This is a genomic window from Streptomyces sp. WM6378, assembly GCF_001279695.1.
Classification (GTDB): Bacteria; Actinomycetota; Actinomycetes; order Streptomycetales; family Streptomycetaceae; genus Streptomyces.
In genome coordinates this window covers 1-49,144 of the sequence record NZ_LGDD01000321.1, presented here as the reverse complement: position 1 = coordinate 49,144, position 49,144 = coordinate 1, and the positions used below count along the sequence as shown (strand labels likewise).

The following is a 49,144-nucleotide window of genomic DNA, read 5'->3' as shown; positions in this document are numbered from 1 at the left end:
GAGTTGTCACCAAGGCCGGACCACTCTCCGATGCCGATCGCTGAGCCGCCCTCGACAGGCACGCAGCAACCCGGTGAACCTATGCGGTCACAGCACTAGGGCCTGTCCGATAGGTGGCTTCGACACCCTGACGTCCGTGACCAGCAGATGCCGCCGCCAGGCACGATCTGCCGGCTCACCGGCAGCGTCGCCGGGCGGGTCCCGCGGCTTGAGAGAATGGCCAGATGCAAGACATCTACGGCCTTCCCGACATGGACGAGGTGCCTCCGGCACTGCGGAGCCTCCTCGCGGCGGACAAGGCCGAGAGGGCTGCGCGGGTCCTGACGCCCGAGGAGGTTGCGTCATTCGCCAACTGGGCACGCGTTCCCGCCGAGACCGAAACGCGCTGGCTGGCCGTACTGTCCGGTGACGACGGCCTTCTTGGCTTCGAGCCACCGGCTCGCCCTGACAGTGCCTGGATCCTGCACGCCATGTACGAGGACCCGCGACGCCCGGCCACCCCGACCAGCACAGACGCTGCGATCGGCACGGAAGGCGCCAACGACGGCGACGATGAAACGGACTGGGCCACGCATCCCGGGCCTGACTGGCAGCGCCTGCGCTGGTCCGAGCTGGCCGAACGCATCGGCGACGCGATCGTCGAGGAAGGCGCCTATCCCGACCGATACCAACTGCGCTCATGGCGCTCCAAGGACCACAGACGGCCGGACAACATCCTGTGGTCGAACGAAGGCAGCCTCGACTGGGAAACCTGGCACCAGCTGATCGACCTACTCATTGAGCACAGCCCGGACGGCCCTGACACTCGCTGCCTGGTCCACTTCTGCCGAAACATGTTCTACTACCACGTCCCCACGGTGCTCACCGGCCGCCTGGGCGACGCCCACAGCCTCTACCACCATCCCGACCTGATGGCATACAGCCCCTCCAATATCTGGCCCGCTGACCGAACTTGGGTCACCTTCACTCACTTCGACCTCCACGGCACCAAGGTCGCGGGCACCGCCCCGTTGATCGAAGCCCTCCTCAACAACCCCGGCCTCGAAGCCCTCCGCCTCCCCTGGAAACCCTGACCTCGCCCGATCACCGACCTCTCCATGGATCCCGGGAGTCTCCAGACCGGGAAGAACTGCCCAGCGGATCATCGCCGGAGCCACAGCCGGATCGACACCGGCGCGATCGAGGGCGCCTGCCGGCACCTGATCGGTGACCGCCTGGACATCACCGGCGCCCGCTGGGGCCTTGCAGGCGCCGAAGCCGTCCTCAGGCTCCGCACGTTGATCGATAACGGAGACTTCGATTCCTACTGGCGTCACCACACCACACCACACGTGAGCACCAGCGCCTCTATCCGGCACCCGACCAGGAGGAATTCGCCTCTAACTGCTTGATCGCGGGGCGGCCTGGCGAACACACTGCACCGGTGAGCCCCGAACTTCCCACCTTCCGCTATCACCCAGATCCGCTCACCAGCGGGTCCATCCGCGAGAGCGCCGAGACATGTGTCTGCTGCAACCGCGCCACAGGGTGGTCTACACCGCGACCTTCTGCACCGCTCAAGAGGTAAGCGGACGCTTCTGCCCGTGGTGCATCGCCGACGGCAGCGCGGCTGAACGGTTCGCCGGCGAGTTCATGGACTCCTACGGACTCGACGGCGTCAGCGAGGAGATCCTGCACGAGGTCACCCGCCGCACGCCCGGCTTCCACGCCTGGCAGGATCCGCACTGGCTCGTCCGCTGCCACGACGCGGCCGCCTTCGCCGGCGAGGTCGGCTACGGCGAACTGGCAGCCCACCCCGAAGCCCTCGACCAGCTCCGGCAAGATCTACGCATGGGCGGCTGGCACGACGCAGCCCAACTCGATCAGTTCCTCACCCATCTTGGCGAGGGCGCCACCGCGATGGTCTTCTGCTGCACCGTCTGCGGCACCCACCTCGCCTACGCCGACGCCTCGTAACTGCCACCGGCCCGGCAGCCCGCGAGTGAACCGATCATCCCTTCAAGGGATCCGCACCCGGTCCGGACCGGCCGCCGACGCGGAACGGGCACCGGCGAGGACAGTGCCTGGCGCACGAGACGGCGATGGACGCTGTACTTCTCGGACAGAGCCCGAACCGGCAACCGCTGTTGCCAGCTGTCCCGCCGAATCAGATCAAACAGTTCCTACTTGGACGTAAGGCATCCCAAGCGCCGCCCCTGCTGGAGGTCACAGAAACCCTCTCACCGCCAGAGTCAGCGTGGGGCCACTTCAACCCAATACCACCTCTCAATACGACCGCGCGACCCTCCCCAACTGAGGCCACTCGAAGTCAACTTGCCGGGGCCGCTCAACAGACGTCGGAGTCGCTCCCCACCCGGAGAGCCGGTGAATGCAGCCACCGGCTCTCGGGGGTGGGTCACTGTGAGGTGCGCCGCCGCAACAGCCCAAGCGCGGCCAGCGCCGCGAGCGAGGTGCCCGCCACCATCCACATCGCGGCCTGCGTACCCGAGGTGCCTTCGCCGTGCGTGCGGTACAGGACGATGCCGGCAGCCAGGCCGATCGCGCCACCGAGGTTGTGGAAGGTCCACGAGGAGCCCATGGCAAGGCCGGCCTGCCGCTCAGGTACCGAGGACAGCGCGGAGACCGTGGCCGGGCCGAGGACGCAGGCCCAGCCGATGCCCATCGCCACCAGGGCCACGGACAGGAACTTCAGCGAGGTGTCCGCGGTCAGCCGGGTCAGCAGGAGCGCCGAGACGACGAACGCGGTGAAACCCACGGCGAGTAGCCTCCTCGGACCGTGGCGGTCGGTCAGGCGGCCGACGAAGGGGGAGAGGGCCGCCATGACGGCGGTGCACGGCAGGAGCAGCGCCCCGGTCGCGTACCCGCCGAAATCGCGGACGTCGTGCAGGTACAGCGGCAGCAGGAACAGCACCGTGGTGTAGAAGCACGCCAGCGCGAAGTCGGAGACGAGGGCGGTGAGGAAGGCGGGGTGGCGGAACAGCCGGAAGCTGATGATGGGGTCGGCGACCCGGCGTTCCACGAGGTAGAAGGCGACGAGTGCCACCAGCGCGAAGGCGAGCAGGAGCAGCGTACGGGCGCTGGTCCAGCCCCAGTTGTCGCCCAGCGTGAAGGCGAGCACGATCGCCGGGATGCCGAGGCTGAGCAGGACGAGGCCCGGCCAGTCGACGCCCGTCGTACTCTGCTCGTTGCGGGACTCCCGGACGCTGAACGAGCACAGGGCCAGCGCGACGGCGACCAGCGGGACGTTGATCCAGAACACCCAGTGCCAGCCCAGTGCGGAGACGATCACGCCGCCGAGGAGCGGGCCGATGGCGAGGCCGACACCGTTCACGCTGTACAGCGCGCCGATGGCCCGGCCGCGCTGGGACTCCGGGAATGCGTTCTGCACGATGGCGCCGGTCGAGGTGTACAGGATCGCCCCGGCGGCGCCCTGCAGGAACCGGAAGGCGATCAGCCATCCGATGCTGTCGGCCAGGCCCGCACCGAGCGAGGCCAGGCCGAAGACGACGGCACCGGCATAGAGGACACGACGTCGGCCGTACGTGTCGGCGAGGCGGCCCATGGTCACCATGAACATCGACAGGGCGACGATGAAGATGTTGACGATCAGCTGCAGATCGGTCACCGAGGCGCCGAGGTCGGACTGGATCTCGGGGGCCGCGGTGTTGACGATCGTCAGGTCGATGCAGCCGAGAAAGCTGATCAGACCGACCCCGGCGAAGGCCCACCACTTGCGGTCGGGCGGAGTGGCCTTCGGCGGTGCCGTCTTCGCCGTCGAGGGCGTCGTTGATGGCGTCACAGTGTCGTGTCCTCTGTACCGGATTGATGGTGTTGTTCTTCAGGCTGCCGACTGCTCGGAGGTGGCAGCCCGCTTCTTGAATCTCAAGGACAGCCAGCCGCCCTTGCCCGGGTATTCATCGGTGACGAAAATCCGTTGGGTCTCGGCCATGGCGGCTGTCATCGGCTGTGGATAGATAATGTAGTCGTAGCCTTGATGCGCCCACATCGGCATGATGATGGGGCATTCCTCGACGAGGTATTCCAGGCATCCTTTGAAAGCTTGCTCCGTTTCCGCGCCCGGATCGCGGGACGTGAGGCGGTCGATGAACTTTGCAATGGTGGCGTCTACCGCGCTCTTGTATTGCGGGTCGTGCGCATAGGCGTCTTCGATGCGCTGACGGAATTCTCCGTATGAGGGATCGTTCAGGGCCTCGTCCCAGCGCAGTACTTGATTGGGTACGGTCAGTTCTCCGAGGATCTTTTCATTGCGCTCAATCCATTCGTCGCCCTGGTCCAGTGCGCGCGCGTAGGCATCTGCGGGCGACACTTCCAGGTAGTTGGATCGTTGCAGTGTGTCGGCGACCGCGATGGTCAACTCCCGGAATCCACTGCGGTTGACGAGTTCCACGGTGGCCCGGAGCTTGTCGCCTTCGTGGTAGCGCTGGCCCACGCTGACCAGTAATACGGCCCGCGTTCCGGCAAGGGTGAGCGATTTGGCTGCCTCGCCGAAATTGGCCTTGGTCCGGCCGTCGATGACGTAGTTGTCCATGCAGCGTCAGCTCCAGAGCTCAAGCGGGCGATCGGCGCCGTAGTAGCCGAGGAAGTGCCCCAGGGTGATGCGGGGCTCGTCGCCGGAAGGGCGTACCGCATGGATCTGGCGTGGGTTGAGGAACAACAGGTCACCAGGGGCGGGCTTGATGACCTCCAGCGGTGGGCCGAGCTGGTCGCGCTCCAGGCCCCAGACCCGTTCTCCCTTGAGGTCGTTGTAGGCCTCCTCGCCCGGCTCGGTGCCCCACAGCTCCAGTTCACCGCCGGTCTGCGGAATGTTGACGTAGATATTGGCCGAGAGCTGCGCCGTGAGTTCGACGGAGTGGTCGGCGGGCAGGTTGCGCTCCAGAGCATCTGTGTGGGGATTGAGGTCCACATCCTTGTCCTGGTAGCGGCAGATGCCGATGAAGGCCTTGCGTTCCTCGACGTGCAGGAGATTCGCGCCCGTTTTCCAGGTTTCTTCAACAAGCAGTCGAAGAACATCGCTCGGCGATGCGTAAGGAGAGAAAATATCTCGCATGCGCTGGATGTTGGCGCGCGCCTCCGCGTGATAATGGTCGCGCGAGGCGAAATCGCTGATCTCGGAATAGGCGAAGCCGATGCGCTGGAACGCGGTGTCCTGGCTCAGTCCGCCGCGGTCTGGGTGGTCAAAGAGTTTCTTCCGAGCCGAAGCCAAGGCTTCCGGATGGATGAACCCCGGTATGTGTACGGCCAGTGCCGTGCCCTCGACGAGGGCCTGTAAGTCCTCGTGGGAGAGCGCCTCGGCCGTGGTGCGCCTGATGGTTGTCATGCCTGCCTCGTAGGTAGCCGGAAAAAGAAAGGCCTTCTTTTTCTGACCTTCCGTGGCAACTACACACGGTTTGGTTCCATCGTGTCAACCGTGATCGCGGACAGTTAATGTCGGCGCAAAGAAGGGTGGCCGGAACGATCCCTTGTGGCCGGGATTCCATTGCTGCGCTCCATATGGATGGTGCGCATGTGGGGAAAGCGTGTGCACGGCGCGAAGGCGCGGGCCGGGACTGGAGCTGCCCTGAATCGAGCCTTGCTTCTTCGGCACGCGGCCCGTGCGGCCGCCGACGCCCGCCGACGCCCGCCTTCATCAGGCCGCCTGAAATGCCGACGCCGCCCGCGCCGGGGTCGGCGTGGGCGGCGTCGGGCGGTGTGCCGGTGCGCGTCGTTCGTCGGCGCGGGTTCGTCAGCCGGTGGACCCGGATGCCTCCTTGTGACGGTTCACTTGCGTTCGACCTGAACGGTCAATGTGGCACCGCCGGCATCGCTACGGCTGCAGCACTGCCTTGGACGCGGCAGCCGCGTACCGGCGTCAACTCCAGACACCGCCACGCCCCTCTACCGAGGCGGCGACTGCCCTTGCCGAAAACCTCGTCCGCCCTGGTGGGAAGCGCCGTGCACGGCGTATGGGATCTTGGTGGTGGTCGCTGGAGATGGCGCTCTGGCGCGTGTGCCGAGAACTGCGGGAACACGATCGATCGTGCTGCTGCGACTGGCCTACCTGGGTGTGACGAACGCGTTTGCCGTGCTGCGCTTGCTGCCCATAAGTGACCGGGGCAAGCACGTGGAAATCCTGGCGCTGCGTCATCGGATTACGGTGCTGGAGCGGCAACTGGGCGGGGACAGGCCGCGGTTCGGGCCGAGCGATCGGGCGTTCCTTACGGCATTGCTGCACCCGCTTCCGCGCGATGCCTGCGTCGACTGCGGTTGCTTGTGCACCCCGACACGGTGCTGCGATGGCACCGCAGCCTGGCCGCTCGTCACCACGCGTCCTGTTCCCGGCCGAAGCGCTCTGGCCGCCCACGCACCGTGCACGCCATCCGCGTCCTGGTGCTACGCCTGACTCGAGAGAATCCCACGCGGGGCTACGGAGGGTGCACAGCGAATTGCCCGTGCTCGGGATCAACGTGGCCGCTTCCACGGTGGGGGAGATCCTCAAGGAGGCCGGGATCGACCCCGCGCCCGAACGGAGCTCCAACACGTGGGCCGACTTCTTGCGCTCCCAGGCCGACGCCCTGTTGGCCTGCGACTTCCTCGAAACGGTCACCCGTGACCGGAGCGCGGCTTCACGTATTCGCCGTCATCGAGCACGCCAACTGTCGCATCCGGATCCTCGGCGCCACCGCGCATCCGACCGCGTCCTGGGTAGCGCAGGCCGCGAAGAACCTCGTCATGGTCCTTGAGGACGCTGGCTGCCGGGCGCGCTGCATAGTCCGTGACCGGGACGGGAAGTTTCCCGAACTGTTCGACACCGTCCCCGTCGACGCGGGGATCCAGGTCGTGCTCAGCGGGATCTGCATGCCGCGTATGAACTCCCTTATGGAGCACTGGGTGCAGACCTGCCGCCGGGAGCTGTTGGACCGCACGCTCATCTGGGACCAGCGCCACCTCCTGCACGCGCTACGCCAGTTCGAGGAGTTCTACAACGACCACAGGCCCCACCAGGGCATTACGACCGCCCGCCTTCTCTTCGCCCATGCCGAGCCAATCGACAGGCCTGAATCAAATCGCTCACCTCGACGTATGTGAACCGACCGACTCGGCGGCCTCCTCCACGAGTACAAACATGCGGCCTGAGCGGGGCGGATGAGGTTTTCGGCAGGGGCGACGGTGCGCTGGTGCTGGCGTGTGATTCTTCAGAACAGGCAGGGCTCTATGCCGACCTATTCGTCGTCGAAGCCGAAGTCGAGGTCGATGCCGTCTTCGGTGTGCAGGCGGGTGTCGAGGTCGGTTGCCCAGGCGTTGGCCCGGGTGCGCAGGTCTGCGAGTTGGCTCGGGGTGAGGCCGTAGTCGTAGAAGGCCTGGTCGTCCCACCATTCGGCGCCGGCGAGGTGGTCGCGCAGTTCGTGGAGGTTGAACTCGGTGCGGGCGTGGCGGCGGCCGAGGGTTTCGAGGTCGGCGGTGGTGTGCTGCCGGGAGGCGGCGTGGACGTCGATGAGGTCGTGGACGGCGCTTCGGTCGGCCAGGGCCCGGACTTTGGTCCCGATCACGTCGTCGAGAGGACCGGGCCGTACTCGGTGGTGGCGGGCGGCGCCCAGAAGGCTTCTTTGAGGACGTCGACCTCGCACTCCTCGCCGGTGTTCGGGTCGCTGACGATGAGCCGGCCCGACAGCGGGTCGGTTTCGATCTGCCGTACGGCCCAGCCGCGTTCGGTGAGGCCCGCGCTGACCGTGTGGATGATCTCGTCCATGGGGGCGGGATTCTCCGTGGCGACATCGAGGTCCTGGCTCAGGCGTTCGACGAGACCGTGGGCTTGGACGGCGTAGCCGCCGGTGACGACCAGAGGGTAGGGGGTGCCGATGTCGAGCAGGTCGGCCAGCAGGCGGCGGTGCAGGTCGTTCAGGTTCATGCAGCGGTCGCGGTCCGGGTGGTGGTCAGCTCGGGGAAGGCGTCCTCCCACACGTCACGGACCAGGCGGCTGATCAGGGTCCGCAGCACCGGCCACTGGGCGATGAGCAGGTCCCGGTTCAGGAAGTTGACCACGTCCTGCTGCTGTCCCTCGGCGAGGACGGTCCGGTACAGGCCCATCCGCGGGCGCAGGGCGTCCACATCGAAGGAGCGCCGGCCCGACCAGACCACGTGCAGCGGCAGGTCGACCATGCCGTGCGCGGGACCTTGCAGGTCCTCCAGCCGGGCGGGCAGCCGCCGGATATAGCGGCCGCGCAGGATCTCGCCGGCATTGGGCACCGGGAAACGGGAGGACGTGACAGCCATGCCCCGATTATCGCCAGCTGGACCGCGCCGGTCACCCCGGACACCGAACTGGATGCCCCACGCGGTGGGACCGGGGCGGGGACCGGCGGGCGGAGGCGGACCGAAGCCGCCGCACCGGTGACCGGGACACCCGTTCAGCGCCGGGGAGCGGCGGCGGTCCTGTAGGCCGGGTGCGGCGCGGAGGTGGCGGCGAGGGCGTGTAGGTGGCGGCGGGCCACCGAGCCGGAACCGAGCAGCAGCGCGCCGGGCGTGAAGTGCGGCTCAGCCAAGTGCCGTTCGAGGGCGGGCAGATAGTTCCGGCGGATTGCCGGGTGAGCGGAGCGGGCGTAGTGGTGCAGGTCGCCGTACGGCAGCCAGGTCGCGGCGCGAGCAGGGCCAGGGCGCGGTTGTGCGGGTACAGGCGCAGGCAGCGGCCGGCCTCCACCCAGGCTGGCGTGCCGGTGCGGGCCTCAGGGCCGAACCAGGTGTGCTCGTTGATCAGGCCTAGCCAGGCGAGCTCCGCAGGTACAGCAGCAGCCGCGGCACCAGGACCCCGAAGACCACAGCCGTCCATCCGCCGGCGAGGACAAGCTCGCAGGACACGGTCTGACTACTGCAAGGTCTTTGGCGTGACTGGTTGCCGAGCTGTTCACTGGCCTAGGTATGGATGGGGATCTTGGTGATGTCAGAGCGTAACGGGGAGGCTAGCGAGGTGCCGCGAGTACGTCCTGGAGTACGTTCTCGAGTGTGACGCGGGCCAGCTCGTGTCTCAGGGTCTTCTCGATGCCCTCGTAGATGCCCTGCATCGCCGGCTGGATGCCGTAACCCACCACACATCCCTGGTCCGGGGTGGTGCGGTGCATCGCGAACAGCGGGCCGGGTTCCACTGCCTCGTACACGTCGAGCAAGGTCATCGACCCCAGTTCGCGCGCCAGCGACCAGCCCGCACCCACGCCCCGCCGGGACTCCACGAGCCCGGCCCTGCGCAGCTCGCCGAGCAGCCGCCTGATCACCACGGGGTTGGTGTTCGCGCTGGTCGCGATCTGCTCGGAGGTGGCGACCTCATGGCCCTGGCGCTGGTAGAGGCCGATCCAGGCCAGCGCGTGGGCGGCAATGGTCAACCTGCTGTTCGCACTCATGAACCCTCTTCTCGGCCGCAACGCTTTATGTTACGACGGCGCAGTCGTAACAGCGAAGGTTGCGACAAGCTGTCGTAACAATTATTGTTGCAACCGTCGGGAAGGGTCAATCAACGAGGTGAGAAGAATGAGCAAGCCACTCACGGGCAAGGTCGCCCTGGTCACCGGCGGGTCGCGCGGACTGGGCGCCGCGACCGTACGACTGCTGGCCGAGCAAGGCGCCGACGTCGCCTTCACCTATGTCAGCTCCCAGAAGCAGGCGCAGGCTGTCGTCGACGAGGTGCACGGCAAGGGAGCGAAGGCTGTCGCTTTCCAGTCCGACCAGGCGGACATGAGCCGGGCGCCGGCGCTGATCAACGACGTGGTCGCGCACTTCGGGGGCCTGGACATCCTCGTCAACAACGCGGCGATCTCGGTGGAGCAGGGCCGCACGGTGGACGACCCGGACGCCGACACCGCCGCACTGGACCGGATGCACGCCACCAACTACCTCGGCGTGATCGCCGTCATCCGGGCCGCCTCCCGGGTACTGCGCGCGGGCGGCCGCATCATCACCGTGAGTTCCGGACTGGGCTCCCGGGTCGGCGCCCCGGGCCTTGCCGACTACTCGGCGACCAAGTCAGGCATCGAGAGGTACACCATGGGGGTCGCACGGGACCTCGGGCCCCGCAACATCACGGCCAACGTCGTGGAGGCCGGACTCATGGAGGGCGGCATGGAAGGGCCGGACCCCGAGACCCTCAAGGCCCTGGTCGGCTCGCTGTCTTTGCAACGCATGGGTCACCCCGAAGAAATCGCCGCGGCGATCGCCTTTCTGGCGAGCCCCGCCGCGTCGTACGTCACGGGCGCGGTGCTAGACGCCCACGGTGGCTACAACGCCTGAACCGGAACCCCTGCGGCGCGCCCCGAAGGACATCGCGCCTTCGGGGCGCGCACCGACCGCCAACGACCCGCGGGTGCGCGGACCGCTCCCACGTGCGCGCGAAAGAGGAGGAGCCGCGACCGGTCCGTCGCCGGTCGACCGGCGGAATACGGACAGCAAGCACCAGCTGATCTGGGCAAGGGCACCACGCTGCACGTCATCACGACCGCCGGCAACGTCAAACGACACCACCCAATCCCTATTGAGGGTGCCGATAAATCATCCGCACAGGTGAGAGCGTTGATCACCGGTCTTCGGCTGACGACGGCCACCAGGGAGAGGACGGCGAACGCCTGGGCGCCGCGCTCGATACGATTCAGCCAGCACCGTCGGGCGAGTTGGTCTCGCGCAGCCAGCACCGAGTTGCCGCTGTTGTCGCTCACGACGGGGAACTGCTCGTCAGCCGCCCATACCCGGTCGGGTGCAGCATCATCCAGACTCCGGGCCATCACGACAGCCGATCAGCGGGCGGACGCTTCGGTCAGCCGGACGCTGTAGCCCTGCTCTTCCATCAGGACGACCGTGACACCGAACGGTTCCAGGTGGTTGAGCTCGAGCGGGGTGAAGGCGGAGTTCACCGCGACCTGGATGGGCGGCACCAGCTCGCCGCCGGGCTGCGGCGGTGGGTCCAGCTTCCAGTCGGGAGCCACCGATGCCCAACCCTCAGGGCTGCGAGCCAGGAGCTCCTCGTCGTACGGGAACCGGTGCAGCTCGTGCCCGGCCGTGGTGGCGCGCACCATGTTCAGGCACGGCGCCGGGCCGACGACCGGCAGCTCACAGGCGGTCGCCATGTCATGGGCCTCCCGCGCCAGGACGACCTCGTCCGCGCTCGCGGCCGCGGCGACGTTCGAGAGTTCCGCGATCCCGTTGAGTGCGTCCTCGCCCACCTTGATCGGGCGGATTCAGATCAGGCCGACGAGCTCGCCGCGTACCAGCGGCATGATAAACCGGGCGTGGCACTGCCCCCTGGCCGAGGCCTGCCGTGTACGCGCTCTTCACCGAGCCGACCAGCGCCGCCCACATCCGTGTCTCCACGAACTCTCTCCGCTCATAGCCCAGTTTACGATCACCGAAGACCCTGCCGCACCGATGTCTGCGGCTCACCAGATCAAGGCCGAGGATCGCCCCTCGGTAGTTGCGTGAACAGTCGCCACCGGTTGCCCGAAGGCGAGTTGAGGATCGCTGTACCGGCCCCGAGTGTCAGTGCGGTGTGCTGGACTGGAGTACTGGCCTGCGGCAGTCCGGATCCCGCGGCGGTGTTGCTGCCCGCATTCCCGTGCCGCAGCAGGCCCGCCACCGGCTCGCCGGTGCCGCCCGCTCCGTGGTCGACGAAGGCCATCAGCGGATCATGCCCGAACCTCTTCTTCCAGGTCGCAGCGGCGTCCTGCTTCTCGGAGCGGGCCAGCACGAGCACCCCGTCGATGTCCACGACCACGTGTCCGTCGGCATCGGGCGCCGCCGCCCCGGCCAACGTCCATACCCGCCTGAGGACTTCGGCCCGCGCCGTCGTGATCGTTTCAAGGGCTCTCGGCCCGGCCGCGGCCAGGGCATCGATCAGGCGGGAGACCGTCGGGTCGGAAGCCACCGGCCCGAACACACCCGGCTCCGCCCGCAGCATGCCCACATCCGCGACAGCTCCGGACTTCTTCAGGGGCAAGTTGCTAGAGCGGCGGGCTCGAAGTGCGGCTCTCGCAGAGTGCCGTCTCGACGGCGGATGTCAGGTCGTCGTTCTGGGCGTCCGTGGTGCCCGGGTAGAGGTTCACCATGGCTGTGGCCTGCCTGCCGTCGGCCGTGCCGGCGCCCGTGGTCTGGTAGCCGGGGATGCCGCCGTCGTGCCCCCAGGCGAGGCCGCCGCAGGGCAGCGGGTGGCTCTCCAGGCCGAGGCCGTAGGCCCCGCCGCCCGGGTCGCCGGTCGGACGGGTCCGCATCATTTCGTGGAGCTGGGCCGGGGCAAGCAGCTTGCCGCGCAGGAGTGCGTCCAGGAAGCGGTTGAAGTCGGCACCGCTGGAGATCATGGAGCCGCTCGGGCCCGCGAGCGTGGGGTTGAGTGCGGTGATGTCCTTGAGTGGCGCATCCTTGGCCGGCCGGGCGTAGCCGCGCGGGTGCGGCCCGCGGATCTCCGGGGCGTCGTCCGGGACGGACGTCTGACGCAGGCCGAGCGGTTCGATGACACGTCGGCGGATCTCGTCGCCGTACGGGTGGCCGGTCACCTGCTCGATGAGCATGCCGGCCAGCAGGTATCCCGTGTTGGAGTAGCGCCAGTCGGTGCCGGGCTCGAAGGCCGGAGGGTGGGCGAGCGCGAGCTTCACGAGGTCGCGGGTGTCGTAGTGCGCGAGTGGGTTGTTGAGGACGTCCTCCGGCTTGAGGTAGTCCAAGTAGTCGGGGATGCCGCTGGTGTGCTGGAGGAGCTGACGGATCGTAATCCTGCGTCCGTCGTTTCCGTGGCCGCGGACGACGCCGGGCAGGTAGCGCTCCACCGGTGCGTCGAGGACGACGCGGCCCTCGCCCACCAGTTGGAGGATCACGGTCGCCACGAAAGGCTTGGTCATGCTGCCGATCCGGAACCGGCTGTCCCCGCGCATCGGCGCGTGGGTCTTCACGTCCGCGACGCCGCTGGTCAGCACCGCGCCGCCGGGTCGGCTCCCCAGTGCGACGAGCGCACCGGGACCGCCGTCCTTCGTGGTCAGCCGGTGCAGGAGCACGCGGAGCTGGGGGTGGTCGGCAGCGGCGTCGTCGGTGGTGGCGTGCGCGGCGTTCTGCCACGCCGAAGTGTCGTCGCCGCGCGCGCAGGCTGTGCCGCCGGCCACCGCGACCAGTGCGAGCAGGCCGCCCAACGCGCGTCGGTATCGGGTCATGTGTGCGTCCTCGGAGGTGAGTGCCGTCATGGTTCGGCGCCGCGCGTCGTACTCGGGATGACGCGTCATCCTGCGCCGCCACCATGCTGTCCGGGACATACGGGGCAGCGCGATGGGGCGACCGCCCGGATCGGGGGTGGGGACAGCCCCAGGGGCCCCGGGGTTCACCGTCCCGCGCGGACGCCGCAGGCTTCCAGTCCTCATCGATCGCGGCGAGTTCCTTGGCTCGCCGCTCAGCGCGTACCGGTCTTTCTCCAGTCCGCTGGGGCGCCGGATGGTGGTCAGGCCACTGCACCCACCGGCTTGTCGAGCGCGGTGGCGTGCCGCGGTGCGGCCAGCGTCCCGGCCTCCGGGAAGTGCGCGCGCCGCCGCGAGATTCTCCTGGAGTGAGGTGTCGGCGGTGTCCCACCGGATCGCCAACTGCCGTGCTGTCAGGGGGTGTAGTCCGCCCGATCGAAGGGCGTACCCGGTCCCGGCTCTTCGTGAAGGCCCCCCGTCCACGCCGAGCTCGGCAAGCTCTGGTTGGGCATTGGGCACCTGCTTCCTGAGTCCGGCCGTCCACGACGATCCGCTCGGTTGCGTGAGCTGCTCGGGCAACCCGTCGCGCCGCACCCTGTGCTGACGCGGAACCACGATCGGCTGCTCACACTGGACGCAGCGCGCGAATGGTCGCCAGGCCGGTCCACCGCCTTCGGAAGCTGATGACGTGCTGAGTCGTGCCCCAGAGGGCTATCGGAGGCTGACCAGGGCTGTTTCCCACTGGGCGTTGCTCGTGCCGGTGCGGCTGCAGTCGTCGGAGTGGGTGGCGCGGTGGGAGGCGACGGTCAGCCGGTAGGAGGACAGTTGGAGTTGGGGCAGCCGTTGCCACCCGGAGGTGAGGTGGGGGGCGGGTCCGCTGTTGCTTTCCACCGCGGCGAAGACGAGGTCTCCGGGCGTGCAGCCGTTGCTGATACCTACGGCGATGGGGCGGCTGCCGTGGTCGTACGGGCCGAAGCACGCGGCTTGGCCCCGGGCCGCCGTGATGTCGTGGAACTCCTCGACGGCCACGTGGTACTTGCTTGCGTGCGGCCACGTGAGGTGGAAGCTGTCGCCTGCCTGGTGGAGGAACGCAGGGACCAACCCGCGGGAGGAGGGGGCAGACCGGCACGATCACTTGCGGGACGACCACGGCACTGAGACGACGCTCCCATGCCCGCGCTGTCAGGTCATCGGCGACCAGGTCGGGCTGCCCTTCGGGGGTCGCGACGGCTGCCTAGTTTCCCTTGGCGGCTTCCTTGAGCTTCGAGCCCGCGGAGACCTTCACGCTGTAGCCGGCGGGGATGTTGATCGGGTCGCCGGCCTGCGGGTGACGAGCGGTACGCGCGGCGCGGTGGGTGCGCTCGAAGGTCAGGAAGCCGGGGATGGTGACCTTCTCGTCGCCCTTGGCGACGGTCTCGGCGAGAGCGGCCAGCACGGCGTCGGCGTCCTTGCGGGTCACCTCGGCGCGGTCGGCCAACGTGGCTACCACGCCACTGCGGTTCATGTTCACACTCCCGTACTCTTCGCACCCGCGGTGGGCGTGAGTGAGTTCTGCGACGCCGATGCTGGCAGGTACCGCTGACAAGAGCCGCGGCGGATCGTCGTACAGCGGAGCGGGTCGCTGTGACTGATCGGGAATGCAGGAGCCGGTCAGACGCAGATCCAGCAAGAGGGGCGATGCCCTTAACCCGGCTCGCCAGGTCAACGGCGTGATCGGGGAACTCGGCAAGGCCGTCCGGGTCTGGCGGCGCGGTGAACACCTCCTATGCGGCCCGTGCCTGGGCAACACCGTGCAGCGAACAGCGCACAGCGATCACCGCCGCCGTCCCGCAGCCTGACGGCCGGCTGTGGTGTTTTCACCTCGGAGTCACTCCGGGGGTCACCTGTTTCGGTGCCCCGGCCTGTGGCCGGGCCACCGAAACAGGTGGTGACTGTTACTTGCTGAAGGCGCTGTTGTTGCAGCCCATGCTGGAGCCCAGGGAGGTCTGCTGCGAGCCCGGGTTGCCCTCGCCGTTGAGGCCGTTGCCCAGCAGGCCGTTGAGGATGCCGACCTGGCCGAGGATGTCGAGGTTCAGGTCGTGCGACCTGCAGGTGGTGCTCTGCCCGATGTTGAAGCGGTCGCCGCTCTTCCCGTGGCCTCCGTCGTGTGCCTGGGCTGTGCCGGCGGCCAGCATTCCGAGGCTGCCGAGGGCAGCGACCAGCACGGCGGCCTTGCGAAGCTTGTGCATGTCATCTCCGGTGGAGCGAAGTGGACGCGATCTGCGACAGATCGTTCGTGTGGCTACAGGGGTAATACGACGTATCCCTCAAGCGCCTGGCGGCGCGCCGAATGCGGGGAATCCTCACTGCCTTGGTCGATTGCGGCGGGCCCATACCCTGCCCCATGAGTGCTGAGGTTGAACTCGTCGGAGCTGGATCGGACGGTTTCCTGGTGCGTATGTGCACGCGTCGGGAACGAAGTCTGGTGCACGAGATCATTCCTCATGGCGCCGGAACATGATTCGGTCATAGCGCTGGCCCGGCAGGCCGCGGTGTGGTCGGCTGATGTCCTGGGTATTAAACGTGCAGAGTTTTACCCGGAGTTCACTGCAAGTGAATTTTCTGTCGCGGTCCGAATGAAATATGTGGCCGTTGGTGGGGTAATTTCCCCTGCTGGCATATCGAATCGGGCCCAAAGGCGGCTGCCTTGCTTCCGCGGGGGATCGTCACTGGCAGGTCCTGCGGCTACGACGCGCCCACCGCACCTTGAAGCCGTCGGTGGCCCCCCGCAAGCCCGGATCGTTTCCTGCTGTCGAGTACCGCCTTCATCACGTTCTTGGGCCAACCCCCGGGCCGAGAACTCCCACCGGCGGAGTTGTAAGGAAATATCCCGCGTGTTCTACCTCTTGACATCGCTGGTTGCCGAGCCAGGCGCCAACCAGCACGCTATTCCCATGTGGCTCCGGCCCACCAGGCAGCAAGGACGGGCGATGAAGGCTTCCGCCCCATCGGTGCCGCCGAGGATTCCTCGCCGCGTTCAGCCGGTTCTCACCCCGCTTCCCGCCGCGCCGTCACGTACTCGCCGCCCGTGACTGCCTGACCGAAATGGCCCGCCGATTCACCGCCTGGAAGCGGAGCGCCGGTCTGTCCGGACCTCCTGGACACGACGCGCCCTCGGAGCTGACCGCGGCCTCGACCAACCCGACTGCGCCCCAGCACGGCCAAGTTGAGAAGGCCCGGGGGATGCCTCGCCGTAAGCGGGCACGGCGCGCAGAAAGCCCCAAAATCCCAAATGGCTACATTCTGTGTGTTTATGCTCATGTTTGGTAGTCCGGTCAGGGCTTCACACCTAGACAGGGAAGAGTCGAATGATGCGTAAGTTTCAGCGGGCTGCGGCGGTAGCCGCAGCGGTCGCGGGGCTGTCCATCCTCGGTGCCGGCGTCAGCTTCGCCCACGACGGCGGGGTCACTGCGGTGGCTTCCTCGCAGGCCAACGCTGTGGCCAACAACGGCGGTGGCGGCTGGGACGGCGGCCCGGAGCACGGCCGGGGTGGCGCTCCGGTGTTCGCGCCGGAGAACGGTGCCGGTGTCAGCTACGGTCAGGACCACGATGGGGACCACGGGGACCACGGCCCGGACGGCGAAGGCCAGTAGAGAAAACCCTAGAGCTCGGCGCGCACATTTCGGGGGGCTGCGGCCGAAACCGCAGCGATCGAGGGCCGGGTAACTCTCCACGGCGGGCCGGACAGGCGTTTCGCGAGTGGTCGCGCCGCCGCCCACGGTAGGGACTGGGCAGTTTGGGCAGTTTGCCTGTTACGCCGAGGGGGTTGCGAGTGCACCAGGGTCCCGGGGCTGCTCAGGCCTCGGGACCCTGATGTGTCTCCGTCGGGTGCAACGACACTTCCCGGCCTGTTCGCCACGCTTCCCCCGCCCAACCCATGCCGAGTTCGGCGAGCTGCTCGTCGTTCAGTTTGTCGCGCCGGGTTGTCTGGTTGGAGACCCATACCCCGAGCCGTACGTCGTGGTCCTGGCCGTCGACGACGATGCGTTCGGTGTGCTGCCGTGGAATGACGGTGCGCTGCTCACGCTCGACGTACTGCGCGAGCGCCGCCAGGCCCCGCGTGAACGCCTCCCCGCCGCGCCCCGCCCCCGTCTTCGCGCCGCCGGACGGCGGGGCCTTGGGCGCCGGTACGGCGGATTGCACATGGTCCACCGTGATCGGAAGGCGGCTCGCGGGACGAGCGCACGCGCAACGGCTGGTATTACTGGGGCATGCAGGAAGAGACGGCACGCTCCGCGATCGACACGTTCATCTCCGCGTTCAACGCCTCGGACGACAGCTATGTGACTGCCCTGCTCTCCCAGGCCCTGACCTCAGACGTGGTCTTCTGGGGACCGTTGGGCCGCAGCGAAGGAATCGCGGCGGTCGAGCGGTTCGTGCTGGACATCCGGCGCCACCCGGCAGGGACCGGCACGATGGTGCGCTGCTCAGCGGTGGACATGCCTGACGAATGGGCCCGGTACCAGTGGGTCTTCACCACGCCGGATGGAGGCCCCCGCCTGGCGGGAACGGACGTCGTCCATCTGCGACGGAGCCTCATCGACCAGGTCATCGTCTTCGCGGGGGAGATCGAGCCGTCCGCCTCCTGAGTCATCCTTCTGTTGCTCTCCTCCTCGTGAACTTGTCCCTTTCGGCACTCCGGGGCTGCGGTTCGCGGTCTCGGCGTCGTGCAGGGGTAGTTCACCTTTCCAGGGCCGATGTGCCGGTTCGCAGCCGGGTAGGGTCCCGGCAGCACCAGAGAACGGAGCCTCATGAACGACGCCTGGTGGCCGGGTGCGATGTCTGCCTGGGCGAGATGGCGGACGGCGAGGGTGTGCTCGAAGTGGACACCGCGAAGGCCGACCGGGCACTGCATCCGCGTCGTAGATGGTCCAGCGGCATTCTGCCCCGTATGCCCAGGGAGTTGAACGGCGGCTCGGTCGGCGACACGTAGGACGTCGGCCGGCGCCGCACGGGGCACCCTTGCGTGCGTCATCGATTGTGGTCGGGGCGGCGGGGAGGGATGGGGGGCACAGCGATCCTTCGCAGTAGCGCCAGACTGCCAGTAGGCCCCCGCCGGGAGGCGGATCTGGTCCGTGGCCGGGACGCCGCTGTTCCCAACGACGGCTGCTTCCTACACTCCCCAGCACGGGGGTATCTGCGGCTGCCGTTCGGTGGCCCCGGCGGTGCTTCGTGCCGCGTCTCGCGATTGACCCCACCCTGGACGGAGGAGGACCACGTGGTGCTCCTGGACCTGCAGCAGCTGCCGGTACGCCCCGAACCCCCTGCCAGCCTTGGGCTGGCGGCGAAGAGCGCCGGCAGCATCCTGCTCTGCCCGAGCATGGTGACCGTGATCTTCTGCTTCGACGAGCCGGAGTAGCGCGGCGGTGGAACTCACGCGGAAGCCCCGGCCGGGAAACAACCGGCCGAGGCTTCTCCGTCTGCGGCCCGCGCCCTCACAGGCGCTGACCTGGATGCGGGTGGCGGGTGGGATGCTGGCATGCATGAAGCCGTGGACGCTGAGTGACATTGAGCGGGCGCTGCGTGCCAGTTGGGCTGCTGACACCTGCTCGCCCGATGATGTGGAGCGGGCGCCGTGGCGCCCGGGAAACCCGGCCTGGGGGCACTGCGACATTACGGCCCTGGTCGTCCGCGACCTGTTCGGCGGTGTCCTGATGCTTGGTGGAGTCCGCGCCCGCGATGGTGCGCAGCAGGGCTTCCACTGGTGGAACCGTCTGCCGTCGGGCGTTGAACTGGATCTGACGCTGGAGCAGTTCCGGGACGGACAGACCGTCACCGAAGGCAAGGTCGTCGAGCGGCCGCCGGGGCGGCTGCCGCGTCGCTGGGAGGAGTACCGGCTGCTGCGGGCACGGGTGGAGACCTGGCTGGGGCCGCTGCCGGCCCCCTGACCGGGACCGGGAGGCGGGCCTGAGCCTGGCCCCCACCACGTCCGCGACGAGCGTGAACCGGGCCGAGCGCCGAGCGGCAGGCCAGGGCGGCGCCACCGTCGTTGCCCGGGCCGGGTGCGGAGAGTGGGCGAGGTGAACCGTGCCGCCGGCGAGCTGCACGAGCTGGACACGGCTCAGCCGGTCCCGGCGCATCTTCTGATCTGACCGGCAGCGCATGGGCGTTGAGCGGCTCACCGCAATCGAAGGGGGACATGTGGGCGTATTCTGTGGGTATCTGTCTCTTTGGGCGCGGGAGTTGTCCCCGGGGGCCTGTCGGATCGGGCGGGGGGTGCTGGGTGGGTGTGTCGGGCCGGGGGCCTGGGCCGGGCGAGTACTGGAGTATCGCCGAGGACTGCCGCGGCCTGCTCGGCGAGGCTGGCCCGGTGGAGCGCCTGGACCAGGCCGAGGAAATCCTGAGCTGTATGTGCCGTCATCTGACCCGGCTGTCCGCCGCGGCGGAGGCGGCAGCGGCGCTGCTGCCCGGGGATGATGAGCTGCGCTCCCAGCTTCTGGCGGGGGCGGCCGCAGCGCAGCGTCTTCTGGTTCTGGCGCCGTCTGCGGTGCTGCCCCGTACGGTGGCGCGGACGCAGCAGATGGCGAAGCTGGGTCTGCTGCTGGTGCGTTGTCTGGCCGATCTCGGCAGTCGGCCTGCCGGAACCGGAAGCCGGGCCGGGCTGGGTGAGACCGGGGCGGGGCGGGGCAGCGGTCCGCACGAGCCCTGATCTGGCCGTGCCGTAGAGCCTCGGCTCGGCGTTCGTCTGATTCCTGGGCCGTTTGGCAAGGGCGCGGCCTTCAGGTCTCCCGGTTGGGTCGGTGTGGCGGGCGTCTCGTGGGCAGGCGACGACGGAGGACGCGTCGGCCTGCGGGCGTTGCGTTGGCCAGGGAGGAAGTCCCGTGCCCCTGGCGTCCGTTGAGGAGTGTGCTCCCTCGGTCTCAGGGGAGCCCTGCCGGTGGGCCCACGCGGCACCCTGTCACATGCTGTGGTGTCCACGGGCCCACGGCGTCACCGACTGCGCCCGGGGCGTTCCTTCCGGGTGTCCCAGCGCCCTGCGGCGCGGGCCCGGGGGACGTCATCTCTGCTGCGGCAAAGGCCGTACGGCGTCTGTGGTGGGGCCGTCCGGTCCCGAAGTGGTCCCCGTGCGGCCCCTCCCGCCCGCGGGTGTGCGGTGTTAGAGAGGGGCAAGGGGGGAGTCTCTCGCTGGCGGGCCGTGATCACACCCTCAGCCCCCGGGGGCCGCGGCCGGGGAACGACGAGGGGCTCTCCCGCCCCGCTTCGGGGTGTGTTACCGCTGCTGCGGGACTGCGGCGATCGCTCCTCTCATGTCCGCAGGGGTGGCCGGCAACGGCGGGTGTGCGGGTGTCATCCGGGTTGGGGCACGCAGCAAGGACGAAGGACCGGGTCTGCGTTGTCGGTGCAGGTGCGGTTCCGGCCGCTCACCGAACAGGTGGTGCAGCCCCCCTCGGGGGGAGGGTGCAAGGAGACGCGTGTTCCGTGAGGTTCGGTGCGGACGCGCTGTTTCCTGTGTTGAGTTAGGACGGTCTGGGGGCGCACTGCTACGGCGTGAACTGGCCTGCTTCCGGTCTGGGGCTGGGGGTGACCTTTACGGGTGCTGCGGCGTTGTCCGGGGCGACGCGTGTTGTGAACCGAGCCCCCCCGGTTTCGCGTGGGCGACGGGTCCCGGCTTCGGCCGGGACCCGTCGCGTGTTGCGGTGTACGGCGTCCGGTCCGGCCGCGGGGCCGAAGAGATAGAGGGCCATGCGCCGGACACCGTCCCTATGGGCGCGGGGCTGTGGGGATACAACGTCGGCGCACGCCGGCCTCCAGCCCGGGGCGCCCAAACTGAGCATCTATGCATAAATGTGCGATCGAACATATAGATGCGAATATGTACGTATTGTCATACCTGGGGGGTGCGTTGCTACGTTCTTCGCAAGCGGTGAACCACCCTGCACCAGGCGCGAGTTGGGCCTCATGCGGGGCTGGTTTTCCTTTCTTTTCTTCCCCGGAGGAGACGTCATGAAGAAGACGTACGAGGCCCCCACTCTGGTCCGCCGCGGCGGCTTCCGGACAAAGACCGGCCTGCTCAGGACGAACGGCAACGACCGCCTCATCCTCAGCAAGAACTGAGGCCGGGCGACTGATCTCAGGCCATGCCCTCATCGCATGACTATGCGGGCACGGGCTGTGGCGGCGCGTACTTCGCGGTCCTTCCGGACTGCGGGGGCGCGTCTGCCGCGGCCCGCCGCCTCCCTCGCCATCCTGATGTCCGGACAGTCGACCACCCCTCCGGCAGGCCATGGATCACCGGCAGCTGGACCGATGACGAATGCGTCACCGCCACCACGCGTCGGGCCGCGCTCGCCGTAGTGGGCTGCTGTCCCGTGGACCCGGATGTCCTGCGGCGCCACGCCGAGCGGCTGGACGACCTCGCCGGACTCGACACACTGGCCCGCGCCCTGCCCGGCAGCTTTCACCTGGTGGCCTCGCTGGACGGCCGGGTGAGGATCCAGGGCACCGCCTCCGGCCTGCGGCTGGTCTTCCACGCGAACGTTGCGGGAGTCACCCTGGCCGCCACCGCCGCCGACCTGCTGGCCTCGGCCACCGGCGCCGATCCCGACCCCCGTGAACTGGCCATCCGCCTGCTGTGGCCCGTTCCCCACCCCCTGCACGAGACGTCCCTCTGGCAGGGCGTGACCGCCGTGCCCCCGGGCGAGGCGCTCCACCTCGCGTCCGACGGGCGCACCGTGCGCACCTCCCGCTGGTGGACACCGCCCGAGCCGGTGCAGCCCCTCGCCGTCGGCGCCCCCCTGGTGCGGCAGGCGCTCGCCGAAGCCGTGGACGCCCGCACCCGGCAGGGCGGCGTGGTCAGCTGCGACCTCTCCGGCGGCCTGGACTCCACCTCGGTGTGCTTCCTGGCCGACCGCTCCCCGGCCCGCGTGCTCGCCAGCACCTGGCCCGGTCGCGACCCGGCCGACGACGACCTGGAATGGGCCAAGAGGGCCGCGGACCACCTGCCCGACGTCGAGCACGTCGTGTGGGACGCCGACGACTCCCCGCTCGTCTACACCGACCTGCTAGACATCGACGACCCCATGGACGAGCCGACCATCGGCGTCATGGACCGGGCCCGCGTCCTTCACCACCTGCCCGGCCTCAAGGAACGCGGCAGCCGGCTGCATCTGACCGGCATCGGCGGCGACCACATCGCCTGGTGCTCCGAAGCCTACTACCATCAACTGCTGCGCCGCCGCCCGCTGTTCGCCCTGCGCCAGCTGCGCGGCTTCAAGGTCCTCTTCGACTGGCCCCTGCCGGGCATGGCCAGGACCCTGGCCGACTCCCGGCCGTACGGCAGGTGGCTCGCCGACGCCGCCGCGCACCTGCGCGACCCCTTCCCCCTCACCGTCACCGGGGCCCTGGGCTGGTCGGCTCCGCCCCGCCTGTTCGACTGGGTCACTCCCGAGGCCGAAGGGCTCGTCCGCGAAGCCATGACCGAGACGGCGGCAACCGCGCGGCCGCTGCATCCCGACCGCGGCCTGCACACCGATCTGGAGGCCATCCGCGACTGCACCCGCGTCGTCCGCCTGTGGGACGGTATGGCCGCCCGCGCGGGTGTGCCCATGGCCTCGCCGTTCTTCGACGACCGGGTCATCGAGGCGTCCCTCGCCGTCCGGCCCCGCGAACGAGTCACCCCGTGGGCCTACAAACCGCTGCTCACCACGGCCATGCGCGGCATCGTCCCCGACGAGTGCCTGCTCCGCGCCAACAAGGCCCACGCCTCGATGGACGCCTCCAACGGGCTGCGGGAGCACCGCGGCGACCTGCTCGCCCTGTGGGACGACTCCCACCTGGCCCGCATGGGCCTGGTCGACGCAGAGGTCCTGCGCGCCCTGGCCCGCCGCCCGGCAACGCCCGGGCTGCAGGACGCGATCCTCTACTCCACCATCGCCTGCGAGGTCTGGCTACGGAGCCTGACGCGGAGAAAGGGGCACGGCACATGACAGTGCGACTCAGCGCCGACATCTGCACCACCGAGACCACCTACGGAACCGTCCTGCTCGACCAGCGCAACGGAGAGTACTGGGAGCTCAACCCCACCGGCACGCTCGTCGTCCGCACGCTGCTGGAGGGCGGCGACGAGGAGGACGCGGTCGACGCGCTCATGGCCGAGTTCGACATCGACCGCTCGCAGGCCGCGCGGGACGTCGTCGCGCTGACCGAGCAACTGCGGGCCTCGGGGCTGGCCGCATGAACGGGCGCAGCGAGCCACTCATCGGGAGGTCAGCGCCGCTCATAGGGAGGGCCCCGCTCATCGGGTGGTCCGCGCCACTCATCAAGGGGTCAGCTCCTCGCGAACGCGAGGCCGAGCGCAGCGAGGTTTCGGCATGAGTACCCCCAGCGCCCTGGCCCGCCCCACCGGCGTCCCCCGCGCGCACCGCATCGGCGCCCGCGCCGTCCTGCCCGCGGCCTACCTGATCGCCCGGCTGCCGCCCCGCCGCATCCTGGCCCTGCTGACCTTTCTGCGGCGCGGCGCCGTGCCCGCCACCCCCGGCCGGGCCCACGCCGCCCGGGACGCGCTGTGTGCGGCGAGCCTGTTCTGTGCCGGGCCGCGAGGCTGCCTGCCGCGTTCCCTGGGCGCCGCGCTGCTGTGCCGCCTGTGGGGCGTCTGGCCCACCTGGTGCACCGGCATCCGTGCGGTGCCCCCCTTCAGTGCCCACGCCTGGATCGAGGTCGACGGCCGACCGATCGGCGAAGGCGTCCCCGACGACTACTTCAGCCGCCTGATGAGCGTCCCCCCACCCTCCCGGAACACGCCGTGACCGAGCAGGTCGCCACGGACCCCGGCCCGCGGTCCGGCGACGACACCCCGCCACCGGACCCGGCCGGGGACCGTCGCCCCGGCGTGCCGGGGGCGGTCGCCACCATGGTGCGTCTGACCGCCGGCCACCGGTCCGCGATCGCCGTCGCCTCCGTTCTGACCCTGGCAGGATCCGCGATGGGTCTGGCCCAGCCGCTCGTCGCCCGGCGCATCGTGGACGCCGCAGGACACGAGCGCCTGCTGGGACCGCTGTTGCTCCTGGCCGTCCTGTTCGTCGCCGAGGCGGTCACCGGCGCGGTCGGCCGCTTCCTGCTCGAACGCATGGGGGAACGGGTGATCCGGACCATGCGTCACGGGCTGGTTTCCCATCTGCTCCGCCTCGACATGCGCGAGTACGGCCGGCACCGCAGCGGCGACCTGATCTCCCGCGTCACCGCCGACACCACCGTCATCCGCGAAGCCGCGGCCCAGGCCCTGGTCGACCTGGTGACCGGCATCCTGGTCTCCGTCGGCGCCCTGGCGCTCATGGCGTGGATCGACCCTCTCCTGCTCCTCCTCGTCGCCTCCACCGTCGTCGCGGCAGCCGTCGTCGTCGCCTCGCTGCTGGCCGGTATCCGAGCCGCCGCCGAACGCACCCAGGGAGCAGTCGGCGACATCGCCGCCGACCTCGAACGAGCCCTCGGCGCACTGCCCATGGTGCGGGTCCACTGCGCCGAGACCCGCGAAGCCCGACGGATCGGCACCCGCGTGGAGGCCGCCTACGACGCCGGTGTGCGCACCGCCAAACTGGCCGCGTTCATGAGCTCGGCGGTCGAACTCGCCGTCCAGGGCTCCTTCCTGCTCGTCCTGGTCATCGGCGGCATGCGCGTGGGCGGCTCCGAGTCCCTCGGAGAACTGGTGGCCTTCCTCCTCTACGCCTCCTACCTCGTCGTCCCGCTCTCCTCCGTCTTCCGCGCCATCGGCCTCATCCAGCGCGGCATGGGTGCCTACCAGCGCGTCGACCAGGCCCTGGCGCTCCCCGAGGAACCCACCGGCCCCCAGCGCGCACCCGTGCGCCCCCGCCAGGCCACCGCCCGGCCCGCCGACGCGCTCGCTCTCCGCGAGGTCCACTTCGGCTACCTGCCCGGCCGACCCGTCCTGCGCGGCGTGTCCCTGTCTGTGCCCCACCGCGGCCAGATCGCGCTCGTGGGCCGCTCGGGCGCTGGCAAGACCACAGTCTTCTCGCTCGCCGCCCGGTTCTACGAACCCCAGGCAGGCGCCCTCTCCTTCGACGGGCACCCCGCCCCCGAACTGACCCGCCGGGAGTGCCGGGCCCGCATCGCCCTGGTCGACCAGAACACCCACGTCGTCCACGGCACCCTGTGGGACAACATCACCTACGCGATGCCCGACGCCGACCCGGCCGAGGTCCGGCAAGTACTGCGCCTGGCCAACCTCACCGACGTCGTCGACCGGCTCCCCGGCGGCCTCTCCTGCGTCCTGGGCGAGCGCGGCACCACCCTCTCAGGCGGCGAACGCCAGCGCATCGCCCTCGCCCGCGCCCTGCTCACCCGGCCGGCACTGCTCCTCCTTGACGAACCGACCTCACACCTGGACGCCATCAACGAAGCCGCCCTCAGCCAGGTCATGCGCGACATCGCCCAGCGGTGCGCGCTGCTGGTCATCGCCCACCGCCTCTCCACCGTGCAGAACGCCGACCGCATCTACCTCCTTGACGCCGGCCGCATCATCGCGGCCGGCACCCACGAGGAACTCCTCAACCGCAGCGCCACCTACCGGGAACTGGCCGACGCCCAGACCCTGCGCGGCCCCGGCGACAGCAGCTGACGAGAAGCCCGGGTCTTGCAAGATTTTCGGGCTCTGTCGCTGATTTGGGGGCAGTGGCTGCGACTACGGCTTGGGCATCACTTGGGTGTGGACGGGGTCGTGAGCGTTGCTGATCTTCTCTTTCCTGGTGCGGCTGTTGAGGTTGAGCGACTGATGCTCACCAAGGACGAAGTGCTCGTGGCTGCTCGGGCCCGGGGACCTGGGGCTCTTTGTCCGGAGTGCGGCTGGAGTTCGTCGCGGGTGCACTGCTACTACGAGCGGCGTCTCGTCGACCGTCCTGTTGCCGGGAGACGGTTGCAGATGAGGCTCCGGGCACGGCGGTTCACCTGCGAGAACAGTGCATGCTCGCATCGGACGTTCGCTGAGCAGATACCGGCGCTGACCCGCCGCTACGCGCGACGGACCGATTCCCTGACGGCGCTCCTCACAGACATCGCGCTGTTCCTGGGCGGTCGGCCTGGTGCCCGGATGGCCGACCGGATGTCTATGGTGACGTGCAAGGACACGATGCTCCGGCTGATCCGGGCCCTGCCCGAGCCGAATCCTGGCCCCGTCCAGGTCCTGGGCGTCGACGAGTTCGCCCTGCGCCGCCGGTGGAAGTACGCGACCGTCCTGGTCGACATGACCACCCACCGTCCCGTCGACGTGCTCGCCAGCCGGACCGCAGCCACCTTCGCCGCCTGGCTGAGGTGCCACCCGGAAGTCCAGATGATCTGCCGCGACCGCGCCGGTTCCTTCCGTGACGGTGCTTGCGCCGGAGCACCGCAGGCCCGACAAGTGGCCGATCCCTGGCACGTCCTGCACAACCTGGCCGAGGCCGTCGAGCGCATCGTCGGCCGGCACCGCGCGGAGCTACGCGAACCACTGCCAACTGCCACGGAGACCGCCTCCGCATCTCCGACGGCCGCCGATGAACTCGACATTCACGGCCGGCCACGTCCCCTGGTGGCACGGACCCGTGAGCGGTATCAGCTGATCCACGAGCGGATCGCCCGCGGCGACAGCCTGCGCGCCATCGCTCGCGAACTCCGCCTCAGCCGGGGCACCGTCGTCCGCTTCGCCGAGGCCGCCGACCTCGATGAACTCCTCGCCGCGGCCACTCAACGTCCGAGCCTAATCGACGACTACCGCCTCTATCTGCACCACCGCTGGCTGGAGGGCTGCACCAACGCCTCCGCACTGGCCCGGGAGATCCAGCAGTTGGGCTACCGGGGCGACATCAACACCGTCCGCCGCCATCTGCGGCCCTACCGCACCGGAGCCATCCCCCTGGACACCCCTCTGCCACACCTGACCGTCCGCCGCGTCACCAACTGGATCATGAGCCGTCCGGAGCACCTCACGGACACCGAACGCAAATGTCTCAATGACCTGTGCGACCGTAGCCCGGCGCTGGCCACGACCACCGAGTACGCCCGCCGCCTTGCTGTGATCCTGCGCGAACGCCGCACCGAACACCTCGCCTTCGATGTCTGGCTCGCCGACGTCCGCCTCGACGGGCAACGCGAACTCCGGACCCTCGCCAGTGGCATGCGACGCGACCACGCCGCCATCCTCGCGGCCCTTTCCACCACCCACACCTCCGGAGCCGTCGAGGGCAACGTCACCAGGATCAAGCTGCTCAAAAGACAGATGTACGGCCGGGCCAACTTTGACCTGCTGCGACGCCGGATCCTCCTGTCCCCGTGATCAACCAGCCGCTGCCCCCAAATCAGCGACAGAGCCAAGCAGCGAGGTCGCTCACCCTGCGTTAATGGCCAGGTAACGGTCAAAGTGGTCAGGTATCGCGCAACGTCACAGCGGGCCGTTACGGCTGGGTGTGCTGGTCGTTGGGTTGGTTATGGGTGTGCGTGTGGTTGCTCGGCCGTGCACGATGTGCGGTGCGGAGCTGTTCGGCGGGACGGCGTATCTGGTCGGTGGGAGCACTTGCCGGGGTCGGCGGCGGGTGTTTGGCTGCTTCCTGATCTGTGAGGGGTGCTATCGCCGGGGGTGTGCGGATCCGGTCACGGGGCTGTCCCGCCCGGCCGCGGCGCGGCAGGCGGGAACGGCACGGTGGCTGGAGCTGGCTGGCCGCGGGGCGCTCCTGCCGCCAGAGCCGTGTCTGGCGTGCGGGCTTGTGGTGGTGCGGCGTGCGGAGAAGCTCCTGAAGGGGGTGACGTGTTCGCGGGCGTGCCGGACCTCTCTCACGCGTAAACGTAACGGCGGCAGGGGTTCGGGCCGTCCGTGCGGCAGTTGCGGCACGCTTGTTACGGCTGGGCGTGCGGATTCTGCGTACTGTGATGCGCGCTGCCGGCAGAAGGCCTACCGGCGCCGGACCGCGGCGCGGGCGGTGGATCCGGTGGATCCGGTCGCGGAACTGCGGGCGGCACTCGCCCCGTTCGTCGTCGCGCTCAGGCCCGGTGTCTCCCAGGCGCTCTACAAAGCCCTGTACCGGCTGCACGTCGCACACGAACGAGGCCATGATCAGAGTGAGGCTGTGGCCCGGCTTGCCTCCATGGACCCCGAGCGGGTCGAAGTCCCCGCATCGGACGAGGGCCGTCGCCTGCGGGCCGCCCTGCGCGGTATCCGGCCTGCATGATCCCGCACGCCGACCCGTAACGACCAGCCCCGGTCCCCCGGCCGGTCTCATCGCAGGAAGGCTCTGGTGCGGAAGAACTGCTCCGGGTGCCAGGCCCTGCGTCTAGAGGCGTCACAGCCAGGCGCGCCCCTCGCTGATCTCCTGGTCCGTGTGGCGCTGCACGAACGGTCGGCGGAGTGCCGGGAGCCGGCCTCCGCGAGGAAGAGACCGAAACGGTGGGGCCGCGCTACTTCAGGGTGACGCAGGGCCTGGTGGTGGCGCTGTAGTTGAACTCCGCGCAGATCTGCGTCCCGGCCGACAGCACGGGCCCGGTTCGGCGGTGACCGCCGGAGCCCCAGGTGATCTCCGTCCAGGACTGGACCCTCGTGCCGCGGCGCCGGGCCCCGCCCACACGGGCTTGGCCGCCGGGCGCCCGGTACCACCAGCGGGCCATGTTGTGGGTGTTCGCGGGGCTGCGCGTGACGTAGACCCAGCTCACGGCGCGTTGTAGGGATCCGGGGCGGTGCCAGTAGGTGACGACCAGTCCGTACGCGCACGCGATGCCGCCCTCGGGCCGGCAGGTGTTGGAGCGTTGGTCGAGGTAGGAGTCGGTGGAGGCCGGTACCGCAGATAAGGCGAGGGCGACAACAACCAGCGCGCCGGCCAGCAACACGCGCATCTTGGAGCATGTCGGCATGGGGCCCTCCCGAATCGCTGGTGCTGGTGAGTCCAACCGTCTCGGGGCAGGAAAGTCACCGACAGCAGGCGAGGCTCGCGCAGGACGACGGAGACGGGTCGGGGCCCTACGGTTGGTCAATTCGTTCAGCGGCCGAGTTGTTGGCGGCAGGCGCTGACGACGGACGGGTCGACGCCGTTGTCCTGGGCCCAGGAGCAGACGGCACCGGGGTCGTAGCGGGGCGGTCCCGGTGATGGCTGGGTGCAGGTGCGGCGTGCCGGGGGATGCTCTGGCCCTGGTCGTCGCCGTGGGCAGGAGTGGCCTCGGGCCGTGGTCGGTCACGACGCGGTCGCTCCGCCGCACCTACGCTGCTGACCGGGGCGCTGACCGCGGTGGTGGCGGGGGCTGGACCGTAGGCAGGGGCCAGTATCTCGCGGGCCGGCGGCTGGACCGGCTCGGGCCACTGGGGCGCCGGTGCCACCGTGGTGAGACGGCCGCCGTCGGGCAGCAAGTGCCCGCCATGCGGCGCGGCCTTGTGCGACACGGTGACACAGCCGGTGGCAAGCAGCGCAACACCGACCGCCGCCAGCAGACGGGCCGGGCGCATCAGCTGCCGGTGGGGGCGAGCTGCTCCTTGGCGGTGGAGATCAAAGTGCGGTCCACCCAGCCGTCCACGCCCGAGCTCTTCATCGTGATGTGTGCCCAGGCCACGTCCCGGGTGTAGCCGTGGAAGCGGCACGTCTGGTCGCGGTAGCCGATGCCGGCCTTCGCCGCGTTCTTCGCCGGGGCCCGGCGGATGACGGCGGCGTCGGTGTTGATCCGGCAGGGTTCCTCGCCCGAGGCCGCGACCGCGCCCGCCGGCCAGGTGGCGAGGACGGTCAGCACGGCGGTCCCCGCGGTCAGTGTCTTGGCCCCTGCGCGCATCGGCACCCCTCCGGAGATATCCCACATGGAGTGATCTTCGTAGCGAGGAGCGCCGGCCGAAGTCGAGCTGAGCGGAGGCTGGTTCACTCCTGCGGGGGAGAACCATGATCATCGCACCGGGGTGGCGCGGCCACGTTGCGGCGTGGGTACGGTGGAGGCAGGGCCGGAGGGTGGTGGCGCTCATGGGATGGGTGGACCGGGAGCACATTTCTGCGCTGGAGCAGGACCCGCGGTATGCCCGGCTTCTGAACCTGACGAAGCGACTGCTGAAGGAGCGTCGGGTGCCGGCGTGCGGAAACTGCCAGGGCGGTGAGGTCACGGTGCGGGACGACGATGGCAACGAGACCACCGTGCAGTGCTCGAACTGTCAGGGCACGGGCACGGTGGGCACGCTGGTCGACAACGAGGACAACGGGAGGGCCTCCGGCGGGCGTTGACGCTCCTCCCGCCATGCTGTTGCCCGACGCTCAAGGTGAGCATGTTGGCGACGTTCGCCGTGGGGACGTAGAGGCGGCTTTCATTCGCTTGCCGGAGTGATGTGTCGTCATCACGGTGTCGGCTTCATGTGCTTGCTGTCGCGGGCCGTCTACGCGGGCGTGAGGAGCCGGCCGCCGGTGACCAGGGTGACGGCGCCCCACGGATCGGTGGCTGCCCAGTCGGCGTGCTGCTCCTGGGCGACGCGGGCGGCTTCGACCAGGACATCGAGGGCTTCGGCCAGGTCGGTGTCCCGCGGCGGGAAGGGGCCGGCGTCGGGGGTGAGGTGGTAGGCGTAGAGCATGCCGTGGCGCGCCGGAACGCGGCGCGTGCGGTCGCTCGGCGGAGCCAGCCGCGGACCGTCGCGGCGGGCCGGTGCAGCCGCTCGGCGACGCGGCGGTGGCCGTGTCCGGCGACGTGTTCCAGGAGGGCGGCGGCGATGGTGTGGACGCTGTCCGCCCGGCGGAGCAGGCAGTACGGCGGCAGCAGCACGTGCGTGGTGCGGCAGGAGCGGCAGCGGGCCCGCCTCGGACGCAGCCGCCGCAGGCCGCCCCCGGGCAGCCGGATCGCGCGCTCGCGGGCGTAGCCCCATGGACGCAGCGGCGCGTCGCAGGCCGGGCACGACGGCATCACACTCGTCTCGGACTCCGCCACAACGATCACGACCAGGTGCCTCCCGCATCCCACCAGCGTCACCAGGACCGGGCCGCCCCGCCAGGGGCAGCTCGTGTTGCACGCTGCCCACGCAGTTGATCATCCACTCCGGTCCGGTCGTATGGCTCACCCGGACGGAGACCAGCGACACGACGTCGACGAAGAACGGGACCGGGGCCAAGCGCCGGACAGGGAGATTGGGTTGATGTGCACGGTGTCGTCGCGCACGAGCGTCAACGTGACGCCTCCCGGCCGTGGCCACGGTGAACGTCGCGAACCCCCGAGTACGTACTCACGCTGAACGTCGCCCAACGCCTCAGGTAGCCGCGCCCGAACGAGATCTGCGCAAGCTCTACTTGCGGGGTAACTCACAGGGCTCATGTGCGAGTTGGATCAACTGGTGTGGGTGTCCGCTTGCGGGCCGATACTAAGTTTGCACCTCCAGTCACGATGGCTGCTTGACTTCCTGATTGGGAAGTCCCTTCTCGATTTGGTGTTGCCGTACCAACGAGCCCCGGGCTGACGACCAGCTTCGTGTGGTGGGTGGTGGGGGCTGTCTCGGCGTGTCCATCGGCATCACGCATCACCGGCCGGATAGTGTTGCCGTCACAGCCGCGGAGACCGGCTGACGGTCGAGGGCCCCCCGGGACGGGCCCGACAGTGGCCAAAAGGTGAGATACCAAGTCTCCCCGCGGTACCGCGTACAGCCACGACGGCTTCCTCCTGCTGACCGGGCAGCACTCCTCAGAGGACAGGCCCGTCATGCCCTACACCCGAGACAAGGCACGCCGTGCGCAGTGCCGCCAGCTCCTCGACCTGAGCGTCCACGATCTGAGAGTGCGGAACGTGAGCTCTTGTCCGTTTCGTAGTTGAGGTTGGGGAAGAACTGCTGGTCGCGAGCGGGGGACGGCCCTCACACGCCGGGGCGGGCGAACAAGCCGGGTTCGGGTTCGATGAGGATGCCCCGGCTGACCAGGCGCTTCAACTTGGACCGGATTCCTTCGGTGTTCTTCGGGAGAATCGGCAGGTCGAGGGCCTGGCAGAGGTCGCGGGCGCGCATCGGCCGTCCCGAGTCGGTCAGAGCGGTGAGGATCTGATGGTAGGCGGGGTGGTCCGGGATGTCGGGACGCTCCGGCTCGGCGGCGGGTGAGGGCAGCGGAAGGGCGAGGAGGGTCTTGCGGGTGATGCGCAGGTTCTCGCTTTCTGTGTCGATCTCGCCGAGCTGCCGGGCGAGTTCTTCGATGCGGGCCCTCACCTGCCCGGCCTGATCGGCCAGTTCGCGCTCACGGGCCTTGATGTGTTCCAAGATGACTGTGACCTGTGAGTTCTCGCTCACGCGGTCCTCCAGGAGGCGAGGGTGGCCCCGGTGAGGCGGCGGCTCATGATGGAGGTCATCGCCCACAGGACGCGGGAGCGGGAGGAGGTGAGCCGGTGTTCGTAGTCGCGTACGAGACGGCGGTAGAACATCAAGATCCCGTTCGTCTGCTCCACGATCCACCGCTTCGCCTGGGGAACGAAGCCGCTCTGGTCCGGGTTGCGCTCGACGATCTCCACGTAGATGCCCACGGTCTTGCCGTGGTCGACGGCCTTCTTCTTGAAGCCCTGGTCGACCAGGGCCTTCCTCACCGTGTCGCACTGCCCGGCGACACCGTCCAGCAGTGCGATGCCAGCGGTGTTCTCGTGCGCGGAGGCGGGCAGGACGACGCAGTCGATGACGAGGCCCAACACGTCCACGGCCAGGCATCTCTTGCGGCCCGGCACCCACTTCGCGGCATCCTTGCCGGTCGTCGCGGCGGGGACGCCGACCGCGGCGTGGATGCTCTGCGTGTCCAGGACCACCAGGCTCGGGTCGGCTAACCGCTTCCGCTTCTCCCGCAGTTGCCATCGCAGCAGGTCGTGAATGGTCTGGTCGGTGCCGTCGTCGCGCCACTTGTAGAAGTAGTACTTCACCGCGCCGGCGGGTGGCAGGTCGTGGGGCAGCAGGTCCCACTGGCTGCCGCTGTGGTTCTGGTACAGGACCGCGTTCACGATCTCCCGCATCGCGTACTTGCCCTGGTGGCCACTGACCGAGGGATGCCCGGCCTTCCACGCTGTGAGCACGGGCTCGACCAGGGCCCACTGCTCGTCACCGACGTCACTCGAGTACGGCATGCGATCACTCATCCCGCCACCCAAACGAATCACGAACGCTTGCTCGGCAACGATCCCCTAACGTCACCCCATCGAGCGATGAGAAGTCAGATGGAAGATCACGTACCGCACGCTCAGGCCATTACCACGCTCGTGAATCCATGATCTACCGAATGAGCGTGGCGGGTGGCAAGATCACACGGATGACCGACCATGTTGAGTTGTCGTTGCGGTGGGAAGGGAAGTCCGCGCGCCGGTGGATCGCGGTGTGCGTGCTGTTCGCGGTTGCGGCGGGGGTTGCAGCATGCCTCGGAGTTCCGGACGCCCGGGATTGGGGGATCCTTTCCGGGGTCGTGGGTGCGAGTGCCGCCGGATGCGTGCTCGGAATGCTCAGGCGACGGGTGGAGGCGGGCCCGGACGGGCTGCGGTTCCGCACCGTGCTGCGGTGGCGGCGGCTGGAGTGGAACGAGATCGCCCGCTTGGAGGATCTGCGGGTAGCTGCTGCTGACACCCGAATCAGAACTCCGAACCTGCGTGTCGCGGCCACGTTGCGCGACGGCTCCATGGTCTCGCTGCCAGTGCCATGGGCCGGCGCCGCCGACGTGGGCGACTTCGAGAAGCAACTGTCCCAGCTGCGCGCGCTGCATCGCCGTTACAGTCGCAGCACCCTGGGGTCATAACTCCCAGCACTCAGGCCAGGCCCGCAAAGCGCAACTACGAAACGGACAAGAGCTCACGTTCCGCACTCTGACACCTCTGCTCGACCCGGCCGGGCGGCTGCACCGCTTCCCGAGAAACAGCTGGTGATCACTGGGGCCGGACTCGCTCCGCCGCAGGCGTTAGTCCCTTTCGGGCAAATGGAGTTGGCGTGGAATGGAGGCGGGGCTGGTGACTATGGGGATACCTAGGTCGACGACGCTCCGGCTGGCCGGCCGTCGGTCGAGTTGGGCGAGTTTCCCTTCCGCTCCGGCAAGGCTCACCTGGAGCCCTTCCACCTCGCCGAGCCATCCTTCACGTTCGGCCTCGGCGATGCGGGCGATGAGGTTGTCGCGGATCTCGACGAGTCGTGCGTGTTGAGACGGGTCAGGTCGCAGGAGCGAGCATCTGACACATGCTTATCCGAGCTAGTCGTCTGACGGCCGGGTGAGCAGGACCGCAGTCGGGTTGCTGAAAGTAGTGGGCAGACAGATTGGCGCCTGGGAAGATCCGGGCGTGTCACGCCGCCGGGTCCTGCTGGGGCTCCCATGAACGGGGCATCCGGGAGCAAGGAACAATGCACGGCATGGATGATGCGTTCACACTCCTTCGGCAGGCCGTCGATCTGCTGCCCGAGGACGCGGTGGCAGAGAACGGCCAGACGGTCGGGGATGTTCGCGAGGACATCAGGCGCCAAGAGTGGGAGATGGTGCTCGGCCTTCTCGAAGAGTTCGGGGATGTCCACCCCGTCTCCGTGGACTTCTGGGAGCTTCTCGCCGAAGCCGCTCGGCAGATGATGCTCGACCGCAGCCACCGTTGGTGTCAGTGGCGGGGCTGGGAAGTCCAGCACGGCACTCTCCGGGCGACGCTGAGTCTGATGGACCCGAAGGAAGGCGGACGCCGAACCGCCTTTTCCGGGGACGGTCGGCTCAGGCCCATGTGGGACATCGGCAATCGCACCACCGACGGGAAACCAGCACTCAGCATCGCAAGGCTATGGGTGGAGTTCGAGCCACAGCTTGGCCCTGGAGAGACCGCAGACGTTCGCCTGGCCCCCCTTCAGCCGGAGCAATGGCGGCATCTGAAGTCCGGTGACGTGATCCTCATGTACGAAGCGCAACCGGTCGTCGGCATCGCCGAGATCATCGAGGTCCTGCCGCCTCGTATCTGAGGCTACTGGGCCGGTCAGGTGCGAGATGCCGGCGGGGACGGCCGTCAGCCGCGGTCAGAGCTCAGGGGTGACTCGGCCGGCGCTCGCGCGGAAGTCGGGCATGCCGAGGTGGACTGTGGACGGCTCGGCTGCACGTACGCGCATCGCCTCCAGCTTCTGCGCGGCGGCAGCCATGGTGGTCTCAATGGCGGCCATCTCGCCGAGCCAGCCTTGCTCCCTGGCCTCCTCGAGACGGTCGACGAGGTTGGCGTGGATCTCCTGCAGGCGTGGCAACTGGGCCGGATCCACGAGCAATAGGGGGCACCGGACGCAGGCGTTTTCATGTTGGCACGGCGTCGAGTAGTCGCGACCGCAGGTCCCAAGGGCAACTTTGCGGAGTTCGAAGTGGGAGAGGAATTCGTCCCACTCGGTGGTAGTGAGCTCGCGGTACTCCTCGCTGGGCCGCTCGGTTCGGCGGCGGGCGATGAAGGCCCGATGATGGGAGATCACGTCCTCCGGGTAGATCGCTAATGGTGGAGTCGGGTATTGGAACCCTCCGAATATCTCGGCCGGGGGCCCGAGACGCCGGTCATAGATAGTCGAAGAAGCGGGTCCACCACGTCGGGGGATGCCCGGGTGGGTAGTAGGAGACGAGGTCGCTGACGCCGTCGTATCTCGTCCAGAGCAGGTGTTCTGAGATGGCGACGTAGCCGAGTGCTTCGAGCTCGCCGTCGACCCGGTGACGGTCGGTGGCCTGGAAGAGTTCGCGTTCCTCGTCTCCGTCGTAGCTTCCGGGACTGCCCAAAGTCACGGCTGTCAGGTTCCCGAAGTTGCTGACGGTCACGGTGATGTGATCCCCGCTGACAGTTGCGGTCTGCGGGATAGTGATCGTCCCATGGTGGCTTGCGTCCTGGACGTACCGATCAACGGAGCAGGTGCATTGGAATTGCTGGTCCAAGCGGGCTGCGAGTTGGTCAAACCGTGCTCGGACGGCAGCGTGATCGTAGCCGCGGGGGAACTCCATGCGATCAGGGTCGTCGAGTTGCCGGAGCAGGGCCCAAGCACTCTGGTCATCGAGGGGCACTTACGTCTTCTCCTTGCTGGCGGCGTGTGGCTCGCTGGCTGACATCGGCGGCGTAGGCGGCCCAGTCGCCGGCGGATGCTTTCTGCCATTGGGTGGCGACCTGGATGTGGACGCCGAGCATCCGGGCGAGGATGGCGGCGGGCAGTTCGGCGGCGAGGGTGAACAGGGCGGTGGAGCGGTCCTGTCGGGGCCGCAGCCCAATCTTCTGGAGCCGGAGCCGGAGCCGGAGCCGGAGCCGGTCGTCGGCAATCGGATGTCCGGGGCGGCCGCCTGGGAAGAGCCAGGGGATATCGTCCGGTGTGCCGATCTTGGCCTTGCCGCGGCGGTTGGCGACGAGTTCGCGGACCAAGTCCGTCAGTGGTGCCGGGAGTACGACCGGCGCGGTGCCGAACGTGATCGTGACGGCCTCCTCGCTGAGTTGGACATCGTCGACGGTGAGCTGGGTGATGGTGGCGATCTTCTGTGCGTAAAGGAGAAGGAGGAGGCCGGCGACTCGATCCTGGGTGGGCAGGCTGTCATTGTGGAGGAGGCGTCGGGCGTCGTCCCAGCGTTTCTCGCTGTCGATGGTGCTGGTCGGGCCGGTCCAGCGGTTGGTGCCGAAGGTGAGATCGCGTGCTTGGCGGTGCTGTACCGACCAGCGGATGAAGTGTCCGGTCTCGTCCCGGTAGGTGGCTTCCGGGGCTGAGACCCACTGCTCAAGGGCGGCTTGCGTGCATGTTCCGTGGCGGAACGCATGCTCATACGAAGGCCGTCCGCCTGCCCCGGAAACTCCCTGGTGAGTGACACCGTTCGGGATGCCGTTCGACTCGTCGGCAGGGCCTACGTGAAGTCGGAGTAGGCGAGGTGGGTTGCGCAGACCCGGCACTGGAAGAGATACGCCGTCGCCTCGCCGTCCTTGTCCAGCGAGCCGAGGAAGTGCTCAACCTGGTTCGACGGCCAGCCCCAGCCGTTCGCCTCCCGTCGCAGCACCTCCAGTGCCTCCGGAAAGGCAGCGAGTTCGGCGGCTCCGGCCAGGCCGAGGAACGCGGCCCCATCGCCACAGTGGAAGAACCACTGGGGCTCTTGCCACGCGACGAAACCCGGAGTGCGCCGGTCGACCGCCGCGAAGACCTCAAGGGGCACGTCGTCGCCCAGGCACGTTCCCGCCGTGAAATGAGCGTCGAACCGTTCCGCGGCACTGCCGTCTGCAATGCACCACGGACATAGCCGCCCCCCAAGCTCCTCGGCCGCGTAGACCGGGCCTCTGTAGACATACCCGCGTTCCCGACCACAGCAGCTACAGGCCGTGCCAGAAGGCGCGATCACGCCTGTGGCGACGGGGTCAGGGTGGTACGGGAACTCGGGAGGCAGCTCAGTCACAACCCATAACCGTAACAACCGACACGAACGGCCAGAGTCACGGGCTGTGGACCATAAAAGACTTCCCAATCAGGAAGCAAGCGGCCATGGTGACTGGTGGTGCCGCCCGATAGCACGCTCCGTCGCGGATCATGGCCCACAGCTCGCGGGAACGAGCGAGCAGGTCGTACTGCCGACGCAGGTTGTTGCCCGACAGGTTGATCACGAATGTGCGTGCGCCCGCGCGAAGGTACTGGTCAAGTCGTTCGGCCAGCTTCTCGGGAGGTCCGCTGACCACCAGGCGGGTTGCCTGCTGCTCGGACAGCCCCTGTTCTCCGGTCAGCGAGCGCAGAAAGTGAACCAGGTGTTGGTGACTGCGGCAGCTCTCCTGGGGATCGGTGCTCAGCGTGGCGAACACCGTGGTGCCGAGCTCGGGTGTCCGCGTGCCCGCTTCGGCTGCCATCGCCGCCAGTTTGGCGGCCCGCTCGCCCAGTTGCGCGGGCTCGAGCAACGAGGCAAGCCAGCCGACACCGTGATCGAGCACGCGTCGCAACGTGCGGTCGGACATGCCACCCACCCACACCGGTGGCGCGGGAACGGCGGGCTCAAGCGTCATCACCGGCTCACCCGGCACCGTCAGCAAGGACGTCGGCCGGCCCGCGAACAGATCGGGCAACGCCTGCAGCATCACCTCCGTCCGGCGGCCCCGCCCGGCGAACGCAACCCCACCAACCGGCCAGTCCTGCGGGTGGATGCCCGCGCCGACCCCCAGGACCACGCGATTGCCGGACAAGTACTGCAACGACGACAGCTGCTTGGCTGCCCACGCCTGCTGCCGCAGCGCCAGCAGCATGACCCCGAAGCCGATCCGTACCCGCTCGGTGACCGCGGCGGCCGCGCTCAGCGCGACCACGCTCTCCAGGAACGGGACACGCGCGCACAGATGGTCACCCGCCCACACCATGTCCAGGCCGACCTGCTCGATGTGCCGGGCCAACGAGGGGATCTCTTTCATGCCCTCATCGCCACGCTCGAAGGTCGGAAGACAGACACCAAGGTTCACCGGCATGGCGATCCTTTCCCCTGGGGGCGGCCGCACTTTCCAGCGCTCTACGAGGGCGCGGCGGCCCGAGACGGTTCGGTGAGGCCGACCTTGCCCGCTCAACCGGGGTTGAGTTCAACTGGCCCGATGGACGATCTGGCTTCGATCAGGCGAGTCGCCGACCATCTCAATCTGCCCGTCTCGACGCTCCACTACTGGGAGCGCCGCGGACTCATCACGTCCCACCGACGCTTCGGCCATCGCTACTACAACACCGATCAGATCTACCGGATCGCGCTGATCCGTCTGTGGCGGACCACCGGACAGATGTCCCTCAACGAGATCGCCGCGGTCCTTGCCGAGCCCGCGGACACTCCCGTCTGGCGCGACACCGTCACCGCTCGAATCGCCGCCATCGAAGGCCAGCTGACGCAACTGGACAGCGCCCGCAGCTACCTGCGCGACCTGCTCTCATGCCCCCACGACGCTGCGCTCGAACACTGCGAAGGCTTCCGCGCCCAGATCGCCCTTCCAGCAAAAGAACACCAGTGACGCACCGCATGCGAGCAACACCAACGCCACTCCCGGCCGCCCCACCGGCAGTCCCTGCAGGAGAGCCACACCCCCGGAGTCTGTGCCTCTGACTGGGGGGTGAGGCGACCGGTTCAACGAGTTCATGGTCGATCAGATCCGGGCGGCGACTGTTGCTGCGGTACGCCCTCGCGGGGCTGTGCGGGGGTGCCCGGGGGTGGCACTGTTCGCCGAACCGCGGTCGCGCAGCCGCTTCTGCGCGGCCTGCCACGGGTGGTTGCTCGAAGCGCGGGCAAAATCGCCCCGGACCAGGGTGTTGCCGCAAACCGGGGCCATCGCCCGATCGTCGGGGCGCGTAGATCTTCCTCGGTCTCCGTACCCCGACCTGTGACGTCTTGGCACGGGGCGCCGGCCTTCCTCCTCGGCATGCTGCTCCCGGTTGGCCTCGGGGGTGCGCGGGGCTGCCAGGCCGGCGTCTGTCGACAGTCCAATCCCACGACGCGGGGTCCCGCTCGGGGGAGTGGCGGGCGGCGATGCGGCAGGCGCGGACGGGTGTGCGGTGCGATTCCGGTGCGTGCTCAGGTTTTCAGGTGTACGGCAGAGCTTTTCGATGCCTATCGGACGTATTGAAATGATCATGGCCGAGTTGCGGCTATCGTTCCTTTACCTTCCCTTTGCTATCGAAAGTGACGCCGTGGCACACCCCTCTGCTCTCCCTTCCGGCCGGACCGATGGCCCTGTCCCCGCGCAGCGGCGCCGGGTCGTGGTCACCGGGCTGGGCGCGATCTCGCCGCTGGGGGCGACCGCGTCCGAAACCTGGCACGGCCTGCTGGAGGGCAGGTGCGGGGTACGGGTGCTGGAAGGGGAAGCGTTCAGTGCTCTGCCGGTGCATGTGGCGGCGCCGAGTGCCGCGGATCCCGCCGAGCAGCTCTCCCGCACGCAGGCCCGCACCATGAACCGGGGCACCCAGTTCGCTGTCGTCGCCGCCCGGGAAGCGTGGACCGACGCAGGGTTCGCCCCCGATGCCGTCCGCGACGGTGCGATCGATGCCCGGCGGGTCGGCGTGTCGGTGGGCACGATCATCGGCGGGGCGCCGGTCCTGGTCACCGCCGACAACACGCTGGCCACCCGCGGAGCACGGCATGTCTCCCCGCACACCGCGCCGATGGTCGTCCCCAACGGTGCCGCGGCCCAGGTGGCGCTCGACATCGGCGCCCGGGCCGAGGCCCGGACGGTCGTCTCCGCCTGCGCCTCGGGCACGGAGGCGATCGGGCAGGCCATCGACCGCATCCGCGCCGGTGCGGCCGACGTGGTGCTCGCCGGTGGTACCGAAGCGGTCATCACCCCCAGCGTCATGGCCTCCTTCACGGCCATGCGGGCCCTGTCCAGCGCGACCGATGTCCACACGGCGTCGCGGCCCTTCGACAAGGACCGCGACGGGTTCGTCCTGGGTGAAGGCGCGGGGATCCTGGTCCTGGAGTCGGAGGAGCACGCCCTCGCGCGAGGAGCACGGATCTACTGCGAGGCCGCCGGATGGGGCGTCTCCGCCGACGCCCACCACATGGTCGCCCCGCGCCCCGACGGCGAGGGCATCGTGGACGCGATCCGCAAGGCCCTCACGGATGCCGACACCGACGTGGACAGCGTCGCCCACATCAACGCCCATGCCACCGCGACACCCCATGGGGATGCCGCGGAAATCCTCGCGCTGACCAAGGTTTTCGGCCAGGGCATCGGCCGCGTGCCGGTCACCGCTCCCAAGGGGGCCCTCGGCCACATGCAGGGCGCCGCCGGCGGTGTCGAAGCCGTCGCCACCGTGCTGACCCTGCACCACCAGCTCATCCCGCCCACGGCCGGCTTTAAGGCGGCCGATGACGACAACCCGCTCGACATCGTCACCGGCACCGCACGCGCGCTGCCAGACAAAGACGTGGCCTTGAGCAACTCCTACGGCTTCGGCGGCCACAACGCCGTCCTCGCCTTCCGCCGCGCCGCATGAACAGCCCCACCCGGCGATCCCGCAACCGGCATGCCCACTCTTCCACCGCCTGACGTACGGAAAATTCTGTGACTCACTCCAGCGAACCCGCCCGGCCCGACGCGGACACCTTCTCCCAGGTCCTGCGTCTCCTGCACGCGGCCGAGCCCGTCACCCCCGCCGGCACCGGCACCCCCCGGCAGCAGGCTCTGCGCACGGCCTGCCTGGCGGCCGCCGCCTACGGCACCCTCGCCGACGAGGCCATGCGCGCAGAACTCAACCTGCTGGCCATCGAGGCGGACCTGGACGAGGTCACCGCCTCCCGGGCGAGCGTGCTCCCCGCGATGGCCGGCGACATCCCCGAGGACCTGCCCGCCATCTGGTACTGGCAGGCGTCCTTGATGGCCGGCCAACTCCTCCAGGCGCGCCACTCCACGCCCCACAGCGACCCGGGGCTGGACGCCATCAGCGACACCGCACGCGCTTTGATGCTGCTCCTGCAGGCCCACCTCTCGCCGCCGGTACAGGCAGCCGACACCCTGGCCGAAGCCAACGAGATGCTGGCCTGCGCCCGCACCCGCATCAGCAACTCCGGCCGCCGGACCTGACCCGCCCGCACGCGAGTGGCCCGGAGCACAGCGACACAGCTCGCGAGTGGAGGGTGCTGGGGGCACCTGGGCCTGTGGCCCCGGGACGCGGCGCTCCGTCACGCCGGCATAGGGCCGGTCGCCTGCCCCGGGGCGAGCGCAGCATGTCACGGTCGGGTGGAGCCGGGCAGGGCGTTACTGAGGGTTGGGCGGCAACCGTCGTGTGTGCAGAGCCCGTTGGGCTGGTTCGCGGTGGTGATGGCCGAGGAGTGCACCGAGGCACTGGGTATCGCGTACGCGACAGCGCAACGCGCTCTGACACCGGACCCGGACCGTACTTTTTCCGCACCGGCTAGTGTTGCGCGCCGCGCCGGGCCCCTCTTTGCGGCCCTTGTCGGGTCCGGAAACGACTCGGGGCCCCGCAGCCGCCGGCTGCGGGGCCCTGAACCTGTGCACCTCATGGGGGGTGAGGCGACCGGTTCAACGAGTTCATGGTCGATCAGTTCCGGACGACGACTGTTGCTGCGGCACGCCCTCGCAGGCTGGGCGAGGGCGCCCGGTGGCCAACGTGTCCGGGACGCGCGTTCCGTCACCGGCAAGGTTGCCAGCCACCCGCCCCGGACACCGCAAACCCTAACGGCCTACGCCCAGTCCATCCCGAGCTCGGCGAGCAGCGCGAGCTGCTCGCCGTTCAGCTTGTTGCGGCGGCTCTTCTGGTTCGAGACCCACACCCCGAGCCGGACTTCGTGCTCATCGCCGTTGATGGTGATCCGTTCGGTGTGCTGACGCGGAATGACGGTCCGCTGCTCCCGCTCGATGTACTGCGCAAGCGCCGCCAGCCCCCGCGTGAACGCCTCCCCGCCGCGCCCCGCCCCGCCGGACTCAGGGGCCTTGCGGGCCCGAACGGCCGGTTGCACACCGCACGTGGCAAGTCGGATCTGCTGTTCTTCGTTGAGCCGGGTGAAGTCGCGCCGTTGGCGGGTGAGCCACCGGCCGATGTCGTCGCCCCGGTAGGTGACCCCCGGCACGATGCCCGTCAGCAGCGCTCCGTCATCGAGGAGCGCGGCCAGGCCGACGTAGTGCCGCTGCCAGTCGACGGTCCACCCCAGCACCGCCGGGTTCCAGTCCGGATCGACCGCCGCGAGCTGGGCAGCGCGCCGTTCGGCCCGTTCCGGGTCCTTGCCCAGCCCGCCCGGGCGCCGGATGTTGGTCAGCCACTGCCCCACCGGCTTGTCGAGAGCCGTGGCGTGCCGGGGCGCGGCCAGCGTGCCGGCCTCTGCGAAGTAGGCACGCGCCGCGGCCAGGTTCTCGGCGAACGCGGCGTCGGCGGTGTCCCACACGATCCCCAGCGCCTCCAGCCGGTCGGCCCGTTCGCTGGGCATCTGCCCGGCCCGCAGGGTGCGCCGCTGATCCGACAGCCACCGCCCCAGCGGATAGGTGCCCTCCAGATGTCCGTAGGGCACCTCCAGATCACCCATCCGCTCCCGGTAACGCTGCGCTGCGTCGTAGCCGCGCAACCAGCCCTGCCTCTCCGGCTCGATCACCTGCAATGTGATCCCTTTGGCGACCGTCAGCGCGGCTTCCCCGTCCTCGCGCACGCCCTTCTCAGCGGCTGACGGAGCGCCGGAAGGCACGCGCGCGACAAGCCCGGCCGGAGGAGGGGCGTCATCGACACCGTCCAGCAGAGTTCCCAGCTCAGTCCATGAGATGCCCGTCGCCATCACTGCCTCGACCATCTCCCCGATGCGGCGGCTCTCAGCCTGCGCCTGCCTCCACAGATCGCGCGCCAGCCTGGACAAGCTGTTGTGCCTGTCGATGGAGAGCGCCAACTGTGCTGATTGCTCACTGTGTTCCATGCCTGGACAACGGCCGGGTCTCGTCACGGCATGCGCCCGTAAGGAGGCCGAGCCTGTCCGGTCTGATACGGGTCGGCGTTCATCTTCTGGGTGAACTCGGGGCTTTGGGCCTGCGGGCTTTGGTGGGCGCAGCAGTATGAGACGGGTGACCGCGTCCTCTTCCGGTTCCTCCTGCGCCGATGTCCCGCAGCGGGTCGGCGTCCGTGGCGACGCGCGCTTCGAGGACATCGTGAATGCCTCCTGGTGGCAGATGGCTGCCAGGCTGCCCCTCACGCTTGCTGCGGCGGCCCGTCTCGGCTGGGCTGCCGATCGTCTCGCGATGTTCTTGCTGGCGTGCTGCCAGTTGGCGGTCGTCGTCGCGTCGGCCGTCGCGCTCGCGGCGCTGCCGGGTGCACTGGCTCAGTTGTTTGACGGCGGTCGGGTGGGCGGCCGTGTGGCGGCGGCCGCTCCCGCGCTGTTCGTCGTCGCCGTCGCCGCGGGGGTGCGCGCGGGGGCCGACGCGCTCGCCGTTTACGCTTCCGCGCGTCTTGCGCCGGAGGTCGCCACCAAGGCCGATCTCCAGATCCTTGCGGCCGTCCCGCAGGTGGAGTTGGAGGCATACGACACTGCGGGGTTCGCCGACCGGCTCCAGGCCGCCGGCCGCGGGGCGGAGGCGACCGAGAGCCTGATCGGTGACGCCCAGGCGCTGGTCTCCGCGCTTGGTCAACTCATCGCCGCGGCTTCGGTGCTGGCCCTGCTCCACCCGGTACTGCTGCCGCTACTCGTGCTCGCCGTCGTTCCCAAGGGCGCTGCGGCCGTCACCACCGCGCGTATCCAGCACCGCGCCGACCACCAGAACATGGCGGACAGTCATCTGCGCTACCTGCTGCGGCACTACGCCACCCACCAGCGCACCGCGGCCGAGGTGCGTGCCACCACCATGGCCGCTTTCCTTGCCGACTGGTACCAGGAGGTCACCGGCCGGATCAGGGCCACACACCGCCGCGCCGCCCCGCGCGTGCTGCGCGTCACCCTGTTCGGTGCCTGCATCAGCGGGCTCATGCTCGCGGCGACCTGGGCCGCTCTGGGCTGGCTCGCCGCCGCCGGGCGGATGGACCTCGCGTTCGCGGCCACGGCCGTCGTCGCTGTGCGTACCTCCACCGGCGCGCTGACGTCCCTGGTCCTGGCCGCCGCCCGGCTGTTCCGCACCAGCCTGTACCTGGAGGACTGGCAGACGTTCCTGCGCCGGGCCGCGTCCCTGCGTGCAGTCCGCGGGTCCCGGCCGATCCCGGCCGGCGCGCCCGCCGAGATCCGTGCCGAGCACATCAGCTACACCTATCCCGGCGCCGTGAGACCGGCGGTCGACGACGTCAGTCTCACCCTGCGGCGTGGCGAACTGACCGCGCTGGTGGGCGAGAACGGCTCCGGCAAGACCACCTTGTCCTCCCTGCTGACCGGCCTTCGTATCGCGTCCAGCGGCACGGTGAGCTGGGACGGGACCGATTTGGCCGAGGCCGACCCGCACAGTGTGTGGTCGAAGGTCGGCCTGGTGCCCCAGGACTACACCCGCTGGCCGATGGACCTGCGCGCCAACATCCATCTCGGCCAGCCCCGCTCCGAGAGCGACGCGCTCCTCCTGGACGCCGCGCGGGCGGCCGGCGCGGACAGCGTCATCGCGAACGTTCCGCATGGCCTGGACACCCTGGTGGCGGGCTCGCACTGGGGCGGCACCGACCTGTCCGGCGGGCAGTGGCAACGGATCGCCGTCGCGCGCGCCTTCTACCGCGACGCTGCGATGCTCATGCTGGACGAGCCCACCTCCGCGATGGACCCCCGCGCCGAATACCTGGTGATCCGCCGTTTCAAGGAGCTCGCGGCGGGCAAGACCGCTGTCTTTGTCACTCAGGGCCTGGAGAACGCCCGGATCGCGGACCGCATCGTCGTTCTCGACCGGGGCCGGGTCCGTGAAGAGGGCGACTTCGAGACCCTGATGGCGCTCGGTGGACTCTTCGCCGAGCTTTACCGGCTTGCCCAGGACCGGTGACCGACCGCCCCTTTTACCGTCGGCCCCTCAGGGCTGCTTTTCCGGCAGGTTCTTTTGGGGGCAGGACCGGCACCACCATCATGCGGTGGAACTCCCCCCGGCGCGGTTCGCCCACCGGAAGGCCGTCGGCCTCCACCCAGGCGTGCGCGCGGAACGGCGCCGTGCGCACCCCCGTGCACCAGTCCGGCCAGACCCCGCGCATCCGGCACAGCAGCGCGGTGGCCACGGAACGCTGAAGGCAGCCCTCCCCGGCGCAGCGCGCGCTGAGCGTGACGACGGCCTCGCGTGCGGCGAGCGCCTCAGAGGTGGTGGCAGGGGCGGCCCCGCGCCGCACCATGGACAGGACGCGGCGGATGCGGTGCGGTTTGAGTGTGACGATCAGCCGGGCGGCGCCTGTGGCGATGAGGACGGGCGGGCGCCGGTGCAAGGGCAGGCGGCCGCGGGCTGCGGGCACCATGGGCTGGCTCATGCGGGCACCACCAGCCGGGCCTCGGTCAGCGCGCGGGTGATCGAGGCCGTGTCGGCGTCGGCGCGTTCGGCGGTGAGCCGGGGGTAGGCCGCGCGGAGCGCGCGGGCCGTGTCCGGTGGGTCGGTGCCGTCGATCAGGCTGCGCAGGACGAGCGCCGCCGTGCGGTTGAGCTGCCAGTAGCGGCCGGTGACTTCGTCGAGGAGCACCATGCCGTCCGGTGTGTCCGTCATGCAGACGTCGGGTCGCAGGGTCAGGCTCACGGTGCTCCTTCGGTGATCGGGGTGCTCGGCGGGCAGGTGGGTGCGGAGCGGGCCCGCAGCCAGATCTCGCTGCCCAGACTGGAGCTGAGGGAGCGCAGGGCCTCCGGCGTGGGGTGCACGCCGAGCAGAAAGGCACGTGCCGCGGCGTCGTCGATGAGTCCGGCGCGGGCGAGCCAGGAGTCGTCGAAGAACTCCACCAGCGCGGAGCGGTTGTGGCGCAGGCTGACGTGGAAGTCCGTGCTGTACTCGCCCTTGGTGTTCCTTCGCAGGACGTCGTCGGGCACGATGCCGCGCACCGCTTCGGCGAGCACCGGCTTGTACCGGCCGGGCGTGCTGCGCTCGGCCACGCGGATGGCCAGGGCCGCCTCGATCACCTGGTCGTCGAGGTAGGGCGCGGCCAGCCCCAGTCCTTGGCGGGAGGTGACCTGGTCCAGTTGCCGCAGGCCGCGCCCGCCGCTCCGTACGCACGCCAGGGCTGTGTGCTGTCCGCGCTGGGGTGCGAGGGGCTCGGCGGTGGCGGCGGCTTCCCGGAGCAGGTCCCGCACGGCCCCGGCCGCGTCCCGGGTCGCCCACGGCGGCATGCGCAGGTCCACCCCCCACGCCGTCGAGGGGGCGCCACGGACCAGGGCCGGCGACGGCGGCTGCGGCGCGGTGAGGCCCTGCGCCCATGCGGTCAGCCACTGGCCGAACGTCCTGCGGTCCGCAAGCTGACGCAGCAGCTGCCCGAGCGGCCAGTGCTGGGAGGCGCGTTGCGCACGGATACGGGACCAGGCCGCCATGGGGTGGCGTCGGACGTAGTCATGCAGGTGCGGTGGAAACGTGCTGAACAGTTCGTCTCCGCCGCCGCCCATCAGGTGCAGACGCGATCCCCGGCCGGTCATCAGATGGCACAGCGCCGCCATCCTGGCGCCGTCGCGCACCCACGGTCCCGGCTCGTCGGTGGGCACGGCGTCACCGGTCAGACCCGCCAAGTCGCTGTACCACAAGGGCCATTGACCAGGGCCGGGCGTGACGTGCTCACTGTCGGGAAGGCGGGCGGCGGCCCGCACGGCCCAGGCCGCGTCGTCGTTCTGCGGATCGAGGCTCTGCCAGCGCAGCGTCACCAGCTTCGCTCCGCTCCGCCGGGTCCGCTCCTGCTCCCGTGTGGCCAGGAAGCACAGGCTGGTGGAGTCCAGACCGCCGGACAGGTCCGCGCTCACCGTGCCCCCGCCGGCCGTGCACGCGTCCACCGCCGCAGTCAGCGCCGAGCGCACCGCGGGCACGCCTTCCTGCCATGCGCGCTGCGGCTCCGGCGGGGTCCACCACCGTCGGGTGCGGGCCCGCCCGTCCGCATCGATCAGCAGACAGTCGAAGGACGGCACAGCCTGCACGCCTTGCCACACACAGCGGTCATCCAGCGGAAAAGGAAGCGGGGAGGCCAACAGGTGTGCGGCCAGGAGCTGTTCGTCGAGGGCCGCTCCGGTCACGGCGGCAAGCCTGTCCACCCGGTCGCCGGCCACCGTCGCCCCGGCCACTCGCGCGTGAAAGAGCCGCCGCACCCCGGACGCGCTCCCCCGAGCCCGGACCGAACCGTCGACGGAGGCCAGAAGATGGAAGCTTCCGGTCAGGCCGCGGGCGACCTGCTCCACGTCCCCGATGTCCCGCAGCCGTCCCGCCCGGGCGGACAGCCCCTCGACGGTGACCGGGCAGCGCCCGATCACCGCGACTCGCCGCGCCCCTGCCGCACCCACCGTCACTTGCCCGTCCGGCCAACTCCCCAGCAGCCACGGCCGACCGGAGTGATGGAAGACGGTCTCGGTGGCCCAGGGGCGCAGGAGCCGCGCCGCGGCCACGCCGGATTCACCGTCCGGCAGGACGGCAAACCACACGTCACCGCTCATGGCACCTCACCGTCATGTCCCGTCGGTCTGGCTCAGTTGGGCCCGAGGTACCACTCATAGGGCGGGAATCCGCCCTCGTAGAACGCGCCCAGCGCCTCGCCTCGGGTTAGCTCGGCGAAGTCACCGACTTCCACCATGGCCGGCGGTTCGTACACTTCATCCTGCTGCATGAAGCTCCTCCTTTACTTCGGCTGGCGGCGTGGAACCCACGCCCCGGCGGAAGTTACCCAACGCATTTCGGCACCACATCCAACAGCGCCCGCTCTCATCCGATTCAGTGAACCGAGCGGGTTTCTTCCCTCAACAGAAGCGCGGCGATCGCGCCATGCGCGCCACGCACGCCCAGAGCTAGCAAAGAAGCGGCGGTTCTCGTTGGACAGCCTGTTCCGACGCCCCAGCGGACACGAGCGGGGCCCTCGTCCTGAGATGGCGGGGGCACGGTGGCGAACGACGGCCTCCAGGGCCGAGGGGATGGCCGAAAGCCATGGGGCAAGCTCCCGGAACTGGGGTACCCGACCCACTGCGCATACAAGAGGGGCACAGTCCCTCCCACTGTCGGTGCAAGGAGTGGTGACTGCGCACTGCTGCTCTCCCGGACCCCGAGGGCGGCACAAGCCACAGGACAGACAGGCCGGCTGGAGCCGCAGTACCGACTCGGCGGCTCCAGCCGATGCCCGTCCGGTGACTTCACGGCGGGGATTTCCGCATCCTCGCTGCCGGATGGGCGCCTCGCGCGGGGGACGTTGGGGGGAGTTCACCGTTCTCCGCGCGTATGAGGCCGCCGCTTCCTTCCGCCGGGAGCGGCGGCCGACTCGAACATTCGCACTCGGCATCCCACCCCGGTGCCCGGCAGGCGCCGTGCTCGCGCATCCCAAACACAACCTGGCCGCGGGGCTGACCATCGAGGACTTCCGCGGCGCCATTCTCAGCCAACGCCTCAGCCCGCCTGCGGGGGCGACTCCCGGCGAACCTCCTGCCCCCACCTCCACCTACATCGTCACCACCTTCAACGGACGGCTCAGCGCCGAACTGGCCACCGCA

At 69.3% G+C, this 49,144-nt stretch carries 51 protein-coding genes and 5 pseudogenes; 26 read left to right on the top strand and 30 right to left on the bottom strand.

Translation table 11 applies throughout. From position 1 onward, the window contains the following. Positions 1-251: 251 nt before the first annotated feature. The 3 genes and pseudogenes from ADK54_RS33655 to ADK54_RS33650 all read left to right on the top strand — a co-directional run bounded on the left by ADK54_RS33655 (position 252) and on the right by ADK54_RS33650 (position 1,956). Entirely contained in the window at positions 252-1,073 is an 822-nt protein-coding gene (locus ADK54_RS33655) for a hypothetical protein (protein ID WP_234392312.1), read from the top strand. 90 nt (positions 1,074-1,163) lie between these two features. Beyond that, positions 1,164-1,319 (top strand): annotated as a pseudogene (locus ADK54_RS45295) (ISKra4 family transposase); the annotation flags it as partial. A gap of 104 nt (positions 1,320-1,423) precedes the next feature. Further along, positions 1,424-1,956: pseudogene (locus ADK54_RS33650) on the top strand (CbrC family protein). A 439-nt stretch (positions 1,957-2,395) separates the two neighbouring features. Here ADK54_RS33650 and ADK54_RS33645 read toward each other — a convergent pair. Genes ADK54_RS33645 through ADK54_RS33635 form a run of 3 tightly spaced genes read right to left on the bottom strand, consistent with a single transcriptional unit; the run spans position 2,396 to position 5,338 of the window. Next, positions 2,396-3,799: an MFS transporter gene (locus ADK54_RS33645; RefSeq protein WP_234392310.1), complete on the bottom strand. Its 1,404-nt coding sequence runs from the start codon at positions 3,797-3,799 to the stop codon at positions 2,396-2,398. 39 nt (positions 3,800-3,838) lie between these two features. Continuing rightward, on the bottom strand, positions 3,839-4,549 hold the full coding sequence (locus ADK54_RS33640) for a tRNA-dependent cyclodipeptide synthase (protein WP_053729577.1): 711 nt from the start codon (positions 4,547-4,549) through the stop codon (positions 3,839-3,841). A 6-nt stretch (positions 4,550-4,555) separates the two neighbouring features. After that, positions 4,556-5,338, bottom strand: coding sequence for a 2OG-Fe(II) oxygenase (locus tag ADK54_RS33635; RefSeq protein WP_053729576.1), 783 nt, complete (start codon positions 5,336-5,338; stop codon positions 4,556-4,558). Between the two features lie 1,268 nt (positions 5,339-6,606). Between ADK54_RS33635 and ADK54_RS48955 the strand changes: the two genes are divergently transcribed. After that, positions 6,607-7,086 (top strand): integrase core domain-containing protein, encoded by a 480-nt coding sequence (locus ADK54_RS48955; RefSeq protein WP_420717451.1) that lies wholly within the window; start codon positions 6,607-6,609, stop codon positions 7,084-7,086. Between the two features lie 134 nt (positions 7,087-7,220). Here the strand turns inward: ADK54_RS48955 and ADK54_RS33625 are convergent. The 4 genes and pseudogenes from ADK54_RS33625 to ADK54_RS33615 form a co-directional block, all read right to left on the bottom strand. Beyond that, positions 7,221-7,906 (bottom strand): annotated as a pseudogene (locus tag ADK54_RS33625) (nucleotidyl transferase AbiEii/AbiGii toxin family protein). Next, on the bottom strand, positions 7,903-8,271 hold the full coding sequence (locus ADK54_RS33620; protein ID WP_053729575.1) for a hypothetical protein: 369 nt from the start codon (positions 8,269-8,271) through the stop codon (positions 7,903-7,905). The pseudogene ADK54_RS33625 and the gene ADK54_RS33620 overlap by 4 nt, the downstream one beginning before the upstream one ends. A gap of 134 nt (positions 8,272-8,405) precedes the next feature. Beyond that, positions 8,406-8,540, bottom strand: a complete 135-nt coding sequence (locus tag ADK54_RS48390) for a hypothetical protein (protein WP_267887058.1) — start codon at positions 8,538-8,540, stop codon at positions 8,406-8,408. A gap of 414 nt (positions 8,541-8,954) precedes the next feature. Then, the gene (locus ADK54_RS33615; RefSeq protein WP_053729574.1) at positions 8,955-9,389 is read right to left on the bottom strand and encodes an Rrf2 family transcriptional regulator; all 435 of its coding nucleotides are present in this window, start codon (positions 9,387-9,389) and stop codon (positions 8,955-8,957) included. Between the two features lie 127 nt (positions 9,390-9,516). On the opposite strand from ADK54_RS33615, the gene ADK54_RS33610 reads away from it, so the two are divergent. Continuing rightward, positions 9,517-10,272 (top strand): SDR family NAD(P)-dependent oxidoreductase, encoded by a 756-nt coding sequence (locus ADK54_RS33610; RefSeq protein ID WP_053729573.1) that lies wholly within the window; start codon positions 9,517-9,519, stop codon positions 10,270-10,272. A 500-nt stretch (positions 10,273-10,772) separates the two neighbouring features. Here the strand turns inward: ADK54_RS33610 and ADK54_RS33605 are convergent, their stop codons facing one another. The 6 genes and pseudogenes from ADK54_RS33605 to ADK54_RS33580 form a co-directional block, all read right to left on the bottom strand. After that, positions 10,773-11,198, bottom strand: a complete 426-nt coding sequence (locus ADK54_RS33605; RefSeq protein ID WP_234392309.1) for a hypothetical protein — start codon at positions 11,196-11,198, stop codon at positions 10,773-10,775. A 362-nt stretch (positions 11,199-11,560) separates the two neighbouring features. After that, positions 11,561-11,944 (bottom strand): annotated as a pseudogene (locus tag ADK54_RS33600) (transposase); the annotation flags it as partial. A 28-nt stretch (positions 11,945-11,972) separates the two neighbouring features. Further along, a complete protein-coding gene (locus tag ADK54_RS33595) occupies positions 11,973-13,166 on the bottom strand; it encodes a serine hydrolase domain-containing protein (protein WP_053729584.1) in 1,194 nt (397 codons plus the stop codon). A gap of 729 nt (positions 13,167-13,895) precedes the next feature. Next, a complete protein-coding gene (locus ADK54_RS33590; RefSeq protein ID WP_159047972.1) occupies positions 13,896-14,213 on the bottom strand; it encodes a hypothetical protein in 318 nt (105 codons plus the stop codon). A gap of 205 nt (positions 14,214-14,418) precedes the next feature. Next, positions 14,419-14,688, bottom strand: coding sequence for an HU family DNA-binding protein (locus ADK54_RS33585; RefSeq protein WP_053729583.1), 270 nt, complete (start codon positions 14,686-14,688; stop codon positions 14,419-14,421). Positions 14,689-15,118: 430 nt separating this feature from the next. Next, entirely contained in the window at positions 15,119-15,412 is a 294-nt protein-coding gene (locus ADK54_RS33580; RefSeq protein ID WP_053729571.1) for a hypothetical protein, read from the bottom strand. A 1,119-nt stretch (positions 15,413-16,531) separates the two neighbouring features. On the opposite strand from ADK54_RS33580, the gene ADK54_RS33575 reads away from it, so the two are divergent. After that, a complete protein-coding gene (locus tag ADK54_RS33575) occupies positions 16,532-16,816 on the top strand; it encodes a hypothetical protein (RefSeq protein WP_053729570.1) in 285 nt (94 codons plus the stop codon). Between the two features lie 202 nt (positions 16,817-17,018). Here the strand turns inward: ADK54_RS33575 and ADK54_RS33570 are convergent, their stop codons facing one another. After that, entirely contained in the window at positions 17,019-17,366 is a 348-nt protein-coding gene (locus ADK54_RS33570) for a helicase associated domain-containing protein (RefSeq protein ID WP_053729569.1), read from the bottom strand. Between the two features lie 68 nt (positions 17,367-17,434). Here ADK54_RS33570 and ADK54_RS33565 point away from each other — a divergent pair, with 68 nt between their 5' ends. The 12 genes from ADK54_RS33565 (at position 17,435) to ADK54_RS33525 (ending at position 28,372) form a co-directional block, all read left to right on the top strand. Continuing rightward, the gene (locus ADK54_RS33565; RefSeq protein ID WP_030216423.1) at positions 17,435-17,812 is read left to right on the top strand and encodes a hypothetical protein; all 378 of its coding nucleotides are present in this window, start codon (positions 17,435-17,437) and stop codon (positions 17,810-17,812) included. A gap of 176 nt (positions 17,813-17,988) precedes the next feature. Then, entirely contained in the window at positions 17,989-18,156 is a 168-nt protein-coding gene (locus ADK54_RS46410) for a hypothetical protein (RefSeq protein ID WP_159047971.1), read from the top strand. Positions 18,157-18,441: 285 nt separating this feature from the next. Next, on the top strand, positions 18,442-18,582 hold the full coding sequence (locus ADK54_RS45285) for a SapB/AmfS family lanthipeptide (RefSeq protein WP_107090682.1): 141 nt from the start codon (positions 18,442-18,444) through the stop codon (positions 18,580-18,582). Positions 18,583-18,706: 124 nt separating this feature from the next. Then, entirely contained in the window at positions 18,707-19,111 is a 405-nt protein-coding gene (locus tag ADK54_RS33560; RefSeq protein ID WP_053729568.1) for a YunG family protein, read from the top strand. Between the two features lie 251 nt (positions 19,112-19,362). After that, on the top strand, positions 19,363-19,872 hold the full coding sequence (locus ADK54_RS33555; RefSeq protein WP_267887057.1) for a DUF6415 family natural product biosynthesis protein: 510 nt from the start codon (positions 19,363-19,365) through the stop codon (positions 19,870-19,872). Between the two features lie 1,295 nt (positions 19,873-21,167). Beyond that, entirely contained in the window at positions 21,168-21,278 is a 111-nt protein-coding gene (locus ADK54_RS45280) for a keywimysin-related RiPP (protein ID WP_107090681.1), read from the top strand. A 23-nt stretch (positions 21,279-21,301) separates the two neighbouring features. Next, positions 21,302-23,149: a lasso peptide isopeptide bond-forming cyclase gene (locus ADK54_RS33550; protein ID WP_053729566.1), complete on the top strand. Its 1,848-nt coding sequence runs from the start codon at positions 21,302-21,304 to the stop codon at positions 23,147-23,149. Continuing rightward, on the top strand, positions 23,146-23,400 hold the full coding sequence (locus ADK54_RS33545) for a lasso peptide biosynthesis PqqD family chaperone (RefSeq protein WP_053729565.1): 255 nt from the start codon (positions 23,146-23,148) through the stop codon (positions 23,398-23,400). The genes ADK54_RS33550 and ADK54_RS33545 overlap by 4 nt, the downstream gene beginning before the upstream one ends. Positions 23,401-23,533: 133 nt before the next feature. Further along, positions 23,534-23,968 (top strand): lasso peptide biosynthesis B2 protein, encoded by a 435-nt coding sequence (locus ADK54_RS33540; protein WP_053729564.1) that lies wholly within the window; start codon positions 23,534-23,536, stop codon positions 23,966-23,968. Beyond that, positions 23,965-25,794 carry an ABC transporter ATP-binding protein gene (locus ADK54_RS33535; protein WP_420717449.1) on the top strand — a complete coding sequence of 610 codons (1,830 nt, stop codon included), beginning with the start codon at positions 23,965-23,967 and terminating at the stop codon, positions 25,792-25,794. The genes ADK54_RS33540 and ADK54_RS33535 overlap by 4 nt, the downstream gene beginning before the upstream one ends. Before the next feature lie 153 nt (positions 25,795-25,947). After that, on the top strand, positions 25,948-27,483 hold the full coding sequence (locus ADK54_RS33530) for an ISL3 family transposase (protein ID WP_078966821.1): 1,536 nt from the start codon (positions 25,948-25,950) through the stop codon (positions 27,481-27,483). A 649-nt stretch (positions 27,484-28,132) separates the two neighbouring features. After that, positions 28,133-28,372 (top strand): hypothetical protein, encoded by a 240-nt coding sequence (locus ADK54_RS33525; protein ID WP_159047969.1) that lies wholly within the window; start codon positions 28,133-28,135, stop codon positions 28,370-28,372. Between the two features lie 226 nt (positions 28,373-28,598). On the opposite strand, the gene ADK54_RS33520 is transcribed toward ADK54_RS33525, so the two are convergent. Both ADK54_RS33520 and ADK54_RS33515 read right to left on the bottom strand, forming a co-directional pair. Then, positions 28,599-29,048, bottom strand: coding sequence for a hypothetical protein (locus ADK54_RS33520; protein WP_053729561.1), 450 nt, complete (start codon positions 29,046-29,048; stop codon positions 28,599-28,601). A gap of 585 nt (positions 29,049-29,633) precedes the next feature. Continuing rightward, positions 29,634-29,951 carry a hypothetical protein gene (locus tag ADK54_RS33515; protein ID WP_053729560.1) on the bottom strand — a complete coding sequence of 106 codons (318 nt, stop codon included), beginning with the start codon at positions 29,949-29,951 and terminating at the stop codon, positions 29,634-29,636. 104 nt (positions 29,952-30,055) lie between these two features. Here ADK54_RS33515 and ADK54_RS33510 point away from each other — a divergent pair, with 104 nt between their 5' ends. After that, a complete protein-coding gene (locus tag ADK54_RS33510) occupies positions 30,056-30,388 on the top strand; it encodes a hypothetical protein (protein WP_234392308.1) in 333 nt (110 codons plus the stop codon). 149 nt (positions 30,389-30,537) lie between these two features. Here the strand turns inward: ADK54_RS33510 and ADK54_RS33505 are convergent, their stop codons facing one another. From ADK54_RS33505 to ADK54_RS33495, 4 genes and pseudogenes are all read right to left on the bottom strand, one after another. Beyond that, positions 30,538-30,729: a hypothetical protein gene (locus ADK54_RS33505; RefSeq protein ID WP_053729559.1), complete on the bottom strand. Its 192-nt coding sequence runs from the start codon at positions 30,727-30,729 to the stop codon at positions 30,538-30,540. 188 nt (positions 30,730-30,917) lie between these two features. Then, positions 30,918-31,055, bottom strand: a pseudogene (locus tag ADK54_RS48950) (hypothetical protein); the annotation flags it as partial. A gap of 937 nt (positions 31,056-31,992) precedes the next feature. Next, a complete protein-coding gene (locus ADK54_RS33500; RefSeq protein WP_053729558.1) occupies positions 31,993-32,415 on the bottom strand; it encodes a hypothetical protein in 423 nt (140 codons plus the stop codon). Beyond that, positions 32,412-33,242, bottom strand: coding sequence for an IS5 family transposase (locus ADK54_RS33495; RefSeq protein ID WP_053729557.1), 831 nt, complete (start codon positions 33,240-33,242; stop codon positions 32,412-32,414). Before ADK54_RS33495 ends, ADK54_RS33500 begins: the two co-directional genes overlap by 4 nt. Before the next feature lie 128 nt (positions 33,243-33,370). Here ADK54_RS33495 and ADK54_RS33490 point away from each other — a divergent pair, with 128 nt between their 5' ends. Both ADK54_RS33490 and ADK54_RS33480 read left to right on the top strand, forming a co-directional pair. Beyond that, complete coding sequence (locus tag ADK54_RS33490) at positions 33,371-33,889, top strand: PH domain-containing protein (protein WP_078966820.1); 519 nt, start codon at positions 33,371-33,373, stop codon at positions 33,887-33,889. A 602-nt stretch (positions 33,890-34,491) separates the two neighbouring features. Then, the gene (locus ADK54_RS33480) at positions 34,492-35,076 is read left to right on the top strand and encodes a hypothetical protein (protein ID WP_420717448.1); all 585 of its coding nucleotides are present in this window, start codon (positions 34,492-34,494) and stop codon (positions 35,074-35,076) included. A gap of 54 nt (positions 35,077-35,130) precedes the next feature. Here the strand turns inward: ADK54_RS33480 and ADK54_RS46400 are convergent, their stop codons facing one another. From ADK54_RS46400 to ADK54_RS33455, 5 genes are all read right to left on the bottom strand, one after another. Beyond that, positions 35,131-35,565 (bottom strand): integrase, encoded by a 435-nt coding sequence (locus ADK54_RS46400; protein ID WP_159047967.1) that lies wholly within the window; start codon positions 35,563-35,565, stop codon positions 35,131-35,133. Between the two features lie 79 nt (positions 35,566-35,644). Continuing rightward, on the bottom strand, positions 35,645-35,866 hold the full coding sequence (locus ADK54_RS47890) for a hypothetical protein (protein WP_234392307.1): 222 nt from the start codon (positions 35,864-35,866) through the stop codon (positions 35,645-35,647). Positions 35,867-36,125: 259 nt separating this feature from the next. Continuing rightward, positions 36,126-37,004, bottom strand: coding sequence for a hypothetical protein (locus ADK54_RS47885; RefSeq protein ID WP_053729551.1), 879 nt, complete (start codon positions 37,002-37,004; stop codon positions 36,126-36,128). Further along, entirely contained in the window at positions 36,959-37,444 is a 486-nt protein-coding gene (locus tag ADK54_RS33460) for a CbrC family protein (protein WP_234392313.1), read from the bottom strand. Before ADK54_RS33460 ends, ADK54_RS47885 begins: the two co-directional genes overlap by 46 nt. A 91-nt stretch (positions 37,445-37,535) precedes the next feature. Next, positions 37,536-38,546 carry an LLM class flavin-dependent oxidoreductase gene (locus tag ADK54_RS33455; protein ID WP_053729549.1) on the bottom strand — a complete coding sequence of 337 codons (1,011 nt, stop codon included), beginning with the start codon at positions 38,544-38,546 and terminating at the stop codon, positions 37,536-37,538. 120 nt (positions 38,547-38,666) lie between these two features. On the opposite strand from ADK54_RS33455, the gene ADK54_RS33450 reads away from it, so the two are divergent. From ADK54_RS33450 to ADK54_RS33440, 3 genes are all read left to right on the top strand, one after another. Next, positions 38,667-39,071 carry a MerR family transcriptional regulator gene (locus tag ADK54_RS33450; RefSeq protein ID WP_053729548.1) on the top strand — a complete coding sequence of 135 codons (405 nt, stop codon included), beginning with the start codon at positions 38,667-38,669 and terminating at the stop codon, positions 39,069-39,071. A gap of 673 nt (positions 39,072-39,744) precedes the next feature. Beyond that, entirely contained in the window at positions 39,745-41,049 is a 1,305-nt protein-coding gene (locus ADK54_RS33445) for a beta-ketoacyl-[acyl-carrier-protein] synthase family protein (protein ID WP_324610212.1), read from the top strand. A 68-nt stretch (positions 41,050-41,117) separates the two neighbouring features. Further along, complete coding sequence (locus ADK54_RS33440; RefSeq protein WP_053729547.1) at positions 41,118-41,636, top strand: hypothetical protein; 519 nt, start codon at positions 41,118-41,120, stop codon at positions 41,634-41,636. Between the two features lie 620 nt (positions 41,637-42,256). Here ADK54_RS33440 and ADK54_RS33435 read toward each other — a convergent pair. After that, a complete protein-coding gene (locus ADK54_RS33435) occupies positions 42,257-43,471 on the bottom strand; it encodes a helicase associated domain-containing protein (RefSeq protein WP_234392306.1) in 1,215 nt (404 codons plus the stop codon). 145 nt (positions 43,472-43,616) lie between these two features. Between ADK54_RS33435 and ADK54_RS33430 the strand changes: the two genes are divergently transcribed. Next, positions 43,617-45,494, top strand: coding sequence for an ATP-binding cassette domain-containing protein (locus ADK54_RS33430; protein WP_234392305.1), 1,878 nt, complete (start codon positions 43,617-43,619; stop codon positions 45,492-45,494). A 13-nt stretch (positions 45,495-45,507) separates the two neighbouring features. On the opposite strand, the gene ADK54_RS33425 is transcribed toward ADK54_RS33430, so the two are convergent. From ADK54_RS33425 to ADK54_RS45275, 4 genes are read right to left on the bottom strand one after another with little or no spacing between them, the layout of a single operon-like run. Continuing rightward, on the bottom strand, positions 45,508-45,963 hold the full coding sequence (locus ADK54_RS33425) for a lasso peptide biosynthesis B2 protein (RefSeq protein WP_053729544.1): 456 nt from the start codon (positions 45,961-45,963) through the stop codon (positions 45,508-45,510). Next, the gene (locus ADK54_RS33420; RefSeq protein WP_063802104.1) at positions 45,960-46,223 is read right to left on the bottom strand and encodes a lasso peptide biosynthesis PqqD family chaperone; all 264 of its coding nucleotides are present in this window, start codon (positions 46,221-46,223) and stop codon (positions 45,960-45,962) included. The genes ADK54_RS33425 and ADK54_RS33420 overlap by 4 nt, the downstream gene beginning before the upstream one ends. Further along, complete coding sequence (locus ADK54_RS33415; RefSeq protein WP_053729543.1) at positions 46,220-48,103, bottom strand: asparagine synthase-related protein; 1,884 nt, start codon at positions 48,101-48,103, stop codon at positions 46,220-46,222. Before ADK54_RS33415 ends, ADK54_RS33420 begins: the two co-directional genes overlap by 4 nt. Positions 48,104-48,135: 32 nt before the next feature. Then, complete coding sequence (locus ADK54_RS45275; protein ID WP_107090680.1) at positions 48,136-48,273, bottom strand: lasso RiPP family leader peptide-containing protein; 138 nt, start codon at positions 48,271-48,273, stop codon at positions 48,136-48,138. A gap of 688 nt (positions 48,274-48,961) precedes the next feature. Between ADK54_RS45275 and ADK54_RS33410 the strand changes: the two genes are divergently transcribed. Continuing rightward, positions 48,962-49,144: hypothetical protein (locus tag ADK54_RS33410; RefSeq protein ID WP_159047966.1), on the top strand; the 183-nt coding region annotated here is incomplete at its 3' end.

Coding starts and splice junctions, on each gene's coding strand:
- ADK54_RS33655 (WP_234392312.1), top strand. CDS start 252: ATGGACGAGGTGCCTCCGGCACTGCGGAGCCTCCTCGCGGCGGACAAG.
- ADK54_RS33640 (WP_053729577.1), bottom strand. CDS start 4,549: ATGGACAACTACGTCATCGACGGCCGGACCAAGGCCAATTTCGGCGAG.
- ADK54_RS33635 (WP_053729576.1), bottom strand. CDS start 5,338: ATGACAACCATCAGGCGCACCACGGCCGAGGCGCTCTCCCACGAGGAC.
- ADK54_RS33620 (WP_053729575.1), bottom strand. CDS start 8,271: ATGGCTGTCACGTCCTCCCGTTTCCCGGTGCCCAATGCCGGCGAGATC.
- ADK54_RS33615 (WP_053729574.1), bottom strand. CDS start 9,389: ATGAGTGCGAACAGCAGGTTGACCATTGCCGCCCACGCGCTGGCCTGG.
- ADK54_RS33610 (WP_053729573.1), top strand. CDS start 9,517: ATGAGCAAGCCACTCACGGGCAAGGTCGCCCTGGTCACCGGCGGGTCG.
- ADK54_RS33595 (WP_053729584.1), bottom strand. CDS start 13,166: ATGACCCGATACCGACGCGCGTTGGGCGGCCTGCTCGCACTGGTCGCG.
- ADK54_RS33585 (WP_053729583.1), bottom strand. CDS start 14,688: ATGAACCGCAGTGGCGTGGTAGCCACGTTGGCCGACCGCGCCGAGGTG.
- ADK54_RS33580 (WP_053729571.1), bottom strand. CDS start 15,412: ATGCACAAGCTTCGCAAGGCCGCCGTGCTGGTCGCTGCCCTCGGCAGC.
- ADK54_RS33575 (WP_053729570.1), top strand. CDS start 16,532: ATGATGCGTAAGTTTCAGCGGGCTGCGGCGGTAGCCGCAGCGGTCGCG.
- ADK54_RS33565 (WP_030216423.1), top strand. CDS start 17,435: ATGCAGGAAGAGACGGCACGCTCCGCGATCGACACGTTCATCTCCGCG.
- ADK54_RS33560 (WP_053729568.1), top strand. CDS start 18,707: ATGAAGCCGTGGACGCTGAGTGACATTGAGCGGGCGCTGCGTGCCAGT.
- ADK54_RS33555 (WP_267887057.1), top strand. CDS start 19,363: ATGTGGGCGTATTCTGTGGGTATCTGTCTCTTTGGGCGCGGGAGTTGT.
- ADK54_RS45280 (WP_107090681.1), top strand. CDS start 21,168: ATGAAGAAGACGTACGAGGCCCCCACTCTGGTCCGCCGCGGCGGCTTC.
- ADK54_RS33550 (WP_053729566.1), top strand. CDS start 21,302: ATGCCCTCATCGCATGACTATGCGGGCACGGGCTGTGGCGGCGCGTAC.
- ADK54_RS33545 (WP_053729565.1), top strand. CDS start 23,146: ATGACAGTGCGACTCAGCGCCGACATCTGCACCACCGAGACCACCTAC.
- ADK54_RS33540 (WP_053729564.1), top strand. CDS start 23,534: ATGAGTACCCCCAGCGCCCTGGCCCGCCCCACCGGCGTCCCCCGCGCG.
- ADK54_RS33530 (WP_078966821.1), top strand. CDS start 25,948: ATGCTCACCAAGGACGAAGTGCTCGTGGCTGCTCGGGCCCGGGGACCT.
- ADK54_RS33520 (WP_053729561.1), bottom strand. CDS start 29,048: ATGCCGACATGCTCCAAGATGCGCGTGTTGCTGGCCGGCGCGCTGGTT.
- ADK54_RS33515 (WP_053729560.1), bottom strand. CDS start 29,951: ATGCGCGCAGGGGCCAAGACACTGACCGCGGGGACCGCCGTGCTGACC.
- ADK54_RS33510 (WP_234392308.1), top strand. CDS start 30,056: ATGATCATCGCACCGGGGTGGCGCGGCCACGTTGCGGCGTGGGTACGG.
- ADK54_RS33505 (WP_053729559.1), bottom strand. CDS start 30,729: ATGCTCTACGCCTACCACCTCACCCCCGACGCCGGCCCCTTCCCGCCG.
- ADK54_RS33495 (WP_053729557.1), bottom strand. CDS start 33,242: ATGAGTGATCGCATGCCGTACTCGAGTGACGTCGGTGACGAGCAGTGG.
- ADK54_RS33490 (WP_078966820.1), top strand. CDS start 33,371: ATGATCTACCGAATGAGCGTGGCGGGTGGCAAGATCACACGGATGACC.
- ADK54_RS33480 (WP_420717448.1), top strand. CDS start 34,492: ATGGATGATGCGTTCACACTCCTTCGGCAGGCCGTCGATCTGCTGCCC.
- ADK54_RS33455 (WP_053729549.1), bottom strand. CDS start 38,546: ATGCCGGTGAACCTTGGTGTCTGTCTTCCGACCTTCGAGCGTGGCGAT.
- ADK54_RS33450 (WP_053729548.1), top strand. CDS start 38,667: ATGGACGATCTGGCTTCGATCAGGCGAGTCGCCGACCATCTCAATCTG.
- ADK54_RS33435 (WP_234392306.1), bottom strand. CDS start 43,471: ATGGAACACAGTGAGCAATCAGCACAGTTGGCGCTCTCCATCGACAGG.
- ADK54_RS33425 (WP_053729544.1), bottom strand. CDS start 45,963: ATGAGCCAGCCCATGGTGCCCGCAGCCCGCGGCCGCCTGCCCTTGCAC.
- ADK54_RS33415 (WP_053729543.1), bottom strand. CDS start 48,103: ATGAGCGGTGACGTGTGGTTTGCCGTCCTGCCGGACGGTGAATCCGGC.
- ADK54_RS45275 (WP_107090680.1), bottom strand. CDS start 48,273: ATGCAGCAGGATGAAGTGTACGAACCGCCGGCCATGGTGGAAGTCGGT.